At 57.4% G+C, this 57,671-nt stretch carries 42 protein-coding genes, 1 tRNA gene and 1 pseudogene (1 of these 44 running past the window's edge); 24 read left to right on the forward strand and 20 right to left on the reverse strand.

Going from position 1 to position 57,671, the window contains the following annotated elements:
* Window positions 1–1,464: 1,464 nt before the first annotated feature.
* The 4 genes and pseudogenes from D8V06_RS21735 to D8V06_RS21750 form a co-directional block, all read right to left on the reverse strand.
* Window positions 1,465–2,673, reverse strand: a complete 1,209-nt coding sequence (locus tag D8V06_RS21735; RefSeq protein WP_130907375.1) for a hypothetical protein — start codon at window positions 2,671–2,673, stop codon at window positions 1,465–1,467.
* Between the two features lie 494 nt (window positions 2,674–3,167).
* Window positions 3,168–4,339: pseudogene (locus D8V06_RS21740) on the reverse strand (IS3 family transposase).
* A gap of 1,137 nt (window positions 4,340–5,476) precedes the next feature.
* Complete coding sequence (locus D8V06_RS21745; protein ID WP_130907374.1) at window positions 5,477–6,739, reverse strand: site-specific integrase; 1,263 nt, start codon at window positions 6,737–6,739, stop codon at window positions 5,477–5,479.
* A gap of 153 nt (window positions 6,740–6,892) precedes the next feature.
* Complete coding sequence (locus D8V06_RS21750; RefSeq protein WP_130904885.1) at window positions 6,893–7,807, reverse strand: LysR family transcriptional regulator; 915 nt, start codon at window positions 7,805–7,807, stop codon at window positions 6,893–6,895.
* A 269-nt stretch (window positions 7,808–8,076) separates the two neighbouring features.
* Here D8V06_RS21750 and D8V06_RS21755 point away from each other — a divergent pair, with 269 nt between their 5' ends.
* From D8V06_RS21755 to pgm, 4 genes are all read left to right on the forward strand, one after another.
* Complete coding sequence (locus tag D8V06_RS21755; protein WP_056855393.1) at window positions 8,077–9,099, forward strand: zinc-dependent alcohol dehydrogenase family protein; 1,023 nt, start codon at window positions 8,077–8,079, stop codon at window positions 9,097–9,099.
* Between the two features lie 561 nt (window positions 9,100–9,660).
* A complete protein-coding gene (locus D8V06_RS21760; RefSeq protein WP_130931758.1) occupies window positions 9,661–11,139 on the forward strand; it encodes a hypothetical protein in 1,479 nt (492 codons plus the stop codon).
* A gap of 37 nt (window positions 11,140–11,176) precedes the next feature.
* Complete coding sequence (locus tag D8V06_RS21765; protein WP_130904883.1) at window positions 11,177–12,577, forward strand: PLP-dependent aminotransferase family protein; 1,401 nt, start codon at window positions 11,177–11,179, stop codon at window positions 12,575–12,577.
* A 142-nt stretch (window positions 12,578–12,719) separates the two neighbouring features.
* Window positions 12,720–14,366 carry a phosphoglucomutase (alpha-D-glucose-1,6-bisphosphate-dependent) gene (gene pgm / locus D8V06_RS21770; protein WP_130931759.1) on the forward strand — a complete coding sequence of 549 codons (1,647 nt, stop codon included), beginning with the start codon at window positions 12,720–12,722 and terminating at the stop codon, window positions 14,364–14,366.
* A 208-nt stretch (window positions 14,367–14,574) separates the two neighbouring features.
* Here the strand turns inward: pgm and D8V06_RS21775 are convergent, their stop codons facing one another.
* On the reverse strand, window positions 14,575–15,270 hold the full coding sequence (locus tag D8V06_RS21775; RefSeq protein WP_056855389.1) for a pirin family protein: 696 nt from the start codon (window positions 15,268–15,270) through the stop codon (window positions 14,575–14,577).
* Window positions 15,271–15,547: 277 nt separating this feature from the next.
* On the opposite strand from D8V06_RS21775, the gene D8V06_RS21780 reads away from it, so the two are divergent.
* Window positions 15,548–18,022: a UvrD-helicase domain-containing protein gene (locus D8V06_RS21780; RefSeq protein ID WP_130931760.1), complete on the forward strand. Its 2,475-nt coding sequence runs from the start codon at window positions 15,548–15,550 to the stop codon at window positions 18,020–18,022.
* Between the two features lie 170 nt (window positions 18,023–18,192).
* Here D8V06_RS21780 and D8V06_RS21785 read toward each other — a convergent pair whose 3' ends face one another.
* Window positions 18,193–18,465, reverse strand: coding sequence for a DUF1652 domain-containing protein (locus D8V06_RS21785; RefSeq protein WP_034148820.1), 273 nt, complete (start codon window positions 18,463–18,465; stop codon window positions 18,193–18,195).
* Between the two features lie 263 nt (window positions 18,466–18,728).
* Here D8V06_RS21785 and D8V06_RS21790 point away from each other — a divergent pair, with 263 nt between their 5' ends.
* The 4 genes from D8V06_RS21790 (at window position 18,729) to D8V06_RS21805 (ending at window position 22,529) form a co-directional block, all read left to right on the forward strand.
* On the forward strand, window positions 18,729–19,544 hold the full coding sequence (locus tag D8V06_RS21790; protein WP_130931761.1) for a nuclear transport factor 2 family protein: 816 nt from the start codon (window positions 18,729–18,731) through the stop codon (window positions 19,542–19,544).
* Between the two features lie 50 nt (window positions 19,545–19,594).
* Complete coding sequence (locus D8V06_RS21795; protein WP_130931762.1) at window positions 19,595–21,001, forward strand: FAD-dependent oxidoreductase; 1,407 nt, start codon at window positions 19,595–19,597, stop codon at window positions 20,999–21,001.
* A 30-nt stretch (window positions 21,002–21,031) separates the two neighbouring features.
* The gene (locus D8V06_RS21800) at window positions 21,032–21,373 is read left to right on the forward strand and encodes a cupin domain-containing protein (protein ID WP_056855385.1); all 342 of its coding nucleotides are present in this window, start codon (window positions 21,032–21,034) and stop codon (window positions 21,371–21,373) included.
* Window positions 21,374–21,443: 70 nt separating this feature from the next.
* Entirely contained in the window at window positions 21,444–22,529 is a 1,086-nt protein-coding gene (locus D8V06_RS21805) for a polyamine ABC transporter substrate-binding protein (RefSeq protein ID WP_130931763.1), read from the forward strand.
* Window positions 22,530–22,655: 126 nt separating this feature from the next.
* Here D8V06_RS21805 and D8V06_RS21810 read toward each other — a convergent pair whose 3' ends face one another.
* Entirely contained in the window at window positions 22,656–22,880 is a 225-nt protein-coding gene (locus tag D8V06_RS21810) for a YgdI/YgdR family lipoprotein (protein ID WP_130904878.1), read from the reverse strand.
* 203 nt (window positions 22,881–23,083) lie between these two features.
* Here D8V06_RS21810 and D8V06_RS21815 point away from each other — a divergent pair, with 203 nt between their 5' ends.
* The 4 genes from D8V06_RS21815 to D8V06_RS21830 all read left to right on the forward strand — a co-directional run bounded on the left by D8V06_RS21815 (window position 23,084) and on the right by D8V06_RS21830 (window position 30,061).
* Window positions 23,084–24,736 carry a VRR-NUC domain-containing protein gene (locus D8V06_RS21815; protein ID WP_347238630.1) on the forward strand — a complete coding sequence of 551 codons (1,653 nt, stop codon included), beginning with the start codon at window positions 23,084–23,086 and terminating at the stop codon, window positions 24,734–24,736.
* Window positions 24,733–27,012 (forward strand): ATP-dependent DNA helicase, encoded by a 2,280-nt coding sequence (locus D8V06_RS21820; RefSeq protein WP_130931764.1) that lies wholly within the window; start codon window positions 24,733–24,735, stop codon window positions 27,010–27,012. The genes D8V06_RS21815 and D8V06_RS21820 overlap by 4 nt, the downstream gene beginning before the upstream one ends.
* 128 nt (window positions 27,013–27,140) lie before the next feature.
* Complete coding sequence (locus D8V06_RS21825) at window positions 27,141–28,043, forward strand: zeta toxin family protein (protein WP_130931765.1); 903 nt, start codon at window positions 27,141–27,143, stop codon at window positions 28,041–28,043.
* 95 nt (window positions 28,044–28,138) lie between these two features.
* A complete protein-coding gene (locus D8V06_RS21830; protein ID WP_056855380.1) occupies window positions 28,139–30,061 on the forward strand; it encodes a PAS domain-containing sensor histidine kinase in 1,923 nt (640 codons plus the stop codon).
* A 51-nt stretch (window positions 30,062–30,112) separates the two neighbouring features.
* On the opposite strand, the gene D8V06_RS21835 is transcribed toward D8V06_RS21830, so the two are convergent.
* From D8V06_RS21835 to D8V06_RS21855, 5 genes are all read right to left on the reverse strand, one after another.
* Window positions 30,113–30,589: a hemerythrin domain-containing protein gene (locus D8V06_RS21835; protein ID WP_130904874.1), complete on the reverse strand. Its 477-nt coding sequence runs from the start codon at window positions 30,587–30,589 to the stop codon at window positions 30,113–30,115.
* Between the two features lie 188 nt (window positions 30,590–30,777).
* The gene (locus tag D8V06_RS21840) at window positions 30,778–32,142 is read right to left on the reverse strand and encodes a sodium:proton antiporter (protein WP_130931766.1); all 1,365 of its coding nucleotides are present in this window, start codon (window positions 32,140–32,142) and stop codon (window positions 30,778–30,780) included.
* Window positions 32,143–32,153: 11 nt separating this feature from the next.
* On the reverse strand, window positions 32,154–32,765 hold the full coding sequence (locus tag D8V06_RS21845; RefSeq protein WP_130931767.1) for a Yip1 family protein: 612 nt from the start codon (window positions 32,763–32,765) through the stop codon (window positions 32,154–32,156).
* Between the two features lie 98 nt (window positions 32,766–32,863).
* Entirely contained in the window at window positions 32,864–33,721 is an 858-nt protein-coding gene (locus D8V06_RS21850; RefSeq protein ID WP_130931768.1) for an SDR family oxidoreductase, read from the reverse strand.
* Between the two features lie 172 nt (window positions 33,722–33,893).
* The gene (locus D8V06_RS21855; protein ID WP_130931769.1) at window positions 33,894–35,048 is read right to left on the reverse strand and encodes a PatB family C-S lyase; all 1,155 of its coding nucleotides are present in this window, start codon (window positions 35,046–35,048) and stop codon (window positions 33,894–33,896) included.
* A 319-nt stretch (window positions 35,049–35,367) separates the two neighbouring features.
* Between D8V06_RS21855 and fdnG the strand changes: the two genes are divergently transcribed.
* From fdnG to D8V06_RS21900, 8 genes are all read left to right on the forward strand, one after another.
* Complete coding sequence (gene fdnG / locus D8V06_RS21865; RefSeq protein WP_153189264.1) at window positions 35,368–38,433, forward strand: formate dehydrogenase-N subunit alpha; 3,066 nt, start codon at window positions 35,368–35,370, stop codon at window positions 38,431–38,433.
* On the forward strand, window positions 38,434–39,369 hold the full coding sequence (gene fdxH, locus D8V06_RS21870) for a formate dehydrogenase subunit beta (RefSeq protein WP_130931771.1): 936 nt from the start codon (window positions 38,434–38,436) through the stop codon (window positions 39,367–39,369).
* Window positions 39,366–40,028 (forward strand): formate dehydrogenase subunit gamma, encoded by a 663-nt coding sequence (locus D8V06_RS21875; protein ID WP_130931772.1) that lies wholly within the window; start codon window positions 39,366–39,368, stop codon window positions 40,026–40,028. Before fdxH ends, D8V06_RS21875 begins: the two co-directional genes overlap by 4 nt.
* A 3-nt stretch (window positions 40,029–40,031) precedes the next feature.
* Complete coding sequence (gene fdhE / locus D8V06_RS21880; RefSeq protein ID WP_056855371.1) at window positions 40,032–40,958, forward strand: formate dehydrogenase accessory protein FdhE; 927 nt, start codon at window positions 40,032–40,034, stop codon at window positions 40,956–40,958.
* A gap of 51 nt (window positions 40,959–41,009) precedes the next feature.
* Complete coding sequence (selA, locus tag D8V06_RS21885) at window positions 41,010–42,440, forward strand: L-seryl-tRNA(Sec) selenium transferase (RefSeq protein ID WP_130931773.1); 1,431 nt, start codon at window positions 41,010–41,012, stop codon at window positions 42,438–42,440.
* Window positions 42,437–44,344 carry a selenocysteine-specific translation elongation factor gene (gene selB, locus D8V06_RS21890; protein WP_130931774.1) on the forward strand — a complete coding sequence of 636 codons (1,908 nt, stop codon included), beginning with the start codon at window positions 42,437–42,439 and terminating at the stop codon, window positions 44,342–44,344. The genes selA and selB overlap by 4 nt, the downstream gene beginning before the upstream one ends.
* Window positions 44,345–44,349: 5 nt before the next feature.
* A tRNA-Sec gene (locus tag D8V06_RS21895) sits at window positions 44,350–44,445 on the forward strand.
* 109 nt (window positions 44,446–44,554) lie between these two features.
* Window positions 44,555–45,628, forward strand: coding sequence for an AI-2E family transporter (locus tag D8V06_RS21900; protein WP_056855368.1), 1,074 nt, complete (start codon window positions 44,555–44,557; stop codon window positions 45,626–45,628).
* Between the two features lie 3 nt (window positions 45,629–45,631).
* Here D8V06_RS21900 and D8V06_RS21905 read toward each other — a convergent pair whose 3' ends face one another.
* Window positions 45,632–46,279, reverse strand: a complete 648-nt coding sequence (locus tag D8V06_RS21905; RefSeq protein ID WP_130931775.1) for an MliC family protein — start codon at window positions 46,277–46,279, stop codon at window positions 45,632–45,634.
* Between the two features lie 294 nt (window positions 46,280–46,573).
* Between D8V06_RS21905 and D8V06_RS21910 the strand changes: the two genes are divergently transcribed.
* Window positions 46,574–48,019: a mechanosensitive ion channel family protein gene (locus tag D8V06_RS21910; RefSeq protein WP_056855366.1), complete on the forward strand. Its 1,446-nt coding sequence runs from the start codon at window positions 46,574–46,576 to the stop codon at window positions 48,017–48,019.
* Between the two features lie 13 nt (window positions 48,020–48,032).
* On the opposite strand, the gene D8V06_RS21915 is transcribed toward D8V06_RS21910, so the two are convergent.
* The 4 genes from D8V06_RS21915 to D8V06_RS21930 form a co-directional block, all read right to left on the reverse strand.
* Entirely contained in the window at window positions 48,033–49,751 is a 1,719-nt protein-coding gene (locus D8V06_RS21915) for an FAD-dependent oxidoreductase (RefSeq protein WP_130904863.1), read from the reverse strand.
* A 71-nt stretch (window positions 49,752–49,822) separates the two neighbouring features.
* Complete coding sequence (locus D8V06_RS21920) at window positions 49,823–50,143, reverse strand: NIPSNAP family protein (protein WP_130904862.1); 321 nt, start codon at window positions 50,141–50,143, stop codon at window positions 49,823–49,825.
* Window positions 50,112–51,890 carry an FAD-dependent oxidoreductase gene (locus D8V06_RS21925; protein ID WP_130904861.1) on the reverse strand — a complete coding sequence of 593 codons (1,779 nt, stop codon included), beginning with the start codon at window positions 51,888–51,890 and terminating at the stop codon, window positions 50,112–50,114. Before D8V06_RS21925 ends, D8V06_RS21920 begins: the two co-directional genes overlap by 32 nt.
* A gap of 33 nt (window positions 51,891–51,923) precedes the next feature.
* Complete coding sequence (locus D8V06_RS21930; RefSeq protein ID WP_130904860.1) at window positions 51,924–52,742, reverse strand: shikimate dehydrogenase; 819 nt, start codon at window positions 52,740–52,742, stop codon at window positions 51,924–51,926.
* Between the two features lie 145 nt (window positions 52,743–52,887).
* On the opposite strand from D8V06_RS21930, the gene D8V06_RS21935 reads away from it, so the two are divergent.
* Window positions 52,888–53,661, forward strand: a complete 774-nt coding sequence (locus tag D8V06_RS21935) for an IclR family transcriptional regulator C-terminal domain-containing protein (RefSeq protein WP_130904859.1) — start codon at window positions 52,888–52,890, stop codon at window positions 53,659–53,661.
* A gap of 75 nt (window positions 53,662–53,736) precedes the next feature.
* On the opposite strand, the gene D8V06_RS21940 is transcribed toward D8V06_RS21935, so the two are convergent.
* The 3 genes from D8V06_RS21940 to D8V06_RS21950 form a co-directional block, all read right to left on the reverse strand.
* Window positions 53,737–55,032, reverse strand: coding sequence for an OprD family porin (locus D8V06_RS21940; protein ID WP_130931776.1), 1,296 nt, complete (start codon window positions 55,030–55,032; stop codon window positions 53,737–53,739).
* A gap of 117 nt (window positions 55,033–55,149) precedes the next feature.
* A complete protein-coding gene (locus D8V06_RS21945) occupies window positions 55,150–55,605 on the reverse strand; it encodes a type II 3-dehydroquinate dehydratase (RefSeq protein WP_130904857.1) in 456 nt (151 codons plus the stop codon).
* 15 nt (window positions 55,606–55,620) lie between these two features.
* Window positions 55,621–56,976, reverse strand: a complete 1,356-nt coding sequence (locus D8V06_RS21950) for an MFS transporter (protein ID WP_130904856.1) — start codon at window positions 56,974–56,976, stop codon at window positions 55,621–55,623.
* A 166-nt stretch (window positions 56,977–57,142) separates the two neighbouring features.
* On the opposite strand from D8V06_RS21950, the gene D8V06_RS21955 reads away from it, so the two are divergent.
* Window positions 57,143–57,671: the 5' portion of a LysR family transcriptional regulator gene (locus tag D8V06_RS21955; protein WP_130904855.1), read on the forward strand. 356 nt of this gene lie beyond the right edge of the window; the window shows 529 of its 885 coding nt (coding positions 1–529); its start codon is at window positions 57,143–57,145; its stop codon lies off the right edge, out of view.

Consider the following 57,671-nt stretch of genomic DNA (forward strand, 5'->3'; position numbering starts at 1 on the left):
TGAAGGCAACTGTGTTGCTGGCCTTGATTTTGACTGGCTCACCGGTTTGCGGGTTATTTGGGGCTTTATTGATAATTCCAACTGGGTGCAAAAAATTTTATTTTTCTACGCTGAGCAACTTGTAACTGATCTAGCCGTTAATGAATCACCGTGAACCGGGGGGGGGGCGGGAAATTATGTTTGGCCAAAAATTTAGCGACGTATCGCGAATGGCCCGCTAAAAGGGAAGAGTGGAGAACGGTGGGAAAACAATCGCGACGTTTGCAATAGAAAAAATATTACATAAAGAATGTGGCGAAACTCTGTTTAAATATTTACGTACGAGCAAGGTGACGAGTGTCAGAAAAAACCATCCTGGTCTCGCTGAGCGATTAATCGCGGAGGGGTACGAAAAGTGCAAGTGCTATAAAATACATTAATCCCCCAGCTGTCGCGGATGCGACAGCTGGGAAGGAAACGTGTATAACAATACACCTACATGCTAAATTCGATGAATGTCCCGCATTAGGATTTCCGCCTCGTGCCTGTATGCAGCGTCCCTACGCTTAATAGATGTGTAGATATTTAAAAGCGGCCATGGCGATAATGGAAAAAAAACGAACAGTAGAATGAAGAACGCTATCGCATTGTTTCTAATGGACAATTTTCTGCGCTGCTCTAAGTCCGTTTTTAAAACTTCCAATCTGCTCGGCTGCAAGGGGATCAAATATCGCAACTCCGCTATTAACATAGAAATTTCACATTTTTTCTTAGATGTTAAACGGTGTCCGTTTTCGATGATCTTTATTTCTTCGCTGATTCGAGAGGAGATAATCATGAACTCAGGTACGTTCGAGAGCGGATCTGTGGCAGTAAGCACTGCGACGAGATTTATATCTTTAATTGCGTGAGGGTAAATATTGTTGGCGATTAAATAGCGTTCAATTAGTTCTCGAGTTACGTTTTTTACACCAGTTAGAAAAGTGACGCTGTCGATGGCTTGCAAATTTTCGACCATATTATGGCAATGTTGGGAACCATGGGGATGCGAGCGGCTAATAGTTTTTCGAAAACCGGAGTCCATATGAGCCTTCGTATGCACGATGCTAGGACCATTCCCAGCTATCGCATTATTAATGGGCAACCAGGCCATGGCTGTAGGGGGTTTCTCAAAATACTAAAAAACGCGCAGAGACTATTACATAATAACGCGGGACAAATTGCCAACGCGGCGAACCTCTTCAAGAACTAGCGCCCTAAAAAATTGTGCTCCGAAAAAATGACATGGAACTATGCGGGTTATGTTCGATATTATGGTGCATAAATAGACTATGGTGTTGTGCATGTATCTACACCTGTCTCGGACCAAATTTACCTGGATTTATCGCGCTCTCCAAGAAGTGACAGCCATTCTATTGCAGTCTTTAATAAAAAATATTATGCCAGAATTTGGCGCGATAAAGGAGTTCAATGATAGATAAGAGATCACGCAGAATGCATGCTCTTAGGAAGTTGAAGCCATTCACGCCAGCGATCGATACATTGATTTATATCGTCGCCATTGGTATCAAATATTTTTTTGAGGCTAAATGCGCTTGTGCATTTTTGCCAGTCTATTGTTTCTCTGCAAGTGTGACCTTTCGGAAGTACGGTTCCTAAAAAATACAATAAAGCCATGGCGTTGGAGACGTTCGAGTCGAATTCAAAAGGCGATTTGCCGCCGTGAGATAACCAGTTCTCAAGTTTGATAACCTGCGCTTCGGCCGCCGTTTCTGCAAACATCGTCAGCGGTTGGCAGTTGCCCAATGATATTGAGGGGTTAATAATACCTTCCACAACGCATACTAAAGTGATTGTATCACCTGTGCGCAACGCTTCGACCGCTCTCTCTGCAGGCTTGGAGAGCTCGCTGACTATGTTTATCGACTCGTTCGCGCTTTGCAGTCCGAGTAACACAGTATCAGTCGGCGTCGCGCTAATAGAAATGACTTCACCTGTTATAATGATCGTTTTGTTTTTTAGTTTTCTATTGGCCACAACCTGGTTTGAATTGTAGATATGAGACAGCTCTAAGCTATTTAACGGCTTACCAATAGCCTTTGGCGCAAACTCTGGGATAAGGCTAGCGACTCCACTCAATGTTGCAGTAATGTCTTCGGCTAGTATGTTTTTTGTAAAATTTAATGCTTCTTTGCTGATGACCTCTGGTGGAATAGTGGCGGCTGCATGCAAGGCGGAGTCACGGGGCGACTCGCCAATAATATTATAGGGAAACTGATATGTATGGATATGATTCACTAGGCCGAGTCCTGCTATAAGGGCGAAAACACTGCAGGAATAAAATCTTAGTTTAAATTTTTGTGCTTGAAATTTGGTTGCGTTAAATATGGCATCATTGGCGAGTGAGGGAGTTATGCCCGCCATTAGATTGATCGCCGAGCTATCACTTGCAATGCTTATCTTGTAACCATTCTTCAGAAGTTCGTTGATATAAAGCTTGTTATACGAAAGCCAGTAGATGATAAATAACAGGCCTAGCGACAGCGGGCCAAAAACGGCAAGAATTAACGCATTTTTCCAATCCTTTCTGATTAAAGCGGGAAAGAAACCGAAAAAAAGAGTGGTCCAGGAAAGCCCTATAGGGGCATCTTTGAACTCCCCTGTAAGTTCGTTTTGCATCGTTAATTTTGCCATTGGTAATGCCTTGTATTAAACGCAAGCTGATCGATTCGGTTTTGTTAATTTATGCGCCCGTGTGCGCCATGTCTGTAGTCAAATCCTGATTTTCGGATTCACTGAAATGGTGGTCATTCGAATGAACAAGTTTTAAAGGTGAAGGCTGGTGTAGTGGGTCTTGATAGTGGCAGGCACTTACTTTCAATTTTAAAATTTGAAAATGTATAAGTTTTAAGATCCTGTTAAATCACCCGAGCGACTGCTTTAACGGTCGATAAGGCGTGATAAATCACAATGTCAGGATAAGCGAGTTTGTATATGATTGCTGTACGGGTTACATTCGATAGGCGTCAGGCGCAATTGTTGAGCTTGTCTATGTATTATGCACGACGTGTATTAGCTGTAAGCCGGGAGATATCAGTGATACTGATTGTCGCGAGGAGATAAAGTCGAATGCGGGATGAATTCGTTTTAAGACGCTCATCTCGGTTGATTCGTTGAACTCATTATGGTCAGTTTGAATGCAACAATGTAGGGCAACTAATCCCGGAGACCACGTTAAGTTTTTCTCGGCCCGAGCTAGCGCCAGCCCGCCGTTGAATTGATGGGGTCGAACCCAGTTGTACCAATACATCAAGCTGGGCTTCTTGAGCTGTTCTGTAACCCGTGGTCGGTATCCATTCCGTGTTCAAGCTGCGGAAAACGCGCTCCATTGGCGCATTGTCCCAGCAATTCCCCCGGCGACTCATGCTCTGGCGCCAGCGATTACGCCGCAACCGCTGGCGAAATAAACGACTCGCATACTGCGACCCTTGATCCGAGTGAAACAGCAGGCTCTGCGGTCTTCCTAGTTGCTCGTCAGTCATTTCAAGCGCCTTGATAGCCAGATACGGCGTCCGGCTTTTCCGACAAAGCCCAGCCCACCACCCGGCGCGTGCAAAGATCCAGCACGACCGCCAGGCAGTGCCATTTCCCTTCAGCCCAGATTTAGGTGATATCGTCGCACCACACCTGGTTGGGTGTCGGAACATCGAGCTCCCTATTCTAGATGTTCGGGATATCGAGTCGCTCTACCGTCGCTCGTTTGCAGGCGTGTGAACCGGGTTGTTTGCTGACTAAATCAAGCTCGCGCATCAAGCTGCGCACTTTGAACAGACCGAGCGTCTCACCGTCTTCAAGCATCAGCGACAAGATGCTGCGGCTGCCGGCAGCGCTACGACTTTGCGTGAACAACTCGCTCACCCGGCTGCGCAGCCGAAGCCGTTCGACATCTGGCGTGCGGCGTCTAAGGCGCTGGGCGTAGTAGCACGAATGAGCGACTTCTCAAGCACCTTGCACAGCCAATCAACCGGCTCATGGACGCTCACATGATGGCTCAGCGCGTACGCTCGTGATCTTCCGACATCAAGAGCGCGGTAGCCTTTTTAAGTATCGATTTTTCCCGTTCAAGGCGGGCAATTCGAGCTTCCAGCTCCAGGATTTTCTGTTGTTCCGGGGTCAATACTTTGCTCTGCGGTGTGACGCCTTGGCGCTCCTGCTGAACCTCATCAACCCATCGGCGTAGGGCCGACTCGCCAATACCGAGCGAATGGCTGGCTTTGATGTAGCTGTAGTTTTGTTTGAGCACGAGGTCGGCAGCCTCGCGTTTGAATTCAGCAGGAAAGGAACGGCGTTGCTTGGTCATCTAACACCTCGATCTGGCGAGCACTCTCGCCTAAATGGGTGTCGCTTCATTAGACCACTACAATAAAGAATCGTACGCTGCGGGATCCATAGTGCTAAGTCGTCTTCATCCCGAGAAAACAGGCGTAAGGTATGCGCAAGAACGACGTCCGAAAAGCTATGCTCTGGGGGCAAGACATTGGATAACTCACTCATTCCCGAAGTATTCAAGTCGTCATCGGGATATAGTACGTTAAATTTCAAGCTTCAAAAAAATACCCACAGCTCTGGGGGAGAGATGTGGGCAAAAAAACACACAGGGAGTGAAAGATCGCGTACCTCGACACAGCGTATGTGCCTTCCTTTGGTCGGTGTACGCGGGCTTTCAATGTAAATTCAATAGAATGTAGCGACCGCTGTATGTAGGGAAAGTCTTCACTTTGCATATTTCTGCGCAACAGAAGAGATACTAGGTTGTTTTTTGGGGCTGAGCGTGGACTTTACTAGCAGGCGCCCCCGCCCACCTGATATGAAAGAACTTGATGCTGCATGAACCGCGATAGATTCGCGATCGTTGGTGCTACCTTGAAAGCTGGGTCAAGATTGCCAGTAACGCCTGCGGTATCAATTAAATGATGGGCGCGCAACATTGGTCGCGTCGAGCAGATCGGCCAAGGGTGTAATCGCACACAGCGGGTGTTGCTTCGGAAGGGTGGGCTTCGCCTGGTTGGAGGGACGACTAGAATGCACGAACTGCGCATTGGCGCAATGCCTATAGGCGGAAATCTCGGGTTGGTATCACGATGCTTAACACGGCTGGAATTTTTGGCTACCCTTCGAGTAGAGTTAGAGGCGCGATGTCCGTTGGCGTTTTTTTCGCTCATAATTTAGCCAATTGCACATCCCGCAGCTACATCAATTGTGCATTCAAATTCGATGGAGCCGCAGTCGCCGATGCTCGTTTTGGTCGCAGAATTGCAAATGACCATGGTAATAAGTGAGTTTCGCAAGGTTAGTTGCAACCGAACAGTTCAGTAGAGGTTGCGAGATTAACCAGTATTGATAGCAAGCCAAGCAGCAAGCGTCGCCTCTGAAAGCGCTCAGGTAGTAGCAGATTCAGTCGTTTAAAAACCCTAGCTTGGAGGGGGCGCCGATATGGTTAACTTACCGCAAGCGATGCGTCGATACGTAGCCGATCTAAATAGTCCGCCCATTGTTGAGCCGCCTCCCGGCGTTGTCTTAACAATTGCGCCCGTGCATACACTGCGCCCAGAGCCCCTGGCATACGGTGGGATAAGGACAGCTCCAACACGATCGGATCAATGTCCAAGTGCTCGTGAGCAATGGTTCGGAAGGTGGCGCGGAAGCCGTGCGCGGTAATTTTGTATTCCGGCCAGATGCGCTGAAACGATTTGAGCATGGATGTCGGATTAATTGGATTACCTGGGTGAACAGGCGAGCCAAATACCCAACCGTAGCCTTCTTCATCCACCACACTGCTCTCGCGCTGTCCGCGGAGTAAGGCCAATGCTTGCTCCGGCAACGGCACAATGTGCTTGGCCCGATTGAGATGCTTAGTTTTGCTAACCACGTAACGCCAGTCGGCGCCTACCAGGTCGATGTCTTCCCAGCGCATGTTAGCTAATTCTCCGGGACGTACCGGCAGAAGGACCAGCAGCCGCATAGCTGTAGTGACGATGCCATCACAACAGTCGTCCAGGCGCAGCAAAAACCGGCCCAGGTCAGCCGGACGTTCGATGGCAGGGTTGCTGACCACCATGTGGCGGATCTTCAGTTCTTCTGTGTTGCTAAGTGCTACGTTGCGCTCCACCCAGCCACGTCCTTCGGCAAAACCCAGCACCGCGCGGATAATGGTACGCACGCGCGCCGCCATGGCCATGGTGCGCTTGCGGCGTAGTTCGGTAATGATTGGGGTGATGTGTTCCAGCTTTACCTCGCTAACCGGTCTGTGGCCGATGGACGGGAAAATATGATTGTCGAGCGCACCACGAAAACCAGAAAGAGATTTAGACACCAATTGCGCGGACTTGAACTCCAACCATTGTTCGGCCACAAACCTGAATGTCCGCATCTCGCTGAGACGCTGCGCCGCGATCTTGGCGGTTTTGGTCTGGAGGGGCGCAATATGATTAGCCACGTCGCGTCGCGCTGCCCTGGCGATATCACGAGCTTCTTTGAGTCCAATGTCAGGGTAGCGGCCGACGGCAAACAAGTTCTCCTTGCCGTGCAGGCGGTACTTTAATCGCCAATACTTGGAAGGGGGTTTGGCTGTCTTTAGCGACGTTCTTACCTGCAGGAATAGGCCCGGAACTTCGCCGTCCGCGTACTTGCCCGATTGGTCTACCGCTCGGACGAATGTATCGGTAAGTTTGCGTCGAAAAGCGGCCGGGCCTGATGCCATTCTGGGGGTACCGTTTTTTCTTTGGGGTAAAATTTATTTTTAATATACCCCCAAGGCTCCAGGAAACTAGTGGAATTCGACGGACGGCAATGGACAGCTTGTTCTCCTAATTACTTGTTTAATAAGATTTATTTGGACTTTTATGGAAAACGCTTAAAGACTATTGGGGTCCCCGAAAAACATCTGAATCCGCGATCGCAACCAGCGCTCACCCGGATCATTATCCTGTGACCCGCGCCACGCCATATGCAATTCAAAGCTGCGCACCGGCAACGGCGGTTCCTCCGCACGTACACCACCCGCGGCCGTGAGGGCTTCTGCCGTGTAGTCCGGAACGGTGGCGACGATGTCAGTCCCGCTCAGCAGCGTGCTCAACCCGTTGAACTGCGGCACCGCGAGCACGACATGGCGCTTGCGTCCCAGTTTTTCCAGCTCTTCATCGATAAAGCCGCTGAGGTCGCCGGCGAATGACACCAGAGCATGAGGCCGCGCGCAGAAGTCATCCAGGCTCAAGGGGCCGGGCACGGTATCGGCACGCAGCAGCTTGGGCGAGCTGCGGCGCAGGACTTTACGCTTGGCATTCGCCGGCAAGTCGGTGGTGTAGCTGACGCCAATGGAGATTTCGCCGGAGGCCAACAATCCCGGCATCAGGATGTAATTGACCCGCCGGACCACCAGCACAATCCCCGGAGATTCGGCCCGCAGGCGCTTGAGCAGCATCGGCAGCAGGGCAAACTCGACATCGTCGGAAAGACCGATGCGGAACACCGCAGTGCTGGTGGCCGGGTCAAACTCGGCGGCTCGGCTGACGGCGGTGGAAATGGAATCCAGCGCCGGGGAAAGCAGGGCGAAGATCTCCACGGCCCGGGCAGACGGCTCCATGCTGCGGCCAGTGCGCACAAACAACGGATCATCGAACAACCCACGCAAGCGCGAAAGCGCCGCACTGATGGCTGGCTGACCAAGGAAAAGCTTCTCCGCAGCGCGGGTCACGCTGCGCTCGTGCATCAGGGTTTCGAATACGATCAACAGGTTGAGGTCGACACGACGCAGGTCATTACGATTCATCTGGAGTCCAGGCAGAGTCAGTAAACTTGACGTGGGCGGCCATATGAGAACAATGGCCAGCAGGAATATTACGGGGAAAGGCTGGTACTCTGCACCGAGTAATTCAGTTTTCCTACAAAGGCTGCTTCAGTTTCTTACGACATTTGACGATGTTGCCGCTGATGCGGAATCAATGACAAGCATGTCGACTATTAATAGCCACAGATAGTGTTGGGTTGAAAGCCCAGCTAGAGTTCATGGCATTAGAGGTTCATTTGGCGAGGTTTGCGATGTCCCGCACGATCCGGTTTCACAAATTTGGTCCAGCCGAGGTGCTCAAATGCGAAGAGCATGCGGCCGCTCTGCCTGCACCGGGTGAAGTGCAGGTGCGCGTCGAGGCCATTGGCATCAGTTGGTACGACACACTCTGGCGGCAAAACCTGGCGTCTTCCCGTGCTCAATTGCCTGCCGGCCTTGGCCAGGAAATGGCCGGTGTCGTCACGGCTGTCGGTGAGGGTGTCGATGATCTGGCCGTGGGTGACAAGGTCGCCAGTTTCCCGGCTCAAAGCCCGAACGATTACCCGGTCTACGGCGAATTGATTGTGCTGCCACGCACGTCGCTGACCCGCTACCCGGACGTGCTCAGCCCGATTGAAGCCAGCGTGCATTACACGCCTTTATTGATTGCCTACTTTGCCTACTCGGATCTGGCACGGGTCAAACCCGGGCAGTTTGCCCTGGTCACTGACGCCAGCCATTGCGCAGGCCCTTCGTTTGTCCAGTTGGGCAAGGCCTTGGGTGTGCGGGTGATCGCGGCCACCAAGTCGGCGGATGAACGTGAATACCTGCTGTCGTTGGGCGCCGAGAAAGTGATTGTCACCGAGGAAGAAGATCTGCTGATGCGGATCAACAAAATCACTGACAATCGCGGCGTGGATGTGGTGTTCGATGGTCTGGGCGGCCCACAGATGTCACTGCTTGGCGACGTTCTTGCGCCACGTGGCAGCCTGGTTCTGTACGGCCTGCAAGGCGGGAACCAGACACCATTCCCGGCTTGCGCAGCGTTTCAGAAAAATATTCAGTTCTTCGTGCACTGTATCGGTAACTTCACCGGCAAGCCGGAACTGGGCATCATCCAGGATCAGGTTGCACTGCAACGGGCCTTGCGTGACATCAACCAGTTGACCGCCGACCGCGTGGTGCTGCCGCTCAAGACTCGGGTCTTTCCGTTTGCCGAGTTTGTCGAGGCTCACCGCTACATGGACGAATGCCCCTGCCGGGAAAGGGTTGCGCTCCAGGTCGAGCCAGCCTGATCCACTCAAAGAGTCCGTGCCTTCACGGACTCTTTGCTTTCAGTACTTTCCTACATGAGACCTTCCATTGATCTGTCAGTGGAGCAGTTCAGCAACTGAACTGGTTTTTGCTCTCAATCTGTAGCTTCTAATCAGCATCTAAGCCCTGATAATTGAATGATTACTTTCATCTCAAGGAATGAGCTATGAGCCGGTATCAGGCTGATACTTTTCAATGTGCACTGCTGATAAATATTCAACCATTAACGATCGTCTCGGTAGTTGCTGGAAATTTATTGGCTACTTCTTTCTTTATTTCCTGTGTTAAATGTCTGTGGGACTCTGTCGGATATTTCCTAGGACGTCGAAAGGCATGGAGTGAGCCCCCGTTAATACGGGCTCCACGGCTGATCGACAGGATGCAAGGCCTGCGCAGCCTCCGATGCACTCAAATGTCGACATGAACATTTAAGTGCTAGCATTTACCAATATAACCAGTATCCAAACCCTGTTCAGGCCAACCTCCTGCGCCGCGTCCTGCTGTGTGCGCGATATTGAACTACGAGTATCAGGTACATATAGATGACCAATATCCATGAACAAGCCATGAGCAATGTCTATCAACAAGTGCTGCAACGATTGCTGAGTTTCTTTTCCCGGGCCGAACGCACGGCATTGCAGTTGTTGATTCAACGCCTGGGCGTGGCCGCCGGCGGCATGGAGCAGATCGGTGACTTCAAAGTATTGGCCATTCAAACCGGCTCCCGTGACAGTTGCTACTCCCTGGCATTGCTGCGGGCCGCACAGCTGACCATCGCCAGTCGAGCGCCGGCAACGTTCCAGTTGCGCGTGGCAACCCTGCGCCTTGGCAGTTCCTGCGAGACAGCCCTGGAAAACATTCATCGCAGCTACAGCGCCTTGTTCGTCTACGATGACCCGCGGGTTGAAGTTCTGATGGTGGATAACCGCGAGGTTGTAGCGTTCGATCCCGTGGCCCCGTTGTCTGCGGCAGGCCGTGAGTCCGAACGCACCAACCTGCTGATGATCGGGCACGTGCGGCCCATGGACGGGCCGCTTGACCTGTGGGACAACGGCTACCTGGCCACCGGCGAGTTCTGCGGGCAAATCACCCGCTGGAGTCATGGCGTCGACGCCCTGATCAGCCACGATACGCCGCGCCAACAGAGGCGATTTATCGAAGGTCTGAAACGGGCTGCCACCAAGGCCGGCCACGATATGTCCAGGCATCCCGAGCCGGGCTATGAGGGATTGTTCCGGCTGCTCGACGACCTGGGCGCTCAAGGCTACCAACGGTTTTACTCGCAACCGGGTTATCAACCCTGGCGTCCCGCAGAGGATTTTGAAATCTGCCGCCGCGCGACATTGATTGATATTCACGATTTGCTGGTCAGCAATCTGGAAGAACGATGGCCGCTGCTTACCGAATTTCTCGGATTCCAGGCGGACGAACTGGCGGCTCACCTCTGTGACAATGACTACAGCAGTCTCCCGGTTTGCGCCCACGTGCGCGGGTTGGATGCCTGCTTCGTGCAAGGTCGTACCTATGAAGAGGGGATTGGCGAATACCTGCAACGGGCGTTGGTGATGATGCGCCGTAAACAACTGCCGGAACGCTTGTGCGAACAGGCGATGGAAACCTTTGGCCGGCCAGTGACACTGGCAGAGCAGCGGACAAGGACTGCAACCGAATTGCAACGAAGCCTGGGTTTGAATGAAGCCCAGTTGGTGTGCCTCTTGTTTGCGCCTTTTGTCGACAACGGCGCAACACTCGAGCGATTCCTGCGCCAGTGCCACCCAGGCATGATGGTGGCATTGCCTGATCTGCATCGGGCCATGCAGGGGCAACAAGTTGCCGACCAGATCAAGCAATGGCTCACCGACGTCAGTGGTCTGCCGGTGAATCTCGTCTGCGACCTTTATCGCATGAAGTCGGTGGCGGTACTGGAGGGCAGGGTAGCCGAACCGGTGATCGGCGATGCCGTTGCTGATCCGGTCGACTATCACTCATCCGTGCCGGGTGAGTCGTCCGCCGGTGGTTGAAGGTGAGCCGTCATTGCCAGGCCCGCGGTCCTTGTCCATGAAAGGACCGCGTACTACCGACTTTGCCTATCAGGCGGTATATCGATACCTGACCCACCTCATCGGCGAAACAGCCAATGATGCGCGGGTTCGCCTGCCTTCATTGCGGCAACTGGCAGTGCGGCTGAATGTGTCGATCTCGACCATTCAGTACGCCTACGCGCTACTGGAAAAGGAAGGCCGGGTGTACTCAGAGGCCAAGTCAGGATATTTCGCGCAGCCGGTGCCTGCTGCGAATACGCTCTACAGCGGGAATGACTTGCTCGAAAGCGTTTACGTCAACGCCCGCCGTCCAGGCATGCTGGTACTGAGTACAGACGATCCGGCAATGCTGCAGCCCATAGACAGTCCGTTGCTGCTGCTGGAAAGAGAGTTGCTTCGTCAGTATCCGCGCCAGCCGCAGGCACACTCGCAACCCTGCGGCGAACTGGAGTTGCGCATGGCATTGGCTGCGCGCTACACCACTTCGCCGGTGCGGTGCTGGCACGCTGAAGATGTCTACATCGGGGCGGACCTTCGTGGTGTGCTGGAAATCCTGATCGTCGTGCTGGGCCTCAAGGAGGCGACGGTGGTGGTCGAGTCACCGTGTGACTGGGGGATTCTGCGGTTGTTGGATGCGGCAGGCGTCCGGGTCATCGAGTGGCCGGTGATGACCGACGGCGGCCTGAATCATGACCTTCTCAAGACACTGCTGGAAACTGAACCGGTGTGCCTGGTGATGCTTTCGTCCGGCATGAATACGCCCAGTGGCAGCCAGGCATCCGAGGGCAACCGTGAGGCCATTGCGCAGTTATTGAAGCAGCATGACTGTTGGGTGTTGGAGAACGACTGCTACGGTGAGCTCGAATTCGAACCCGGCGGCCCGCGATTTCGCGAGTGGCTGGCCCCGGAACGTCTGATCGTATTTTCTACTTTCGAAAAAATAATGGGGCCGGAAGCGCCCTTTGGTTATCTACTTTCGCGCCATTTGCGCGTGGAGCTGCAACGCCATTTCCTGCTGCGCGCTTTCCGCCTGTCCGCGATTCGCCAGAAAGCCATTGCCCGCTTGTACAGCAACGGACGCATCGACCAACACCTGCAATTGCTGCGGCGTCGACTCAAGGATGGCAAGGTGCAGATGATTCAGTTATTGCAAGAACGCTTGGCCGATGCCCTGCATTTCGTCGAGCCACAAGGAGGTGCAACGATCTGGGTGCGTCCATTACGGCAGGTCAACGTGCGCCGGGTATTCCAGCGCCTGCTCAAGCAACATGTGGTCATAGCGCCGGGAGAACTGTTCAGCCTCCAGGGGTTACATGCACAGCATCTGCGATTGAGTCATAGCGTGGTTGCTGAACAGGATCTGGCGAACGCCTTGGGTCTGCTGGCGGATGCGCTGCGAATGGAGTCGATCGAATGAACGCAACACCCTGTCTGGTGCAATGCTCGACTTTTATAACACTGAGCTCGATCCTGCACGGGATCGATAACGTCGCGCGACGGTCAAACTGCCAGTAAACTGCGTTCCAATTCCTGAACCACTCTATTCCAGAGGTTTTTGCATGACACTCAGTCAATATGCGGGCAAACCGGCACCGGCAGAATTGTTGGTCGATATCCCGCGACTGGTTACGGCGTATTACACCGGCCAGCCAGATGCCGCCATTTCGACCCAACGCGTGGCTTTTGGCACGTCCGGGCACCGAGGCAGCTCCTTCGACCTGAGTTTCAACGAATGGCACGTTCTGGCCATCAGCCAGGCAATCTGTCTGTATCGCGAGGCGCAAGGCATCGACGGCCCGCTGTTCGTCGGTATCGACACCCATGCGCTGTCCACTCCAGCAGGCGCCAGCGCCCTGGAAGTGCTGGCGGCCAACGGTGTGACGGTTATGATTGCCGAAGGCGACGAATACACCCCGACGCCGGCGATTTCCCACGCGATTCTTTGCTACAACCGTGGACGCACCTCGGGCCTGGCTGACGGCATCGTCATCACCCCGTCGCATAACCCGCCGCAAAGCGGGGGTTACAAATACAACCCCACCAACGGTGGCCCAGCCGATACCCACATCACCAAGTGGATCGAAGCCAAAGCCAACGAACTGCTGGGCAACAAGCTCGCCGGGGTCAAGCGCATCAGTTACGAGCAAGCGCTGAAGGCCAGCACCACCCATCGCCACGATTATGTGAACACCTACGTTGCCGACCTGATCAACGTCATCGATTTCGATGCGATCCGTGATGCCAAACTGCGTCTGGGTGTCGATCCGCTGGGCGGAGCAGGGGTGCGCTACTGGTCGGCGATTGCCGAGCATTACCGCCTGGACCTGGACGTGGTGAACAAACAGGTTGATCCGACGTTCCGCTTCATGACCGTCGACTGGGACGGCCAGATTCGCATGGACCCATCGTCCACGCATGCCATGCAAGGTCTGATCGGCCTCAAGGAACGCTTCGACGTGGCATTCGCCTGCGACCCGGATCACGACCGTCATGGCATTGTTACGCCGTCCGGTGGCTTGCTGGCGCCGAACAATTATTTGGCGGTGTCCATTGATTATCTGTTCCAGAACCGGCCGCAATGGCGCGCCGACGCTGCCGTCGGCAAAACGGTGGTCAGCAGCGGGTTGATCGATCGCGTGGCCAAGCGTCTGGGGCGTCGCCTGTACGAAGTGCCGGTCGGCTTCAAGTGGTTTGCCGATGGCTTGTTCGATGGTTCTCTGGGCTTCGGTGGTGAAGAAAGCGCCGGAGCATCGTTCCTGCGCAAGGACGGTGGCGTCTGGAGTACCGACAAGGACGGGCTGATCCCGGCATTGTTGGCCGCTGAAATGACCGCCCGCACCGGTCGCGACCCGAGCCAGGCCTATCAAGCCTTGACCGATGAACTGGGAGAACCTTTCTCCGTGCGGGTCGACGCCAAGGCCAACCCGGAGCAAAAAGCTTTGCTGAGCAAGCTGTCGCCGGCACAGGTGACCTCCACCGAGTTGGCGGGCGAGCCCATCCAGAGCATTCTCAGCCATGCGCCCGGTAACGACCAGGCGATTGGCGGCTTGAAGGTCATGACCGAGAACGGTTGGTTCGCTGCGCGTCCGTCGGGTACCGAAGACATCTACAAAATCTATGCGGAAAGCTTTGTCAGCGACGACCATCTCAAGCAGTTGGTGGCCGAAGCGCAGACGTTGGTGGATGGCGCTATTTCCACGAAGTAAGTGATGGGCGTTGGTGGCGAGGGAGCTTGCTCCCGCTGGGCGGCGAAGCGGCCCCCATGGCGCTGTTCCTGACAGTGCGCATTCGTTGTATTTACGACTGCTGCGCAGCCGAGCGGGAGCAAGCTCCCTCGCCACAAATTGATAGACGGCATATAGAAAAGGGGTGACCGTTCTGGCCACCCCTTTTTTGTACGTCGCAATTACCCAATCAAGCCAGATCCACCAGCACAATCTCGCTGTCCTCGACGGCTGTTACTTGCAGTACCTGCTCGTCGGCAACTGCAATGCCGTCGCGAGCCTGTGCACGCAAGCCATTGACTTCAATGACGCCGGTGGCCGGAACCAGATACGCGCGACGACCGCTGTCCAGCCGATATTCCGCGGTTTCACCCGCTTTCAGATTCGCCGCCACCAACCGGGCATCGGCGCGAATACGCAGGCTTTGATCATCGCCGTCCTTGCCGCTGGCCAACGTCACGAAACCTTCGCGCTGGCCTTTGGGAAACGGCTTGGCGCCCCAGGACGGTGCCAGTCCGGATTCATTCGGAATGATCCAGATCTGGAAAATCCTGGTCGGTGTCGCTTCCAGATTGTATTCACTGTGGGCAATACCGGTACCAGCGCTCATGACCTGGACGTCACCGGCCTCAGTGCGGCCCTTGTTGCCCAGGTTGTCCTGGTGGGTGATTGCACCTTCACGCACGTAAGTGATGATTTCCATGTCCCGATGTGGATGCTGCGGGAAGCCGGTACCGGGGGCGATTACATCATCGTTCCACACCCGCAGGTTGCCCCAGTTCATGCGTTTTGGGTCGTGGTATTCGGCGAACGAAAAGTGATGATGTGCATCCAGCCAGCCGTGGTGAGCGCCACCCAGCGAGTTGAAAGGTCTGAGTTCAAGCATGATCGTCTCCTGAAAGGTTCGTCATGGGCTTGATGCATGAGCCATGAAGCGAGACCGGTGGTTGATGACGGCCATCATCCAACAGGCAACAATCGATAAAAAGCGTAAAAAATGCCTCATAACAATCGAATGTATCGATATAAATACCCTTCGAAATATTGTCATTCGGCCTTCACTTCAACGTATAAGCCAATGAGCTACAAGCATTTCACTAGAACTCATCGGCAAATGCAGACACCATAGCCGTCAACAGTCTCAGACCATGGAGTCCGTCCGCGTGGCGCAACACACCCCCGATCTTCCACCTGAACTTCGCCCTTTGGCCGAGATGCCGCTGCTCAAGCGTCTGGCCGCCCGGTTTTTTGGCCATGGCTTGACCCGCTTGCGTGCACAGCACCGTGCTTCGTGGTTGCACGGCCAGGCGGACGGTTTTCGCAGCGGGCATATTGCCGGGGTGGACTACGGCTACAAGGAAGGCAAACTGGAAGGGCTGGAAGAAGGCCGACAGGTATTGCTGATTCGTGACTCACGCAGCACTGAACACAGGCCGCCCAACATTGATGATCATTTGTTCGATGATTGGCGCCTGCCGTTGACCGCCGAACTGAAAAAACGCATGAAGGCGGACGTCGCACGACTGCTGCCGCCGCATGCGCAACCCAGCACCGCTCAGTGGAAGATGATTTTCAGCGATACGCCGTCTACCTCGGTAATCGCCGGCGCGGGTGCGGGCAAGTCGACAACGCTGGTCCTGCGTATTGTGTTGCTGACGCAATACCTAGGCTTCGAGCTGAGTTCGATGACAGTCGTGACCTTCACCCGCGAATCGCGCAAAGACTTCATCAACAAGCTGATCGAGCTGTTTGCCCTTTGGGGGCGGGCGCTCAGCTTCAAGGAAGCACGCGATCTGGTGCGTACTTTCCACTCGCGGATTCTGCCCATGGTGCGCAGCCTGCCGGGTTTTGAGCGCTTGCAGGCCTTCGAGAACCTCAGCCACCGGATACAAGGTTCTGAGGAAGAGGTGGACAGCAATCCGTTCGACTTGCGCATCAACGATGCCCAGCGCCAGCAACTCAATGCCTGTTATCACGCCTTGCATACCCGCGACGAACGCTTTCGCGAGTTGATCAAGCCGCTGTCGCGCCATGCCTTGCAGCTCAAGGAGCTGGAGCGCGATCACCCGGATGTGCAGAAGCGCATGGCCGTGACCGAACTGGCCGCCAAACGCGATGAAGAACTTTGCGACATGATCGAAGACCTGTGGTTTCGCGCCAAAGCCTGGCCGATCAAAGGTATCGAGCCCAATCGCCAGACGTTCGATATCAACGGTTCGAGATTTCATTGTCACGGCTACATTCCGTCGCTGGATGCCTGGGTGGTGCTGGGTTTCGATCCTCGGGAAAACCCTCAACTGACGCGTCCCAACGCAAAGTTGAGCGTGCGCGCGGAATGGGCTGTAAAGCGCACCCTGTTTCAAGCTTTCTGCCGTAAGCCTTTGATATGGTTGGATAGTTATGAATCGTCGAAACGTGTTCTGGCGTCGCTGGCAGGAGATGCCAGTGCCGGGCCAGGCTTCGATTACAAGGTCAAGGGTGAGCTCGCTTCTGCACCGTTGCTCGACTGTTTTGTCGCTGCTGCCGGGTTTATCGAGAACCTGGGCCTGGACGTACCGACCGCCGTGGGCCAGATGAGCTTCGGCAAGGATGACCCGGACCGGTTCTTCTTTGAGGCCTTGAGTCTGTATTGGCGTGCACTGGAAGATCATTTGCTCGACCAGAAACCGCCGATCATGACCTACAACCGGATGTTCGCGCTGTTCAGCGAGCACTCGCCGGAGAATCTCAAGTTGCTCAGCGATGAGTTGCTAAGGCCGCTGTCGCATTTGATGATCGATGAATTCCAGGATGTCTCACCGCAGATCGTGTCGTGGATTCGTGCCAGCCTGGCAGAAATCCGCAGTCGGGGTCCGGCCATGCATGTCGGGCGCGGCGCGCAACGCTCGTCTTTGCTTTGCGTGGGGGATGATTGGCAGTCGATTTATGGTTGGCGCGGCAGTTCGCCAAGTTATTTCATGGAGTTCAACCAGTCGTTCTCGTCCCCGAGCACCACCAAAGTCATGCTCAGCGACAATTACCGCAGCCATCAACACATCATCGACGCTGCCGAACACATCGTGCGCGCCGCTCCGGCGATTGCTGGCAAGAAGGCCAAGGCCAGCGGTGAGCCAAAGCCGTTACTGCCAGTCAACGTGCTGGACCGTGACGACCAAGGCCTGGCTCAAAGGTTGATGGAACATTACAGGAAGGGCGATTCAATCTTGATGCTCTATCGAAAAAGCAGCGATAAGTCATTGATAGAAGAGCATATTCAGTCTGTAGTTAATCTTGATTCTAGCTTGCCGTATGACGCAAGGCGCTTGAAACAGCTGACTTATCACAGCGCCAAGGGTCTGCAGGCGGACGCGGTTTTCCTGCTTGGCGACTGTCAGCACTTGACCAGTTCTCCCTACAAGAATCAGGTGTACCGCATGGCCGGCCTGGGCAAGGCTGGTGATAACGAGCCGTACGACAATGCGCAGAAAGACGAAATCCTGCGCCTGGCCTACGTGGGCATTACCCGGGCAGTGAGTCATTGCTACTGGTATGTCGATACGGCGGACAATCAGGCTGCAAACATGCCCAAGGCGTCCGACCGGATCGGTAAGGGCAAGGCATTCTTTGCTGATCATCGCCAGGGCAAGACTGTGGCGTGAGTCTTTGGATTTCACTCAACAAAAAGCCCACCGGGAGTGTAATGCTGTTCACTTAAGGACGAACACTGTACCTGTGGCGAGGGAGCGAGCTCTCTCGCCACAGGATGCTAATGCTCATTTAAGTGAACAGCATTACACGTGAAGTGGGCTTTTTTATGACTTTCAGGCCTTCAGGCATAGCTCCTGAGGGCTACCGGGGGAATGAACGCCTCAAGCTCATCCTCCACGGCTTCGATGATTCGCTCCACATCGGCGGCGTTCATCACCGTCGCACACGGAATACCGGCAATGGCGATCATGGTCTCGCCGGTTGCTCGATCAAACAAACGGGCAATCATGCTGCCCGGGGCATCCATGCTGGCCTCGAAACCCATGGGATGAAAATGCCAGCGCATCAGCTGGCAGGCGTTTGGAAAAGTGACCTTGCTGAACCCTTTATTCATGTGTTGCCCACCTTCTTCATCGAGCGCTTCCTTTAGCTCACGTTAGGAGGGAAGAGCCTTCATTGGCTCTACCGATGACAGACTTTAAAAGTAGCACCTGAATGTGAAAAAAATGTGGATTTTTCAGGCCGTTTGGCAATTGCTTCGCATTTTTTATTCACGCGTTTTGGCGCAAACGTTTTCGCAAATATACCGCTATCCGTTTAACCATTGATGCAGAAGCCGAAGTTGGGCAAGCTCGGCTTTTTCACGTCGAGACCTTTATGCACGCCGAGGATGATGGCCCGCAGCAAACCCAGGCCACGGCCGAGACGGTCATGCGTTATCACCTGCGTTGGAAACACCGGGATCTCGACGGGGTCATGGCGCTTTACCATCCCGAGATCCAGTACAACGACTTTTTCCAGAACCGCGTGATGGGCCTTGAGCACTTGCGCGAATACGTGCGCAGCAGCATGCCCCGCGATCCGGATGAGGCGCTGGAACATTCGGACCGCATTCGGCTGGACGGCAACACGGCGTTCATTCAGTACCGCATCACCCTGCGTGGCGGCGAAGGGTTGGTGTCGTTTCGCGCCAGTGAAGCGATTACCGTCAAGGACGGGCTGATCTGGCGGGTCAACGAATACGCCTCTGTGGTGCGTGAACAACCCAGCGGTAAAAGCAGCAGCAGCCAGCGGCCGGCGGTCAGTCGCCTGGGTTTGTCACCACGGCAGTTGAGTTTCATGGCCGAGGATCTGCAACAGTATTTCCAGCGCCAGCAACCCTATCTCGACCCTGAACTTGACCTGCAACGGGTGGCAAAGGAGTGCGGGTACAGTCGCAACCAGATTTCCTATTTGCTTAATCAGGTGTTGGGGCAGAGCTTCTATCGCTACGTCAACCAGGCGCGCCTGCAACATCTTCTCGCGGCGCTGGACAACGCCGCACCACCGCTGCGCATCGACGAACTGGCGTTCGCTGCCGGGTTCAATTCGTTGTCGGCGTTCTACAGCTGTTTCCGTCAACACACCGGGCTGTCACCCAAGGCGTATGCCAAACAAATTTCTTTGCGTGCACGCGCGCAAGACAACGCTTGAGCTCACGCACTAGGATCAGCGCCAACGAAGTTTGATTGGCGGAGTCTTGCATGCCGGCGTGGCGCACTATCAGTTTGTGGATGGACCAACTCGACGAGCCATTGCTGGCGCGTCCGGCGCTGGAACAGGATCTGGACATCGATGTAGCGATCATCGGCGCCGGGTATACCGGACTCTGGACGGCCTACTACCTCAAGCGTCAGGCACCTGGCCTGAACATCGCCATTATCGAGGCGCAAACCGCCGGTTTTGGTGCTTCGGGACGCAATGGCGGCTGGTTGATGGGCAATCTGTTGGGGGAGGACCGGCTGCTTGCCGAGCTGTCACCTGAACAGCGCCGGGCGTCATACGACTTATTGCACAGTATTCCCGATGAAGTAGAAGTCGTCCTGGAACGTGAGGGCATCGACTGCGATTATCGCAAAGGTGGAGTGCTGTACTGCGCTGCCCGCTACCCGGAACAGGAAGCCAACCTGCGCCTATACCTGGACAAGCTCTACCAGCAGGGACTCAACGAGCGCGATTACCGTTGGCTCAGCCCTGAACAATTGGCGCAGCAGATCCGTGTCGCCAAACCCTACGGCGGCATCTACGCCCCGCATGTCGCGACCATTCACCCAGCCAAACTGGTACGCGGCCTGGCGCGGACGGTGGAGCGCATGGGTGTGCGGATCTACGAGAACAGCCCGGTGACCCAATGGCAGTCCGGCAGCCTGCGCACGGCGAAAGCATCGGTGCGCAGCCGTTGGATAGTGCCAGCGGTAGAAGGCTATTCGGTAACGTTACCACCGTTAGGTCGCTATCAACTGCCGGTACAAAGCTTGATCGTCGCCACCGAACCTTTGTCCGCTGCGACCTGGGACGAAATCGGCCTGAGCCGCGGCCAGGCGTTCAGTGAAAGCAGCCGCCAGGTCACTTACGGCCAGCGTACCGCAGACAACCGCCTGGTTTTCGGTGCCCGCGGTGGTTACCAGTTTGCTGGCAAGTTGCGCCACAACTTTGACCTGACCCGCAGTGAAATCGAACTGCGCCGCTATCTGTTCGGTGAGTTGTTCCCGCAACTCAAGAACGTCCAGATCACCCATGGCTGGGGCGGCAATCTTGGCATGTCGCGGCGGTTCAAACCGCACATGCTGTGCGATCAGGCCAGTGGCATCGCCTTGTCCGGCGGTTATGGCGGGGAGGGCGTGGGTGCCAGCAACCTGGGCGGGCGGACGTTGGCGGACCTGATCCTGCAACGCGACACCGAGCAGGTCCGGCAGCCATGGGTCATTCCCCAACGTGGCCTTGATGCACTGCGGGCCTGGGAGCCCGAGCCCTGCCGCTGGCTCGGCTACAACGCGATCATCCGCAGCTTTGTCCACGAAGACCAGACCCTCGCCAACCCGGCCACCGCGCCTTGGCGGCGCAAACTCGCCAGTGGAGTGGCGGGGTTCATGGAAGGTTTCATGCAGTAACCGACGCGTTCTACAACCACAGGTATTCCCATGAGCATCACGCAATTCAAGAACACCGCAACCCTGCAACTCGAGGAGTCGAACCCGGTCGCCGTGCCGCTCGGCACGCCTGTGGCGGTGGCCTCGACCACCAGTGTCGAGCGCGACGACGGCGTCGAAACCGGCGTCTGGGAATGCACCCCCGGTCGCTGGCGGCGGCAGATCGTTGCCCAGGAATTCTGCCATTTCATCCAGGGCCGCTGCACCTTCACCCCGGACGATGGCGAAACCCTGCACATACAAGCCGGCGATGCACTGATGTTGCCCGCCAACAGCCTCGGTATCTGGGATATCCAGGAAACCGTGCGCAAGACCTACGTTTTGATTTTTTGAGCTCTTAAAAAAACAAAAGCTGATCCTTTGATTGCCTGCCAACAAAAACAAACCCATACAGGAATCGCTCATGATCCGAAAGACACTGACACTGGCCCCGCTGATGCTGGTCGCATCCATCAGCCAGGCGGCTGAAACGGTCAAAATCTACAACTGGTCGGACTACATAGCGCCGGACACTACGAAAAACTTCCAGAAAGAAACCGGCATTGCATTCACCTACGACGTCTATGACAGCAACGAAACCCTTGATGGCAAGCTGATGACCGGCAAATCCGGTTACGACGTGGTGTTTCCTTCGAACCACTTCATGGCGCGGCAAATCGAAGGCGGAGCGCTGAAAAAACTCGACAAGAGCCAGTTGCCAAACTGGAAGAATCTCAATCCGGTGCTGCTCAAGGCACTGCAAACCAACGATCCGGGTAATGAGCACGGCTTGCCGTACCTGTGGGGCAGCACTGGCATCGGCTACAACATTGCCAAGGTCAAAGCGGTGCTCGGCGATAATGCGCCGGTGGATTCCTGGGACCTGATTTTCAAACCGGAAAACATGCAAAAACTGCAAAAATGCGGCGTGGCCATCCTCGACAACGGCCCCGAACAGTTGCCAGCGGCGCTGAATTATCTAGGTCTGCCGCATCACAGCAAAAGTCCGGAAGACTACAAAAAGGCCGAGGCCTTGCTGATGAAGATTCGCCCTTATGTCAGTTACTTCCACTCGTCCAAATACACCAGTGACCTGGCCAACGGTGACATTTGCGTGGCTGTCGGCTTCTCGGGCGACATCCTGCAAGCGGAAAACCGCGCCAGGGAAGCCAAAAATGGTGTCGACATCGGCTACACGATTCCCAAGGAAGGCGCAGCGATCTGGTTCGACATGGTTGCCATGCCTGTAGATGCTCCGGACGAAAAGGCCGGTTATGCGTTCATGAATTACCTGCTGCGCCCCGACGTCATGGCCAGTATCAGTAACTACGTGCATTACGCCAATGGCAATGAACAGGCAGACAGCCTGATCGACCCGGCCATCAAGAATGACACCAAGGTCTACCCGAGCCCGGAAATGATGGGCAAATTGTTCGCCCTGGAAGCCATGCCACTGAACATCGACCGGATTCGGACACGGCTATGGAACAAGATCCGTACCGGTAGCTGATTCGTCAGACGGCAGCACCTGAAGGCCTCATTACCAGCCTGCTGGCGATGAGGCCGGTACATTCGACATTGTTGGTGCTCGATACTCCGCCATCGTGAGCAGCTCGCACCAGGTGAACCCCACCGGTCAGTCTTCCTTGCGAATGGTGGACACCTCGTCAGACCTGACCTTGACCTTCGCCCCGGAAATATCCTCGAACTCGTAGAAGCCGTCCTTGGTTTTGGTTTTCGGCATGTCCTTGGTCAAATATTGGGTGCCGTTCTGCAGGGTAACCACCGTTGGGGTAGAACAACCGGCGAGTGCCAATGAGGCCGCTATCGCCACGGACATACCCAAAGTCTTGATATTCATAACTCACACTCCCACAAAAAAGACCGACTGTTGCTTTAGACAGTGCCTGTAACGCGGTTGGTGCCGTGGATCGGCGGAAAGTTCTGCGCGCCGGAAAAAATACCTGACAGCGCCGCCGCTTATCCTTTTCCGTTTGCACCGGGCAGGCCGTTGCTGGTATCTGTACGCATAACCAGTATTCGTTCCCATGGCTCCCATTCCCCGTGACAGCAAAACCCCTCGACGATCCGTTCTACTACTTGAACAACTTCATGCAAGTCATTGATTGGCTTGAACATCGCTATGCCGATGTGCTGGCTGACGAGGAACAGCGCTTCATTACCGACTTCAAAGGGTTACCTCGCGAGTCCCGGGCCTTGCTGGTCCGCCTGATCATGCGCAAGGGCATTCACTTCAGAGCGGGTAAATTGCATTACCCCGAAATTGGCGACATCGCCGCCGCTGCCAGCCCGTTGCTGACATTGGCGTGGGTTGATCAACAAATGCCCCTGGCGGTGGAGACGCTGTTCGAGGTGTTGCTCAAAGCCGAAATTATCCAATGTCTGGGTACGGCCATTGATCAGCCAAAAGGAAAAAAGACTGACTGGCTACCGGCACTGAGCGAGCAGTTTCCCGAGGCTCGCACCTTCAGGCAATGGTGCCCGACGCTGGACGACCAGTTGTTCAGCCTGACGATCATGGGCTTGTGTGATCGCCTGCGCTTGATGTTTTTTGGCAATCTTTTCCAGGATTGGTCCGAGTTCGTGCTGGCGGACCTGGGTATCTTTACCTATGAAAAAGTCGACTTTTGCGCCGACTCGCGAGGCCTGCGCAGCCGCGAAGACGTGGATGCCTGCATGTTCCTGCACCATTGCCAGCAACTGTTCGAGGCCGGTGAAGCGCTGGGGGATGTTATCGGACAGGTCAACGGGCTGACATTGAGCAACCCATGGCTGCAACGGCGCCGCGAGAAACTGCTGTTCCAGATCGCTCAGCATTGCGAGCGCATCGCCGATTTCGCCTCTCCGCTGACGCTGTATCGCCAGTGCAGATATCCCGGCGCGCGGTTGCGGTTGATCCGCGTACTGGAGCGCTGCGGTGAATTCCAATTGGCACTGGCGTTGGCCACCCAGGCCGAACAGGCACCGGAAAGTGCCGCCGAGCAACAAGTGCTGCTGCGGATGCTGCCAAGGCTGCGGCGCAAGCTCGGCGGGCCGCCAATGAAACGCGCATCACCCCGGCAAATGCTGCGCCTGGACCTGCAATTGCCACGCACGGACCTGGCGTTGTCGGTGGAGCATTACGTGCAGGCGCACCTCACGCAGGATGAGGCACCGGTCCACTATGTGGAAAACACGCTGATCAACTCGTTATTCGGTCTGTTGTGCTGGCCGGCGATTTTCGCGCCGTTGCCCGGGGCTTTCTTCCACCCGTTCCAGCGTGGCCCGGTGGACCTGCTCAACGAAGATTTCCATGAGCGCCGCGCAGAGCTGTTCCAGGCGTGCCTGGCAGAACTCGATGACGGGCGTTATCGGCAGACCATCCGTGAACGCTTTATCGAAAAATGGGGGGTGCAATCGCCGTTCGTGTTTTGGGGAGCGCTCAACGAAGCGTTGCTGGAGCAGGCACTGGATTGTTTGCCGGCGGAACACCTCAAGCACTGGTTCAATCGACTGTTACTCGACATCAAGGCCAATCGCGCGGGCATGCCCGACTTGATCCAGTTCTGGCCGCAGCAAAAAACCTACCGCATGATCGAAGTCAAAGGGCCAGGGGATCGCTTGCAGGATAACCAGCTGCGCTGGCTGGAGTTCTGTCATGAGCACGGCATGCCGATTGCCGTTTGCTATGTGCAATGGGCGGAGCAAGCCGCTTGAGCTACAGCATTGCCGTGCGGGCGCTGTGTGAATTTACCGCCAAGGTCGGTGACCTTGACCTGCGCTTCACACCGTCGCCGACAGCGCTGGAAGGCATTGTCGGCCATCGCACGGTAGCGTCCCGGCGCAGCGAGGGTTACCAGAGTGAAGTCGCGCTTGAAGGGTTGTTCAAAAGCCTGAAGGTCAAGGGCAGGGCGGACGGCTACGATCCGACGCAGAACTGCCTGGAAGAAGTCAAAACCTACCGGGGCGACTTGAACAAGCAACCGGCCAACCACCGTCAACTGCATTGGGCTCAAGCGAAAGTCTACGGCTGGTTGATGTGCCAGAAACTGGCGCTTGAGAAGATCAATCTGGCGCTGGTGTATTTCGATATCGTCAGCGAAAAGGAAACCTGTCTGGTCGAGTCCTTCAGCGCCGGGCAACTGCAAGTGTTCTTCGAGCAGCATTGCCGACTGTTTCTACACTGGGCTGAACAGGAAGAGGCTCATCGCGAAGCACGTAATGGCGCCGCCCAGCAATTGCAATTCCCCCATGCCGGTTTCCGCCCGGGCCAGCGACATCTTGCCGAGTCCGTGTTCAAGGCAGTCAGCACCGGCCGTTGCCTGATGGCCCAGGCACCGACAGGGATCGGCAAGACCGTCGGCACTTTGTTTCCGATGCTCAAGGCCCTGGCGCCGCAGCAACTGGACAAAGTGTTCTTCCTGACGGCAAAAACGCCGGGGCGCAAACTGGCCCTGGATGCCGCGCAGGTGATTCTCGACAGCGCCGATGCGCCACCCTTGCGCGTCCTGGAAATGATCGCCCGGGACAAGGCTTGTGAGCATCCAGGCAGCGCCTGTCACGGCGAATCCTGTCCGCTGGCACGGGGTTTTTATGATCGCCTGCCCGCGGCACGGCAGGCTGCCAGTGAGTTGCGTCTGCTGGATCAGAATGCGCTGCGTGAGGTCGCCCTGGCGCACCAGGTCTGTCCTTACTACTTGAGCCAGGAAATGGCGCGCTGGGCCGACGTCGTGGTGGCCGACTACAACTATTACTTCGATTTCAGCGCGTTGTTGTTCGGGCTATGCCAGGCCAACCAATTGAAAGTCGCGGTATTGGTGGACGAAGCCCACAACCTGGTGGAGCGCGGTCGTCAGATGTACAGCGCCAGCCTCGACCAGGCGACGCTCAATGGCGTGCGTAAAACCGCCCCCGAAGCATTGAAAAAGCCACTGCAACGGGTGAACCGTGAATGGAACGCCCTGCATAGCCAGCAACTCGGCGTCTATCAGGCTTATGACAAACCTCCGGAAAAGTTGCTCCAGGCGTTGTCATCCTGCAGCGCAAGCATCGGCGACTTTCTGAACGATCACCCGCAGGGGCTGGACAGCGCGCTACAGAGCTTTTACTTCGACATGCTGCAGTTTTGCCGTGTGGGCGAACTCTTTGACGAGCAGTACCTGTTCGACATCAGCAAGCGTGATCTCGATCGCAAACGCAACCTCTCGCAACTCTGTCTGCGCAACGTGGTGCCGGCGGGGTTCATCGGCCCCCGTTTGACGGCAGCGCGTAGCACCGTGCTGTTTTCCGCGACGCTCAGCCCCAGGCACTATTACGCCGACTTGCTGGGAACACCGGCGAGCACCGTGTGCATTGATGTTGAATCGCCGTTTCATGCCGACCAATTGCAGGTGCACATCGTCAACCGCATCTCCACCCGTTTTGTTCATCGTCAGGCGTCACTCGCACCGATCGTTGAATTGATTGCCCGGCAGTTCAGCCAGCGCCCGGGCAATTACCTGGCTTTTTTCAGCAGCTTCGATTACCTGCAGCAAGTTGCACAGCTATTGGCCGAACGCCATCCGCAGATCAATCTGTGGTCGCAATCGCGCGGGATGACAGAGGAACAACGCCAGCAATTTCTCGATCAATTCACCGCCGATGGCCAGGGTGTCGGCTTTGCCGTACTGGGCGGGGCGTTTGGCGAGGGCATCGATTTGCCGGGGGCACGCTTGATCGGCGCGTTCATCGCCACCCTTGGGCTGGCACAGCTCAATCCCGTCAATGAGCAAATGAAACGGCGCATGGCGGCGATATTTGGTGCCGGTTACGACTACACGTACCTGTTTCCCGGCGTACAAAAAGTGGTCCAGGCCGCAGGCCGGGTGATTCGCACACAACAGGATCAAGGCGTGGTGATGTTGATCGATGACCGCTTTGGCGAGGGCAAGGTCAAGCAATTGCTGCCGCGATGGTGGTCTGTGGAACCAACGCTTTTTCACCCCGGCCAGTAGGATTTTTTACCTTTAAAAACATTGACATACCTTGAAGCAAACGACGATTTGAACAATCACCGAAAGCACACTTTATTGAAATGACCGGGTATCACTCTCACCCGGTTCTTTGATAAGGAAATCAAGCCATGTCAGAAACACCAAAGTACGCCCATACGCCTGCAGACGTGTCCAAAGCACTCAACGAAATCACGGCCACACTGTTCGCCGGTAAAACCGCCGAAACCCCGCCCAAACTGTTGGTCACCGCAGGATTACAGGGCTCAGGTAAAACCTATCTGCTTGAAAAGGAACTGCTGCCTTCAGGGCGATACGCCAATTATGTTCGGCTGTACTTGCCCGAGTATCGAGAAAAGCACCCTCAATACGCGGACATGATCAAGGAAGGGGTCCTGCATGCGTATGCCCACACAGAGAAGTTTGTTCGAGAACTCAGCGGCAAAATCTTCATCGAGGCACTCACACGCAAATACAACCTCATCATGGAATGCGCCTTCGATGACATCCGCTTTTCCGATTTGTCGTCCATCGCTAATGGCTATCGTCTGGAAGCCCATGTCGTCGGTTGCAACCAGGCGTTTGCGCACGTGTCCAGCATCAAGAGGGCACTCAAAAGTCTTGAAAACAAGGAGCTGGAACGCTTTGTCAGCTATTCGGCCCTCACGGCCAGCATGAGTAACGCGCAGGCCATCCTTCTTGCGTTTGAGGCCATCGCCAAAGTGCATAGCGGTTCACAGATCCTTTTGTATGAACGCGGATTGGGGACCTTGAACGAGCGCACTTTGCGGGCTCACAGTACCTACACTAGAGATGCCAGGGACAATCTCAACGTCAGCGAGTCGACCAAGGCATACACCTACACCGAGTACCAAGCCATCATCGACAAGAACGTCTACACCATGGCGGAGCGTAACGAAATGGTGAAAGACTGCCATTTGGCATTGCTCAAGACTGGTGCCCACGCCAGGCAAGTGCCGGACTTTGTATATAACGACCTGTATACCTATATCGAAAAGTACGTGTACCGGTAAAATCCGCGTGGCGTCTATATGACGCAAATACTGGAGCTTTCCAATCCTGCGGTTTGTCGCATACTTCAAAGCAAGCATAAACGGGTGAGGGGTCAATGAGCGAAGATCGAACCAATACCGACGGCTTCGAGGACAAGCGACTTCGTTTGTTGATCGATGCGGTGGTTGACTATGCGATCTACATGATTGATCCCGATGGCATCATCACTAGCTGGAACGCCGGTGCCAGGCGTTTCAAGGGGTATGACGAAGACGAAATTCTTGGTCAGCACTTCTCGCGTTTTTACACCGAAGAGGATCGCCGTGCCGGGTTGCCGCAAAAGGCCCTTGATACGGCGATTCGAGAAGGGCGTTTCGAAGGTGAAGGCTGGCGCGTACGCAAGGACGGCACGTATTTCTGGTCTCACGTGGTGATCGATCCGATTCTCGATCCAACAGGCAAGTTACTGGGGTTCGCCAAGATCACCCGCGACCTGACCGATCGCAAAATGGCTGAAGAAACCCTCAAGCAAAGCGAACAGCAATTCCGCTTGCTGGTGCAAAGTGTCACCGATTACGCCATCTACATGCTCGATCCCCGCGGCCATGTGACCAACTGGAACCTGGGGGCCCAGCGCATCAAGGGCTATTTGCCGGAAGAAGTCATCGGCCAGCACTTTTCAATGTTCTACACGCCCGAAGACCGGGAGGCTGGAGAACCGCTACGCACGCTGAGCATCGCTACGAATGAAGGGCGATTCGAAAACAAGGGTTGGCGCGTTCGCAAGGACGGCACGCGTTTTCTGGCCCACGTGGTGGTCGATCCGATTTGGGGAGAAACCGGCACCTTGCTCGGTTTCGCCAAGATTACCCGTGACATCACTGAAGTCACCCAGGCGCAACAAGCCCTGGAGCAAACCCGCGAGGCATTGTTCCAGGCGCAGAAAATGCAAGCCATTGGTCAGCTCAGCGGCGGGATTGCCCATGACTTCAACAATTTGCTCACGGTGATTCTTGGCAATCTGGAGATTGTGCGCAAACGCCTGGCCGATGATCCGAAAATCGTTCGTCTGCTGGACAACGCGACTCAGGGCGCGCAGCGCGGTGTTTCCCTGACTCAAAGGATGCTGGCATTTGCCAGACGCCAGGAACTGAAATCCGAGCCTGTCGAAATTCCCGTGCTGGTGCAAGGCATTTCCGGCTTGCTGCGCAGTTCGCTCGGGCCGTCAGTGGTTCTGCAAACCCGCTTTCCTCCAGAGATCGAACCGGTCATGGCGGATGTCAATCAGCTGGAACTGGCGGTGCTCAACCTGGTCACCAATGCCCGTGATGCAATGCCCAACGGCGGCACGATCATCATCAGCGCCCGTAAAGCCGATGCCCGGGATGAGCCCCGGCCTTTACCCGATGACGGGCGCTATGTCTGCCTGAGCATCAGCGACACCGGGGACGGCATGGATGAGGCCACTCTGGGATCGGCGATGGATCCGTTTTTCACCACCAAAGGGCTTGGCAAAGGCACCGGGCTGGGTTTGTCGATGGTCCATGGATTTGTCGAGCAACTGGGCGGGCGGTTCATTCTCAAAAGCCAAAAGAATCACGGCACCACAGCCGAACTGTGGTTACCCGTCGCATCGGAGGGAGCGGTAGCGGTCCAGGTTGCCGACCCAGCCAAAACGCCAGAGACCCATCGGTTGTGTGTGTTGGTGGTCGATGACGACAGCCTGGTACTGACCAGCACGTGCCTGCTGCTCGAAGACCTCGGCCATCGGGTTATCACCGCGACGTCAGGTGCTCAGGGGCTTGAATTGTTTGAGGTCAATCCCACCATTGACCTGGTGATCACCGACATGGCAATGCCAGAAATGAACGGTGCACAACTGGCGGATGCGATTCGCGCTGTGAAACCCGACATACCGATCATTCTCGCTACCGGCTACGCCGAGCGACTGGAAGGCTTCGCTGCAAGGCTGCCACGGCTCTCAAAGCCGTTCACCCAGCTCAATCTGGTGAAATCGATTGCCTCGGCAATGAAATAACTGCGCAAAAAAAGGCCTGACGAAAGCCAGGCCTGTGTGTGTCGTTGCTCATCAGGCAGCCATGTGCGATTCGCTGAATTGCTTTTTGAGCTGGGTTTTCAGGGTTTCCATTTGTGTTCCGAGTTCTTCCAGTTCAGCTTTGCCGAGCAATTTCTTCGCTTGAGGAAACATTTCAGTCTCTTCCTCTTCAATGTGGTGCTCCAGCAACTCCTTGACCACTTTGACGCGACCGGCGAATTCAGGGGTCGACGGGTCGGTGTGTTTCAGATCCGGCAAAACCAGTGAATCAACGGTGCGGTGTTCTTCCTTGGCTTCGTAATACATGACGTCCTGTTCTTTGCCGCCGGCTTTTTTGTACGCCGGATACAGAATTTCTTCTTCGAGACGGGTGTGAATGGAAATCTCCATTTCCAGTTTGGTAAGCAGCTCTGTGCGTTTTTTTACGCCGCGCTCGGTGGATTCGCTCAATTGGCTCAAAATGCCCTTTACGCGTTCATGGTCGGCTTTCAACAGGTCGATGGCATTCATGGTCAGGTCTCTCAAATCGTCACGGATGGGGTAGGGCGCAAACGGTCTCGATGCCGAAGGTCGCTCATGGGAATGGAGCATTTGTCGTGCCGTTTCTGACTGATTTATAAAAACCTGAAACATCAAAGACATAGGATTGAGTGCTGGCAAATGGAAGTCATGCAGGGTGCATGAGTTCGAAGATTGACTCATGCAGTTCGCGGTCCTGCCACTGGCTTTTTGCGCTGCTCATAACGGGCAAGGACCGGCTGGGTGCTGATGCCGTGGATCAAAATGCTAAGCGCGACAACGGACAATGTCAGGTCAGTGCATAGCGTCGCCACCGCTGGGTTCAGCCCGTGATTGAGGACATAGAACAGGTAATAAAAGCTGCCGATCCCGCGTATGCCGAACCAGCCGATCAGCAGTCGTTGCCGACCGTCGAGCAGGTTCCCCCAAGGTATGAGCGCGACACTCAAGGGACGAATCAGGCAAAACAACACCCCTGCGATGGCCAGTGCGCGCCAATCCCAATGAGCCATCAACACCACGCCCAACAGCGTCACCAAAAACACTTCCATGGCACGTTCCACCAGGCTGCCGAAGGACAGCATGTCGCCGATCATGATCCCGGCCGCGACTTGCGTTTCCTCCAGATGCTCCACGTCGCCATGCACCGCGGCGTCAGGCTCGACGTTCTGATGGCCGACCACCGCTTGGACCAGATGCTCTGCCGGTGGTTGGGAATCTCCCGTGGATTTGACCTCCGCACCACGCAGGCCGAGGCCCGCAGCGAATACCGAAAGGAACCCGTAGCCATGCACCGACTCGGCGGCGACATAGGCCAGTGCGATCAGAGCAAAAGTCAGATAATCATTGGGGGAGACTGTGCTGTCGGCGTTTCTGATGCGCATCGACAAGGTCAGCCGGCCGATGCCACGGCCCATGCAATAACCGATCAGCAAACCGGCGGGAACTGCCCACAACAGTCGTTTGAGCGCCCATTCATCGAGCCAGGCCGCCGATGAGGCCTCACCCTGTTGAATAAACAGCAGGCCGAGGATCACAAACGGAAACGCGATCCCGTCGTTCAATCCAGCTTCGCCGGAAAGCCCGAAGCGGACAGGATCGTCATCCTTGGCATCATTGACTTGAACCAGCGATGCCAATACCGGGTCGGTCGGCGCCAGTATTGCGCCGATCAGCAGCGAAGGTCCCCACGCCAGATCGAAAATAAAATGCAGCATCAGGCAGACGCCGGTGATGCTCAGGAGCATCACCGGTCCCGCCAGCCCATAGGCCACGCGCCATTTGCGATCCTTGAGCGGCAGCCGCAACTTGAGCCCGCAGACGAACAAAGAAAAGAGCACCGCGACTTCCGTCAGGTGCTCCATCCAGAACGACGCGTCCTTGATATCCAGCCTGAGCCAACCGAGGCCTGCCGGCCCGATGGCCACGCCCAACAGCAGGCACACTGCCGATGTGGTCACCGGCATCCACCGCAGGTACGACGAGGTGAGTGCCAAAGTCAGCAGCACGGCCCCCAGCACGGCGACCCAGATGATGAAGCTCATGGCTTCGGTGTTCAACCGACAGTAGCGCGCAAATACTCAGGCGTAAGCACGTTGAACCACAGCAGGATCATTTCCACCAGGATGGTCACCAGCACCAACAGCCCGACGCCCCAGACGCAAGCGGAGTTGAGCAGGCCTTGTTCCTTGCGCTCATGCATGAACGTCGGCAAGCCAACGAACAGCAGGAAGGTCGAGTAGACCGACGCCGCGCCTAACACCAGGATGGCCAGCCAGCGGCTCGGGTACAGCCCCGCAATACCGGCGAGGAAAAACGGGGTGACGGTGTAGGCGGCAAAACCGATGCATTGATTGAGAGTCGGGCGTGCGTCGAAGGTACGCGACATCCAGCGGATGAACACGCCCATTACGGCGACGCCCACGAGGATGCTGACGTAAAGCAGTATGCACAGTTGTAACGCACTGGCCGCGCTGAGCTTGACCGTTTCGTTTTCCGCCAGGCTCCAGCCTACGTAGGTGGTCCCAATGAACAGACACACCGGGGGGATCAAAGCCAGCAACAGTAAATGTGCAAGATAATGACGTGGATGCGCTTCCTCCTCCTTGCGAATATCCGTCCACGCATAGTTCGGTTGAGTAAACAGCTTGACGATAGGTGCGGACATGGCGACCTCCTGATATCCAAAGGCCCGCCTGAGGTGGGCCTATGGAGTGTTGAGCGCCGCAAGCGTCGACCGGTTCCATTTTTCGGGATCGCCGGGTATCAAAGTATCGGCTTGCCACCTGTGACGCCAAAACGCTGCCCGCTGATGTAGCTACCCTCATCCGAAGCCAGCAGCACATAGATGGGGGCAACTTCCACTGGCTGTCCGGGGCGACCCAGGGGCGTATTGCCACCAAAATTCTGTACCGTTTCTTCGGGCATGGTCGACACGATCAACGGCGTCCAGATGGGGCCCGGCGCCACGCTGTTTACCCGAATGTTCTTCGGTCCCAGCATCTGGGCAAGGCCGGCAGAAAAATTGGCAATCGCGCCCTTGGTGGTGGCGTATGCCAGCAGCGTCGGGTTAGGAAAGTCCGAGTTGACCGAACTGGTGTTGATGATCGAGCTGCCCGGCTGCATATGTTTGAGTGCTGCCTGGCAAATCCTGAAAATGGCCGTGATGTTGACGTCGAAGGTCATCACCCATTCTTCATCGGGAATGTCTTCGAGGTTTTCGTGGGTCATCTGGAAAGCGGCGTTGTTGACCAGCACATCGATGCGTCCGAAGCGCTCGACGGTTTTCTCGACCAGTGCCTGGCAATGCACTTTGTGCGCCAGGTCGCCGGGTAGCAAGAGGCATTGGCGCCCAGCCTGTTCGACCCAACGGGCGGTTTCCTCGGCATCTTCCTGTTCATCAAGGTAGGCAATGGCCACATCCGCGCCTTCACGGGCAAACGCTATCGCCACCGCACGGCCAATGCCGCTGTCGCCACCAGTGATCAGGGCAATCTTGCCGTTCAGGCGTCCCGAGCCTTTATAGCTTTGCTCGCCACAGTCCGGGTACGGATCCATTTTGCGCTGGGAGCCAGGGACGGGTTGCTGTTGTTTCGGGAAGGGTGGTTTTGGGTATTCGTTCATCATCAATCTCCGGTCTCAGGCGGGGGAGTCAAAGGGTTGACCCTGGCGTTTTGGCGTGAGTTCGGTTGGATTTTTGATGGTGGGAAAACGTTAGCATCCTGTGGCGAGGGAGCGAGCTCCCTCGCCACAGGTACAGTGTTCGTCCTTAAGTGCGCTCCTGCCGGGGGATTTGTCAGGCCCTGAGGTTGCGCAAACTGCGCTCCATCCGCGCAATGCCTTCTTCGAGCAGCGAGCGCGGGCAGCCGAAATTCAAGCGCACGAACTGCAGGCCGTCATCACCGAAATCCAGGCCCGGGCTCAAACCGACCTTGGCCTGTTCGAGGAAGAATTGCTGTGGGTTGTCCAGCCCCAGCGCCGAGCAGTCCAGCCAGGCCAGATAAGTGCTCTGCGGCACGTTCATGCTGATGCCCGGCAAGCGGGTGCGCACGGCGTCGACCAGATAATCACGATTGCTTTGCAGATAGTCCTTCAGCGCGGCCAGCCATGGCCCGGCTTCGCTGTAAGCGACGCGCGTGGCTTCCATGCCCAGCGGGTTGACGCTGTCGACCATGCCGCAGCGGGCATGGTTGACCTTCTCGCGCAGGTGGCGATCCTGAATGATCATGAACGAGGTTTTCAGCCCGGCGATGTTATAGGCCTTGCTCGCCGACATCAGCGTAATGGTGCGCTGGGCGATTTGCGGGCTGAGGGAGGCCATCGGAATGTGCTGGCGGCCGTCGAAGCACAGTTCGGCGTGGATTTCGTCGGAGATGATCCAGGCACCGTGCTCCAGGCAGATGTCGGCGATCGCTTGCAGTTCGGCCCGAGGGAATGCTTTGCCCAATGGGTTGTGCGGGTTGCTCAGCAGCAGGGCGCCACCACCTTGCAGCGACTGGCTCAAGGCAGCCAACGGCGTGGTGTAGGTGCCGTCGGATTGCGGGTCGAAACTCAACTCCACCTTGTTCAGGCCCCAATGCCCTGGCGCGTGGCGCAGCGGCGGGTAGTTCGGCACTTGCACGACAACATTCTGTTGCGGCTGCACCAATGCCTTGAGGGCCATGTTGAAGCCCGATTCGACACCCGGCAGGAAGATCAGCTCTTGCGGCTCGACTCGCCAGGCGTACTTGTTCCACAAATCAGCAACGATGGCTTCGCGCAGGTCATCCTGAGCCACGCTGTAGCCAAGCAACGGATGCTCCAGACGTTTTTGCAAGGCCTGGACGATCACTGGTGGTGCCGCGAAATCCATGTCGGCAACCCACATCGGCAACACGTCGGCCGGGTAGCGGCTCCACTTGGTACTGCCGGTGTGGTGGCGGTCGAACACCTGATCAAAATCGAAAGTCATGCGCAAATCTCGTAAAGGCTGGTTAATCATGCCGGCCATGATAAGCGCCAATCCCCGGCAACACATCCCCTGTGGGAGCTGGCTTGCCAGCGATGGGGGCCGGTCAGACGGCGAAATGGTTGAATGACACGACGCTATCGCTGGCAAGCCAGCTCCCACAATGTTCTGTGGTTGTCCGCAAATGCCCGACGGTCGGTTGTCATGGTGATTTCGACAGCCTTGTCTACTATTTCAGGTGTCGGCAGCCAGACTGCCGCCACCGTGATTGTCCAGAAAAGTCCGGCAATGCACCGGATTTCCACCTGATCAGGAGTGCACGATGGACCTCAGCCGTCGTCAGTTCTTCAAGGTCGCTGGTATCGGCCTTGCTGGTTCGAGCCTGGGCGCGTTGGGCATGGCCCCGACAGCCGCTTTCGCCGAGCAGGTGCGCCACTTCAAGCTTGCCCACACTCGAGAAACCCGCAACACCTGTCCGTACTGCTCGGTCGGCTGTGGGTTGATCATGTACAGCCAGGGCGATGCAGCGAAAAATGTCGCGCAAAACATCATTCACATAGAAGGTGACGCCGACCACCCGGTCAACCGCGGCACCCTTTGCCCCAAAGGCGCAGGCCTGCTGGACTTCATTCACAGCCCCGGGCGCCTGCAATATCCGCAGGTACGCAAACCCGGCAGCACGGAATGGACCCGCGTCTCCTGGGACGAAGCACTCGACCGCGTGGCGGACCTGATGAAGGCCGACCGCGACGCCAATTTCATCGAGAAGAATGCCCAGGGCCAAACGGTCAACCGCTGGTTGACCACCGGTTTCCTTGCGGCATCGGCGGCGTCCAACGAGGCGGGTTACATCACCCACAAGGTCATTCGCAGTCTCGGCATGCTGGGGTTCGATAACCAGGCGCGTGTCTGACACGGCCCGACGGTGGCAAGTCTTGCCCCGACGTACGGCCGTGGTGCCATGACCAACCACTGGACCGATATCGCCAACGCGAATCTGGTTCTGGTGATGGGCGGCAACGCAGCAGAAGCGCACCCGTGCGGCTTCAAATGGGTGACCGAAGCCAAGGCGCACAACAAGGCGCGCTTGATCGTGGTCGATCCGCGTTTTACCCGGACCGCCTCGGTGGCCGATTACTACGCACCGATTCGTACCGGCACCGACATCGCCTTCATGGGCGGGTTGATCAATTACTTGCTGACCGAGGACAAGATCCAGCACGAATACGTGCGTAACTACACCGACGTGTCGTTCATCGTCAAAGCCGGGTATGGCTTCGAGGACGGTATTTTCAGTGGCTACGATGTCGACAAGCGCCTGTACACCGATAAATCCGGCTGGGGCTACGAACTCGGTGAGGACGGTTTCGTCAAGGTCGACCCGACGCTGCAAGACCCGCGTTGCGTCTATCAATTGATGAAGCAGCACTACAGCCGTTACAACATCGATCTGGCCAGCCAGATCTGTGGCATGCCGGTCGATGCCATGCAGAAAATCTGGGAGGAAATCGCCACTTGCTCGCAACCGGGCAAGACCATGACCATTCTCTATGCCTTGGGCTGGACCCAACACTCGATTGGCGCCCAGATCATCCGTAGCGCAGCGATGGTGCAATTGCTTTTGGGCAACGTCGGCATGCCGGGCGGGGGCGTGAATGCCTTGCGCGGGCACTCCAATATCCAGGGCCTGACCGACCTGGGGCTGCTGTCCAACTCACTGCCCGGTTATCTGACCCTGCCGGGCGACGCTGAACAGGATTACGCCGCCTACATTACCAAGCGTACGCAAGTCCCCTTGCGTCCGGGGCAGTTGTCTTACTGGCAGCATTACAGCAAGTTCCATGTGAGCTTGATGAAGTCCTGGTACGGCGCCAACGCCACCGTCGAGAACAACTGGGCTTTCGATTACTTGCCGAAACTGGACATTCCTCAGTACGACATCCTCAAGGTGTTTGACCTGATGGGTCAGGGCAAGGTCAACGGCTACATGTGCCAAGGCTTCAACCCCATCGCCGCGCTGCCCGATAAAAACCGGGTGATGGTTGCGCTGGCCAAGCTCAAATGGCTGGTGGTGATGGACCCGCTGGCCACTGAAACATCTGAGTTCTGGCAAAAAGTCGGGCCGTTCAACGACGTCAACAGCGCCGATATCCAAACTGAAGTGATACGTCTGCCCACCACCTGTTTCGCCGAAGAAGACGGTTCGCTGGTCAACAGCAGCCGCTGGCTGCAATGGCACTGGAAAGGTGCCGACGGTCCCGGCGAAGCACGCACCGACGTACAGATCATGAGTGAGCTGTTTCTGCGGTTGCGTCAGCGTTACCAGGCCAATGGCGGCAAATTCCCCGACCCGCTGCTCAAGTTGTCGTGGCCTTACAAGATCCCTGACGAACCTTCGCCCGAGGAACTGGCCAGGGAAATCAACGGCACGGCCATCACCGACATCACCGACGCCACGGGCGCGGCCATCAAGGCCAACGCCCAGCTGGCCGGTTTTGGTCAGCTCAAGGACGACGGCAGCACGGCGTCCGGTTGCTGGATTTTCTGTGGCAGCTGGACAGAGCTGGGCAATCAGATGGCTCGTCGCGACAACAATGACCCGTTCGGCATGCATCAGCATCAGGGTTGGGCGTGGGCCTGGCCGGCGAACCGGCGGATTCTCTACAACCGCGCTTCAGCGGACTTGCAGGGCAAACCGTGGGATCCGCACAAACGCCTGGTGTGGTGGAACGGCAAAGCGTGGGCCGGCACCGATGTGCCGGACTACAAGGCCGATGTTCCACCGGAAGCCGGGATGAATCCGTTCATCATGAACCCCGAGGGCGTGGCGCGTTTCTTCGCCGTCGACAAGATGAACGAAGGCCCGTTTCCCGAGCACTACGAACCGTTCGAAACGCCGATCGGCATCAATCCATTGCACCCGAGCAACAAAAAAGCCACCAGTAACCCGGCAGCGCGGATCTTCGATTCGGTGTGGGATACCCTCGGCGTTGCCAAGGATTACCCGTACGCCGCGACGAGTTACCGGTTGACTGAGCATTTCCACTTCTGGAGCAAGCACTGCAAGCTCAATGCGATTACCCAGCCTGAGCAGTTTGTGGAAATCGGCGAAGTGCTGGCCAAGGAAAAGGGGATCGTGGCCGGTGATCGGGTGCGGGTCAGCAGCAAGCGCGGGTTTATCGAAGCGGTGGCGGTGGTGACCAAACGGATTCGTCCGCTGCAGGTCAACAATCAGGTCGTGCATCAGATCGGCATCCCGCTGCACTGGGGGTTTACCGGCCTGACCCGTCACGGCTACCTGACCAACACCCTGGTGCCGTTCCTCGGCGATGGCAACACACAGACCCCGGAATCCAAGTCATTCCTGGTCAACGTGGAGAAAGTCTAAATGGCCAGCCAAGACATCATTGCCCGCTCGGCCACCACCACGCCCGCGCCATCGGTGCGTGGTGTGGAGGAAGTCGCCAAACTGATCGATACCACCAAATGCATCGGCTGCAAGGCCTGCCAGGTCGCATGCTCGGAGTGGAACGAGCTGCGCGACGAGGTCGGCCACAACCTCGGCACCTACGACAACCCCCATGACCTGACTGCCGACACCTGGACCTTGATGCGTTTCACCGAGCATGAAACCGATGCCGGTAACCTGGAATGGCTGATCCGCAAGGACGGTTGCATGCATTGCGCCGAACCGGGTTGCCTGGCGGCATGCCCCAGCCCAGGGGCGATCATCAAACATGCCAATGGTATCGTCGATTTCGACCAGGACCATTGCATCGGCTGCGGTTACTGCATCACCGGTTGCCCGTTCAACATTCCGCGGATCTCGCAAAAAGACCACAAAGCCTACAAATGCACACTGTGTTCGGACCGTGTTTCGGTTGGCCTTGAGCCGGCCTGTGTAAAAACCTGTCCAACCGGCGCCATTGTGTTCGGTACCAAGGACGACATGAAGGAACACGCGGCTGAACGCATCGTCGACCTGAAAAGTCGTGGTTTCGACAATGCCGGCTTGTACGATCCCGAAGGGGTCGGCGGTACGCACGTCATGTACGTGCTGCATCACGCCGACACACCAAAGTTGTATGCCGGTTTACCCGATCATCCGGCGATCAGTCCGTTGGTGGGCTTGTGGAAAGGCATCAGCAAACCCTTGGCGCTGTTGGCAATGGGCGCGGCCGTGCTGGCCGGGTTCTTCCACTATGTGCGCATCGGACCGAACCGGGTCGAGGAAGATGAATACCCGGATCCGCCGGATACATCGGTGCATCAGATCGATCCTGCGGTGCACACCTATGACCCACGCGGGGAGGGCAGGCCATGAACAAGACCATCCTGCGCTACACCAGCAACCAGCGCACCAACCACTGGCTGGTGGCGATTCTGTTCCTGATGGCCGGGCTGTCCGGGCTGGCGTTGTTCCACCCGGCGCTGTACTGGCTGAGCAATCTGTTTGGCGGTGGCCCCTGGACTCGCATTCTGCATCCGTTCATGGGCGTATTGATGTTCGTGTTTTTCCTTGGGCTGGTGTTCAGCTTCTGGCGTTCCAACTACTTCATTGCCAATGATCGCCTGTGGCTGAGGCGCATCAATCGGGTGATGGCCAACAACGAGGAAGAATTACCGCCGGTGGGCAAATACAACGCCGGGCAGAAGTTGCTGTTCTGGACTTTACTGCTGTGCATGCTGGTGCTGCTGTTCAGCGGCCTGGTGATCTGGCGTGCATATTTCAGTGCCTACTTCGGCATCACCAGCATTCGCTGGGCCATGCTGCTGCATGCGCTGGCGGGTTTTGTGCTGATCCTGAGCATCATCGTGCACATTTATGCGGGCATCTGGATCAAGGGTTCGGTCAGCGCCATGACGCACGGTTGGGTCAGTCGTGCCTGGGCCAGGAAACACCACGAACTCTGGTATCGCCAAGTGACTCACGATGAGACGCGCGACGTACCTCCCGAGCGACCGATCACCAAAAAGGGCTGACGCTTGCCAACCATACTTGAACCCGGAGAAATCGAAGCGGCGGCCAGTTCTCCGCCGTTTCTGCACCTGCCACCGCATAACCTGTTCAGCCTGCGCGCAGCACGCCTGGAGCAATTGGCTGTGGATCATCCGTTGGCCGACTATTTACGCTTGATCGCAGACCTGTGTCGGGTGCAACAGCAGATCCTGGACGATCCTCCGCTTGGCGAGCCACTCGACGCACAACGCATCGAGCTTTGCCGACACCACGGATTGCCGCCGTTCGCCGCCGACAGCCTGACTCGCGAGGACGACTGGCAAGCGTATCTGGACGCCTTGCTGCAACGCTATGTACCGCCAGCGCAACCGGCGGTAAACGATGCATTGGCCACGTTGCGCACAGCCAGCCCGGGCCAGCGTCGTGCGTGGGCCGTAGCGCTGGTCAGCGGCCAATATTCGCTGGTGCCGGCAGCGTTGGTACCGTTTCTCGGTGCTGCCCTGCAAGCGGCCTGGAGCCATTGGCTGCTCCGCACGCCGAACCTGCAGCTCAAACCGGGCGACAGCCTCAGCCAATGCCCGTGTTGCGGCTCGCCGGCCATGGCCGGGGTGATTCGCAATCGTGGCAAGCACAACGGTCTGCGGTATCTGGTCTGCTCGTTGTGCGCCTGTGAATGGCACGTGGTGCGGGTCAAATGTGTGTATTGCGAGCAGAGCAAGGGCCTGGAATATCTCAGCCTTGAAGACGATCGCCACGCGGCCAACCAGGCACCGCTGCGCGCCGAAATGTGCCCTAGCTGCAACAGCTACCTGAAACTGCTCTACCTGGAAAACGATGCGGCCGCTGAAGCGTTGTCGGCGGATTTGAGCAGCTTGATGCTCGACATGCGTCTGGCCCAGGACGGCTATCAGCGTCTGGCACCGAATCTGTTACTGGCACCGGGAGACGAATGACCACAGCGTCTACACTCTGGCGCGACGGTCTTTCTATTTCAGGAGCGCCCGATGTCCGCCAGCGGTGCCAGTGCCAACCTGCGATTGCCTTCCATCGACAGCCTGTTGCGTCATCCGGCGTTTCAGCCTTTGGCCGAGCGTTATGGGCGCGACGCGTTGCTGGCGACGTTGCGGCAATTGCTCGATGAATTGCGCGAAGCTGTACAACAGGGTCTGCTCCAGGCGATCGAAGTCAGTCCTGAAGTGTTGGCGGGCAGGGCGGGCGAACGGCTGCAGGTGCAACACCGCAGCCATGTGCGGCGGGTGTTCAACCTCACCGGAACCGTATTGCATACCAACCTTGGGCGGGCGTTGTTGCCGCTAGAGGCGATTGACGCAGTACAAATGGCCGCACGCTACCCGCTCAATCTGGAATTCGACCTCAACAGTGGCAAACGCGGTGACCGCGACGATCTGATCGAAGGCTTGATCCGCGAACTGACCGGTGCCGAAGCAGTGACGGTGGTCAACAACAATGCCGCCGCCGTGCTGCTGACCCTCAACAGCCTGGGCGCGCGCAAGGAAGGCATCATCTCTCGGGGTGAGCTGATCGAAATCGGCGGTGCCTTCCGCATTCCCGACATCATGGCTCGCGCCGGGGTAAAACTGCATGAAGTCGGCACCACCAACCGTACCCACGCCCGCGACTATGAAGCCGCCATCGGCCCGCGCAGCGGTTTGATCATGCGGGTGCACGCGAGCAACTACAGCATTCAGGGCTTCACTGCTTGCGTACCGACTGCCGAACTCGCGCAACTGGCGCACCGGCATGGGTTACCGCTGCTCGAAGACCTTGGCAGTGGCAGCCTGCTGGACCTGACGCGCTGGGGTTTACCTGCTGAACCGACGGTGCGCCAGGCGCTGCTCGATGGTGCGGATATCGTCACCTTCAGCGGTGACAAATTGCTCGGCGGGCCGCAGGCCGGGTTGATTGTCGGGCGCAAGGAACTGATCGGCAAAATCAAGAAGAACCCGCTCAAACGCGCGTTGCGAGTCGACAAACTGACCCTGGCCGCCCTAGAAGCGGTGCTCGGCTTGTACCGCAATCCGGATCGACTGGCCGAACGTCTGCCAAGTCTGCGCTTGCTGACCCGGCCACAGGCCGACATCCTCGCCCAGTCCGAGCGCCTGCAACCGGCCTTGGCCAAACAATTGGGCGAAGGCTGGAATGTCAGCGCGACAGCAGCGTTGGGGATGATCGGCAGCGGCAGCCAACCGGTGGCGAGATTACCGAGCGCCGCGCTGTGCCTGCGCCCGAACACCAGCAAGCGACTGCGCGGACGCTCGCTGATGGCGCTGGAATCTGCTTTGCGGGCATTGCCGATTCCGGTGCTCGGGCGCATTGATGACGACGCCCTGTGGCTCGACTTGCGGCAACTCGATGATGAACCGACGTGGCTGGCGCAGCTCGATCAATTGAAAGTGGAGGACCGGGCAGGGTGATTGTCGGCACGGCGGGGCACATCGACCATGGCAAGACTGCGTTGCTCCAGGCCCTGACCGGACAGGCGGGCGACCGGCGCCGGGAAGAGCGCGAGCGCGGCATGACCATCGACCTTGGCTATCTCTACGCCGAGCTGGTGCCCGGCGCACCGCTGACAGGTTTCATTGATGTGCCGGGTCATGAGCGCTTCACCCACAACATGCTGGCCGGGGCGCAGGGCATCGATCTGGTGTTGCTGGTGGTGGCCGCCGATGACGGCGTGATGCCGCAAACCCGCGAACATCTGGCCATCGTCGAACTGCTTGGCATCGCCCGTTGCATTGTGGCGATCACCAAGTGCGACCGGGTCGAACCTTCCCGAGTGAACATCGTGCGCGAGCAGGTCAGCGCATTGTTGGCACCTGGGCCTTATGCGGCAGCGCCATTGATTGCGCTGTCGAGCGTCACCGGGCAGGGCGTAGACACCTTGCGCGAGGCGCTGCTGCAAGCGCAACACCAGGTCGCGCAACACGGTCTCGACGGTGGTTTTCGGCTGTCCATCGACCGGGCATTCAGTGTCGCCGGCGCCGGTATCGTGGTGACCGGCACGGCCGTGTCCGGCCAGGTCGCGGTGTGCGATACACTGATGCTCGGCCCGCTCGGCAAAACCGTGCGCGTGCGCGGCTTGCATGCGCAAAATCAGGCAGCCGATGTGGCAGTGGCCGGGCAGCGTGTTGCGTTGAACATCAGCGGCGAACGCCTGGCGCTGGAGCACATGCATCGCGGTCAGTGGCTGGTGTCAGAGTGGCTGTACGCGCCGACTCAGCGCCTGGACATCGACTTTCAGTTACTCCCCGCTGAGCCACGCGCGTTTGAGCATTTTCAGCCGGTTCACGTACACATCGGCACTCATGACGTTACCGGGCGCGTGGCATTGCTGGAGGGCGCGAGCGTGGCACCGGGCGAGCGGATGTTGGCGCAGATCCTGCTCAATTCGCCGGTGCAAGCCGTGAAGGGCGATCCACTGATCGTACGTGACCAGAGCGCGCAACGGACCCTCGGCGGTGGACGCGTACTTGACCCCTTCGCCCCCAGCCGACATCGCCGCAGCCCGGAGCGACTGGCGCAGTTGCAGGCGTTGGCCGCGAGTAATCGCCTGGAAGATGCCCTGCCGGTGTTACTGGCCAACAGCGCTACCGGGTTCGATGCGCAACGTCTGGAGCGCCAGTTCAACCAGCTTCGAGCGAACTGGTCACTGCCCGATGACGTGCGCCTGATCGAATCACGGCAGTCTACCGTGTTGTTCAGCACCACCCGGTGGCAGACATTGCAGGATGAGCTGTTGCAACACCTGACACGCTTTCATCAAATGGAACCCGATCAAATGGGGCCGGACCGCGATCGCTTGCGTCGATTCGCCGGTTTTGCCCTCGACCGCTCGACATTCATGAGCCTGCTCGACCATCTACTCAGCCATGGCGCCATCACTGCGAGTGGGCCGTGGCTGCATTTGCCCGACCACCAGGTGCGCCTGAGCGCGGCGGATGAAGCGCTGTGGCTGCAATTGCAGCCGCTGTTCGACGCGGCGGGTTTCGATCCGCCATGGATACGCGAGCTGGGCCACGACGAAGCCGCCGTGCGATTGCTGCTGCGCAAAATGGCCAGGCTTGGGCGGGTGCATCAGATCGTGCGTGACTTGTTTTACACCGACGCAACGCTCCATCGTCTGGCGGCTATGCTGTTGCAACTGGCCGATGAGAATCCGGTGATCCAGGTCTCGGCATTTCGTGATGCCGTGGGGCTGGGCCGCAAGCGCAGCATTCAGATTCTCGAATACTTCGATCGTCTGGGCCTGACGCGACGCGTTGGCGATCGTCGCCAGATTCGTCCGGACAACGCCCTGGCCCGGCGAACCGGGCACTGAATTGAGGAAGGTAATCGCGCCCGGTGGCGCGGCCGGGCTTCAAACCCGGTTGGGGACGGCATCCGTTCCCGGGCAGGTTCGACTCCGGCTACCTTCCGCCACTTTCCTGCGCTGATTATCGACAGTTATACATTCATCACATTTGCCGATGAGCAACTATGCTGGGCATACCGACACTCTATCTTTCCAGTGCACTGCCAGGAGATATCCATGGTGCCCCTACCGCTTTCAGAGAAGGCCTTGTCCCGCGGCTTGCTGGATGTCCTGATCCGCGCAGGACTGATTGTTGTGCTGGTGTTGTTCTGTTTCGAGATTTTCAGGCCGTTCCGCGATTTGATGTTGTGGTCGGTGATCCTGGCGATCACGTTGTATCCGCTGCAAAAGCGTCTCAGAGGCCCGTTGGGGCACAAGGACGGGCGCATTGCGACGTTCATCGTGCTCGTGGCAATCATCATTCTGATGGTGCCGATTTACCTGCTGGGAACCTCGATTGCCGACTCAGTGGAAAATGCCATCAGCGTCGTCAAGGACGAGGGCGTGCATATTCCGGCGCCGGCGGCATCCGTGGCGCAATGGCCGCTGGTGGGTGACCGGGTGTTTGCGCTATGGCAGCAAGCGGCAACTGACCTTCCCGGGCTAACCGCCAAATACATCCCGCAAATCAAGGGCGTCAGCCTGGGCCTGCTGGGCAAACTGGCCGGTGTGGGCATGGGTTTTCTGACCTTTATTTTCGCGCTGATCATTGCCGGGATTTTCATGGCCTACGGCGAAGCCGGCAGCCGTGCTTCTGTGCAGATTGCCTCGCGCATCAACGGGCCGGAGAAGGGCGCCAGCGTCGCCGCCTTGTGCACGGCAACCATCCGTGCCGTGGCGCTGGGTGTCGTCGGTATCGCTTTCATTCAGATGTTGCTGGTCGGGCTCGGCTTTGTCCTCAAGGGCGTACCGGGTGCGGGCCTGCTGGCCCTGGCGGTGCTGTTGCTGGGGATCATGCAATTGCCCGCGACGCTGATTACCGTGCCGGTGATCGCCTATGTCTTTGCCACGGAAGGCCCCAGCACGGTCACCATCATCTTTGCGATTTACGTCTTCGTTGCCGGCCTGGTGGACAACGTCCTCAAGCCATTGTTGTTGGGGCGTGGGGTGGACGTACCCATGCCGGTGGTACTGATCGGCGCCTTGGGCGGCATGGTCACCAGCGGCATCATCGGTTTGTTCATTGGTCCGGTGGTGTTGGCGGTCGGGTATCAGCTTTTCTGGCAGTGGGTGCGCGATTCACCGGCATGAACTTCAGCCCGTCGGTTCAGCCGTACAGGTCAATATTCCCGAGCCCGGTTTCTGGAACAGGACGCCATTGCCGTCCTGCCGGAAACTGTAGGTTCCCTGCAAATCCTTGCCAATGTATTGAGTACCAACGTCACTCGGCACCTGGTTCAAGGTGATCGAGCTATTGGCCCACGCCAGGTAAACGACACCTGGCTGGGTGGTGAAGAAAGTCGCGGAAACCAGTGCGTTCAGCCCGTTACAGCGAAATGCCAGAGGGCCTTCGGTGAGTCGGTATGGGTCTTTGGTCCTGACGATTGCCGAACCTTGGCGCAGCTGGTGCGCGCGCTGGGCATAACTGCTGATCGTGCATGCCCGGGGGTCAGGCCTGGAGGCACATTGGTCACGGGCATCGACCCAGAACTGCTGGTCGATCAGTACTTTATCCGGGCGCGGAACTGAATGTTCATCCGTCAGCGCCAGGCGATAAAGACGCATCAATTCGACATCCATCTGCGCCAGTTGCGCGTCGCGACAGATCAGCTTCTCGACCGTAGCCGTTGCCTTGGTGCAATCGTAGCTGGTGGCAAAAGATGCGGCTTGGGTGCAGGGGACCGTCACCAGGCAAACGCTGGCAGCGGACACAGCGGCCAAGCAGGCCATGAGCGTTTTCATGTTGGCGTCACCCAGATCACCGGATTGCCTTGGGACCCATCGATCCGTTGAGTAGTCATTGGAACGCGGCTGTATCGCAGTGTAAGTCAGTGTTCAGAACTTGCCACGCCGACTGACGGCTGGGTGAGCGCAAAGGGCTGGCGCAGAGCAGCCACAAAAACTGCACTAAGCCACCTTGGGAGACATGTTCACGCGCAATCCGCCGACTTCTTTCGGCCGGCCTGACTATCCTTCAAAGGTCGGATACAGGTCCGCAGTAGCGCGGCGACCATTGGCTGGAGCGGGAGATGCCCGATGTTGTCCTTGTTCTCTGAAAGTCCCTTGATGGGCGGCCTGCTCCTGATCCTCATTGATATGGTGATGTGGCGTGTGGTCGGTTCCCACCGGTACAACTGGAAAGTACTTGCGCGGGTGGTGATTTTTACCTTGTACAGCGCGCTGTTGTTCCATCAAGGCTTGAGCCCATGGGAGCCGGGGCCTGCGGTCGATGACGCGACGCTGCAGTTCGCGACCACCGTGCTGCAGATCATGTGGTGGTTGTTCGGCGCACGCACCCTGACAGTCATCATCGGTGCGGTGATGATGTACCGGGTAGGGCACACCGGGCGCTTGCTCCAGGATCTTCTCGGCGCAGTGATTTTCCTGGTAGCGGTCATCGCCGCCCTGGCGTATGTGCTCAATCTGCCGGTCAAGGGCGTACTGGCAACGTCCGGCGCCTTGGCGATCATTGTCGGTCTGGCCCTGCAAAGCACCCTCAGCGATGTGTTCTCCGGGATCGTCCTGAACACCACCAAGCCTTATCAAATCGATGACTGGATCGCCATCGACGGCACCGAAGGCCGGGTCACCGATATCGACTGGCGTGCCACGTTCCTGCAAACCTCTCAGGGCAACATGATCGTGATCCCCAACTCGATGGCGGCCAAGGCCAAGATCACCAATTTCAGTCGGCCCAGCGATATGTTCGGGGTCTCGATCAGCTTGCTGATCAGTCCTCTTGTGCGCCCGAACCGGGTGTTCGATGCCCTTGAACGGGCGGCGCAAGGCTGCCGCATCCTGTTGACCAAACCGGCACCGAAAGTGACGATCAAGAGTACCGGTAGCAATGGCGTGGAATACGAAGTCAGCGGCTTCGTGGTGTCGATGGATCAGAAGCGCAATGTGCGCAACCAGCTCTACGATCTGGCGTATCGGCATTTGCAGGCGGCCGGTATCAACTGGCTGTCGACTGTCGAAACCAGTTTGCCCCCGGTGCAATCAAAAGCCCGGGGCTTGCTGGACAACGCGAGCATTTTCGCGACAACGTTGAGTGAGGAAGAAAAAGACGACGTCAGCCAGGCCATGACCCGGCAGATTTTTCAGCCGGGAGAAGTGATTTTGCCGGCCAACCAGGTCAGCGATCACTTGTATATCATCGAATCGGGCGTAGTGACGGTGGCCTTGAGCCGCGCCGGAGTGAAGTTCGAAGCCGGGCGCATGGGCCCCGGCGAAGTGATTGGCGAAGGCGGGATCGTCTCGGGTACGGCGCTGCCAGCGGAATTTGCCGCACTGACGTTCTGCAACCTGTACCGGATCGACAAGGAATTCTTCAGGCCGTGCGTTGAGGCCCGCCATGACATCGGTGAAGCGATGAAAGCGTTGCTGGATTTCCGCTTGCAGATCGCCCACACCATGACCCAGGAAGAGCCGAAGGCCATCGAGAAAAAAGGCTTTTTGCAATGGTTGCGTAGACGGGGGTGATGGGCAGGATGGCTTACTCATCGGCCTGGCCTGCGAGTGTTTTTCCCGCTATGTAGGCGAAGGTCATGCCAGGCCCGAGGGTGATACCACCGCTGGGGTAATAACCGTTCATGATGCTGTTCATGTCATTGCCCACGGCAAACAATCCCGCAATCGGCGTTTGATCGTTGCCCAGCACTCGAGCGCAGGCATCAGTCTTGAGTCCGGCGAAAGTGCCGAGGCTGCCGGCAACCAGCTTCACAGCATAGAACGGGCCGTGACGCAGGCTGCCCAGGGATGGATTGGGACCATGCAGCATTTCACCCTGGTTTTTGTTGTACAGCGATTCGCCGCGCCGAAACGCCGGATCGCAGCCTTTCTCGGCAAATCGATTGAATGCACTGACCGTGGCATGCAGTTGCTGCGCATCAATCCCGCATTGGCTGGCAAGTCCCGCTAAAGTCGAATCCTTGAACAGATAGCCCATGCGAACATAGGACTGCGTCGGGAATGGAAAGGGTTTGGACCAGCCCAGGCCATAGCGCCGCTGCGCACGATGATCGCAAATCAGCCAGGATACCGGTGGTTCTTCCGGTCCGCAGGCATCGAACAGTGCTGACATGAAGTCATGGTAAGAGTCAGCCTCGTTGACGAAGCGCCGCCCATCCGGACGCACTGCGAGAAATCCCGGTTTAGCCCGTTCCATCAAGTGCGGGAAGCCACTGAAACCACCGTCCTCCCGTGGCACCCGAGAGACTGGAGCCCACGCTGCGGCATGCGCCAGGTCGGACGCCATGCCAGCCCCGACACTTTCACCCAGCCGCAGGCCGTCGCCGGTATTGCCCTTGGGGGCAGCGCTCAAGTGTTCGGTGCCGACAGGTGCGTGGGCGAAGTGGTGGGCGATTCGCTGCCGGTCGTGGGGAAAACCGCCACAGGCCAGCACCACACCACGTCGTGCCCGGATGTCGCTCAGGCGTCCGCTGTGCTCGAAGCGTGCACCGACCACACGCTGATCCTCTAACAGCAGATTCTGTACCGGCGATTCGGTCAACAAGCGCACGTTACGGTCCACTGCGCTTTTGAGCAGCCTGGCTACCAGTGCATTGCCGTTCACCAGGTGCATGCTGCGGCCGTGGCATATCACGTCACGGACGTGGCGCAGCAGGCGTTTGCCGCTATACAGCAGTGATCGTGCAGATCGGCTCGCATTGAGGAAATGATTGAGATCGGCACCACCGGCAATGCCCATTCCGGCGAGACTGATGATGTCGAGCGGCCGCCGTAATTTATTGATCCAGGGTCCCAGGCGACGGCCATCGAATGGCAGGGCACAGATCGAACGGCCGCCGCTGGCGAAGCCTTCGCTGGCATGAAAGTCAGGCATCTTGCTGCCGGAGAAAAACCGGACGTCGGTATGGCTGTGAAAGAACTCGACCATCTTCGGGCCTACTTCGAGGAACTTCTCCACTCGCGGGTCGAGTACGTCGCTGTGCAGTTCATTGCGCAGGTAGATCCGCGCCTGTTCGAGGTCCTCCATAAACCCTTCGGCGACGGCCAACGGGTTGCGGGGAATCCACAGCCAACCGCCCGACCAGGCGCTGGTGCCGCCGAGCACAGGCTCTTTTTCGACGACGATGACTTCGAGGCCCAGCTCGGCACAGGTGACCGCAGTCGCCAGGCCGGACGCACCGGATCCGATGACCAGGACATCACAGATAAGGTCGTCGACAGCTATCGACGGCAAGGCGCGCATGGCGATCTCCTTTGTTGTCTTTATCGGCGAGGCTAGCCGCTCTCAGGTGAAAGCGGCTCAACCGGCGATGGTTATGTCAACGGTGAAAAGTCAGTCGGACGCAGCAGGCGCGATTCCAGGGTCACCACGGCGTCGAGTTCCTTGTTCTGCCGGGCAAAATCCTGCCAACGAGGATCGGCCGCCATGGCATTGCGCCGGGCCATTCGATCGTCGAGGCTGGAGTAGGCCCAGATGTGCACGACCTGGTTGACCTCGCCAATTTCGGTGGTGAAGAAGCCGACCAGATTGCCCAGGTGCTCCTGCTGTACGGTCAGCGCCGCGTTTTTGTACAGGGCCAGCCAGTCGCCGAGGCGGGTCGGTTTAATCGTGTAGGTGCGCAGTTCGTAGTACATGCTGTTCTCCAGTGCGAGGGTCTTCGGTTGCATTGCGGTCAAGACGGGCGGCGATGTCAGTGGCTGCGAGATAACCAAAAGTGATGCCAGGGCCGAGGGTGATGCCGGGACCCGGGTAGGTGCCGTCCATGATCGAATTCATTTCATTGCCCGCCGCATAGAGGCCGGGGATCGGCGCGCCACTGCGGTCGAGTACGTTGGCCTGGCCGTTGGTGACCAGTCCGCGGGCGGAGCCAAGGTCACCGGTAAACAGTCGAACGGCATAAAACGGCGGCTTGCGCAGCGGTTTCAGGCACGGATTGGGACCGTGCAGCGGGTCGCCCATGTAGCGGTTGTAGGCGCTGCTGCCTTTGCCGAATTGACGGTCGACGCCTTGGGCGGCATCGGCGTTGAACTGTGCGATAGTCTGCTCCAGCGCATTGGCATCGATGTCTGTCAGCAGCGCCAATTCGGCGATGCTGTCTGCGCGCAATAGATAACCGGCGTCGATCAAGGCACTGTTATCGACCGGTCGCGGACGGGCCAGGCCCATGCCGTAGCGGTTTAGAGCTTGGTTGTCGCAGACCAGCCAGCAGGGCGCGTTGGCACCGCCGTTGGCGAACATGCCTTCGACAAAGCAGTGATAGGAGTCCGACTCATTGACGAAGCGTCGTCCGGCGCGGTTGACCGCAATCACTCCGGGCTTGGCGCGATCGGTCACCAGGTGCGCAAAGCGCTCGACGCTGCCATCGACTCTGCGCAGCACCGAAACCGGTGCCCAAAAGAAGTTCGACGAAAGGTTGGAACCGATAACTGCATCGGCCGTAGCGGCCAATCGCAGTCCGTCTCCGATGTTGGTGGGCGGTGACATGCTCCAGTGTTCAGAGTCCGAAACGGGCCGTTGTTCGGCGGCCTGAGCACCGGCGGCGAACCCGCCCGTGGCTAATATCACGCCGCCTTTGGCCAACACCTTGCGGGTTTGTCCACGCCAAGATATTTGCACGCCTTTTACTGTTCCCTGTTCCATCAACAGAGATTCGGGCGATGCTTGGAGCCACAAGTCGACGCCATTGTTGAACGCCGTAGTGGCAAGGCGCGCGATCAAGGCATTGCCTACCGTCAAACGCGTGCCGCGGGGGTGATTGAGGCGGTCGATGGCATAGCGTCCCATCAGTTTCAGGCAGTGCCAGAGGGATTTTGGCGAGCGCTTGAAGCTGAGAAAATGTTGGATATCGACCCGATTGACCATCATGCCGCCGAACAGCAACATGCCATCTGGCGGGCGCTTCAGGTCCTTGAAGTGCTCACCAAGCTTGCGTGCGTCGTACTCATCGATCTCCAATGCACGGCCGGTCTGCGTGCCACCGGGCAAGTCCGGGTAATAATCGGGCGACAGTGGCCGCAGGCTGTATCGGAGTTCGCTGTGGGCCTCCAGGTAACGCAGGGCTTCGCGGCCATTGTCGATGAAGGCATCGACCAGCGTCGGGTTGTAGCCGGCACCGATCACTTGCTTGAGATAGCGGCGCATTTGTTCGGCGCTCAGGTGATGCCCAGCGGCTCGCGCCTGATCGGTGTCGTGCAGCCAGACCGCACCGCCGGAAATCGCCGAGGTACCGCCGAAGGCGTCGGCCTTTTCCACCAGCAAAACCTTCAGGCCGCGGCAACTGGCGGTCACCGCTGCGGCAAAACCGGCGGCACCACTACCGAGGATGACCACGTCGTAGTGCAAGTCGGCACCGGTAGGCGGTTGGGTAGTCGTGTTGTTCATTGTCTTTCACCTCTCGAGGACATGGACGCAAAGTCAGATCTGCAGCGGCGTCACGCCCATGAAGTGGCCGAGATTGCCCAGTTGTGCCACGGCCATTTCCGGCCCGGTCTGGATGCGGCAACCCCGATTCAGAGCGAAGGCGAGAAACGGTGTTACGACCGGCGACGTCACGACATCGGCGACCAGCGTCGAGCTTTTGAGCGATTGCATCAGGGTCGGCGCCAGCGGCATCGGGCCTTCATCGCTGGTGGCAGCCATGCCGACGGGCGAGGCATTGACCAGCAGATCGAAGTGCTCGAGCGAGGCGGGATCAGTGCTGATTACGGTATCCGCAAAGGCACCGCGCAACAGTTCGCTGAGCACCTGCACCCGCTCCGCGCTCAAATCAGTGATTACCAAATGGCTGACACCGGCCTGACACAGCGCATAGGCAATCGCGCTGCCGACACCTCCGGTACCGATGACCAGCGCCTGTTTGCCTTGCGGGTTGAAACCCTGCTGGCGTGCAGCACTGAGGAAGCCTTCGCCGTCGACGATATCGCCCACCAGTCGACCATCGTTCTCGCGTCGAATGACGTTGACCGAGCCCAGCACTGCCGAACGTTCACTGACGCTGTCGAGACGGCCAGCGAGTAGTTGTTTGTAGGGAACAGTGACCACACAACCGCGCAGGTTTTGCCAGCCGCGCAGGGTCTCGATGAAGTTTTGCAGGGCGCTCGGGGCAAGATCGATCGCCAGCATGGCAATGTTTTGCTGGCGGTCGGCAAACCAGCGGTTGAAGTTTTCCGGCGATTTCACCTGGGCAACAGGTGAGCCGACGATGGCGACCAGTTCAGTCGAACCCTGAATCATGTGATGCTCCCGCTTATTGGCTGTGTTGTGAGCCAGATACTGCGGGGGGAGTGGGCGCTGAACAATCGAAGGCAAGGGCGAATACGTTGATAAACGCAGCGTGACTGCGATAATCGCACTCTTCGCTCAATAAAGAGTTCAGCCGATGAAGCAGCCCACCATCCATCAACGGGATCTGATCGTTGGCCTGCAAAAAGGCCTGGCGTTACTTCAGCTGTTTTCCCAGGAACACCCGCGTCTTAGCGTGCCCGATGCGGCACGAATGACCGGCATGACCCAGAGCGCTGCCCGGCGCTTTCTGCTGACGCTGGTGCACGATGATTTCGCGCAGACCGATGGCCGTGAGTACTGGCTGACGGCCAAGACCCTGCGTATCGGCCAGGCGTATGTCGACTCGGCAGTGCTGCCGCGCATGCTGCGACCGATCGTCGAACAGGTGGCACGAACCACTCAAGAGCATGTTTCGGTTGGCGTTCGCGATGGTGACGACATCGTGCATATCGTGCGTAGTCGCTACAGCCACATAACGTCGATGTCGATCCGCCCGGGATCTCGGGTACCGATGTATTGCACGGGCAGTGGTCGCCTGTGGCTGGCGAGCCTTTCGGCGCAGGAACTCGACGCCTATTTCGACCGTAACCCTCCACAAGCCATTACGCCTTACACATTCACCGATGAAACGCGGATTCGCAGTGAAATCGTCTTGGCGGCGCAGCGGGGCTATGTGCTGGTGGATCAGGAATACGAAGTGGGCATGCGAGTGTTGAGTGTGCCGCTGATTGATCGGGCAGGGCAGTTGCAGGCGACCTTGACGCTGACCACTCATGCATCGCGCATGAGCATCGAACAAATGCGCGAACGCTATCTGTCGGCGTTGTATGAAGGGCAGGCGTTGCTTAGGCCGATCATGACGCTGTGACACCTGAGTGTTGATGGCCGAAAGCTGTCCATCACAAGCGACAGTCTCGGCCCGCAACGTGTTACTTGAGTCGCATCACAACAACGAAATCGGATAGCTGACAAAGATCCGGTTTTCGTCGAATTCGTTGGTGCTGAAGTCTCTGCGAATGCTGGAGTTACGCCACTTGACGCTGAGGTTTTTCAAGGCACCCGACTGGATCACATACGCCAGCTCGGATTCGCGGCCCCACTCTTTGCCATCCGTGATTGCCCCCGTGTGCACATTGTCGCCGCTCAAGTAGCGGTTCATCATCGTCAGCCCCGGGATACCGACGGCGACGAAATTGAAGTCGTGGCGTACCTGCCAGGAGCGCTCCTGTGCATTATCGAAACTGGAGTTGTAGCTGTCGTTGGCCAGCGTGCCGCCACTCGCACCATTGACCCGCATCCAGGCGGTATCGCCGGTTAGCTTTTGCAGGCCCACATAAAACGTGTTGCCACCCAATTTTGCGGAGAACAGGCCGAAAGCGGTCTTGTTGTCCATGTCGCCGGCCAGGCTGGCACCGTTTTCCTTGCCGGTGAACAAGCCCATGTTGGCGCCCAGCGTCCAGTCGCCCACCGGTTGGCTGTGGCTGAGACTGAAGTACTGTTGTTGATAGATATCTTTGAGTTCGTCGTACCAGAGCCCAACTGTCGTGCGCTTGTCATTGAAGGTGTACTCACCTCCACCAAAGTTGAACCGGTCGGAAGTGAACGCGGCTTTGCCGTTCATGGACATGTCTTCCATGCTGGCATCGTTACGCGGGCTGTTTTGACGAATTTGGCCACCATACAACGTCAGCCCACCGATTTCCTGGGAGGTGATCTGCGCGCCACGAAAAGTCTGCGGTAACGAACGGCCATCGTCCGAGCGCAGGATCGGCAGGGTACTGACCCACTCGCCGACTTTCACCACCGTTTTTGAAACCTTGGCCTTGGCGGCAACCCCCAGGCGTCCGAAGTTGTCGGCGGGGCGCCCATCGTCGTGGATGGGCAGCAGTTGCGTACCGCCAGTGCCTTTTCCACCATCGAGTTTCTGTGAATACAGCCCCAGCACATCCACGCCGAACCCGATTGGACCCTGGGTGTAGCCGGAGCGGGCGTCGAGGATAAAGTTCTGCGTCCATTCCTCGGCTTTGTTCTGCGGTGCGGCGCTGTTCGGGTAGGCGGGATTGACGAAGTTGCGATTGATGTAGGCGTTGCGCAAATTCAGGGTCGCGGTAGCGCCTTCGATAAAACCGCTGTTTTCATCGGCATGAACAATACTTGCCGACCCAGCGCTAATTGCCAGGGTCAGGCCGATGAGGGCGTGGTGCGCAAACTCATTACGGCAAAACAAGGTGTGGAGCATGGTTGTGCTCTCGCAGTGAATTATTATTTTTTTCAAGTTTTAAACTGACGCCTGAATTTCGGGCGCAGGCGGCCCTGGCAACCCGTGCCAAGGGACCGCCGGAGAAGCGTTTAGCGATTAAGCGTTGGGCGCCTGGCGACGAAGCAGGTCGTCAATGGCCCTGAGTGCGAGGGGGTAACCGTCGGCGCCCATGCCGCAGATCACCGAATTGACCACGCCGGACATGATGGAGTGACGATGCAATTCGTCGCGAGCATGGATGTTCGACAGGTGCAGCTCGATCAGCGGAGCGTCGATCAACTTCAGGGCATCCAGTACGGGAATCGAGTGAAACGAAAGACCGGCCGGGTTGATGATCACGGCAGCGCCCTGTTCGAAGGCTTCTTGAATCCAGTCGACCATCACGCCTTCGTGATTGGTCTGGCGAAAGTCGCAGACCAGGTCAAGTTCCTCGGCCAGTCGTTCACTGCGTTGACGAATCTGATCGAGCGTGGTGTGACCGTAGATGTGCGGCTCACGACGACCCAGCAGGTTCAAGTTCGGGCCATTAAGGATGAAGACGGTGCGGTTCATGGTCGTCCTGTTGCGTTATTTGGAGAGAAGGGCTGAAGCACGAGAGTCGACGGCGTCGTCTTCAGCGAAGGCGTTGAGGTCGATGCCGCGGGTTTCCGGACCGATGACGATCATTGCCAGCGAGATCAGGTTGATCACGGCGCACAGCGTCACCAGAGGCCATGGCGAGTTGTTCGACTGGCTCATTAGCCACACGGCGATCATTGGCATCGGACCACCGATCACCAGGTTAGCGCCGGTGTAGGCCAGTGCCGAGCCCGAATAGCGGACCTGGGTCGGGAATGCTTCGGCGAATGCCACCGGTTGAATGCCGCTTTGAAACTGGGTGAAGCCCAGAAACAGCCCCATGATTGCCATGATGGCGGCGACGTTCAGGGTGTTGAGGATTGGAAAATAGACGAACAGGATCAGCAGGGTCATGCACGAACCGAACGCCAGAGCCTTTTTACGGCCCCATCGATCCGACAGATAGCCACCGGCCAGCGCACCGAAAATGGCACAAATGTTAGCCACCATCAGCGACATGAAACCGGTGGACTGGCTGAAGCCCAGATGTTTGGTCAGGTAGCTGAGGGAGAAAATCACGATCAGATAGAACAGCGCAGCGGGCGAGCAGAAGAACAGCATCAAACGCAGGATGGTTTTGTAGTGGCTGCCCACTGCGGATTTGAGCGGACTTTTTTCCTGCTTGACCGGGGTCTTTTTCAAAGCAACAAAGGCGGGGGTTTCATCGACTTTCAAACGAATGTAGATCGCGACCACCACCAGTACGAAGCTCATCAGGAAGGGGATTCGCCAGCCAAAGCTTTCGAACTGTTCGCTTGAAAGCGTCGCAGCCAGGCCCATCAACACACCGTTGGCCAATATCTGGCTCAACGGTGAGCACAAACCGAGCATGCCGGAGTAACGCCCGCGGCGGTCGGGGGACGCGTGCTCCAGCGCCATCAGTTGCGCACCGGTAGACTCACCGCCCAGCGCAAAGCCCTGAATAATCCGCAGCAGCACCAGCATGATCGGCGCCCAGATTCCCACCTGGCCATAGGTGGGTAACAACCCCATCAGTACCGAAGCCAGACCCATTAAGGTCACGGTGGCCAGCATCAGGTTGCGACGGCCCAGTTTGTCGCCCAGGTAACCACAGGTAATGGCACCCAAAGGTCGAGCGGCCAGGCCGACGCCGAATGTTGCCAGCGAGGCGAGTAGGCCGGCCGTTGGCTCCATGGCCGGGAAAAACAGTTTTGGCAGGATGGTCGCCGACACGGCGCCATACAGGGTGAAGTCAAACCATTCCAGGGCGGTGCCAATGGTCGCGGCGGTCACCGCTTTGCGAGGCATGCGCGAATCATGAGTCTCGTGACTGGTTGTGCTCATTGAGGTGCTCGTCATTGTTTTTATGGTTACGGGGTACCCATACGATTCCGTTCGAGCTCAGGCGCGAGCAGGAAACGTCGAAGTGGGTAGACATTAGCGCATCCCCCCTACAGAATAATTATCGAAATCACGACAAATAGATAAGCCAGCCTTATGGGTGAGATTCATGGAATTGCGTCATCTGAAAGCTTTTGTCGTCGCGGCCGACTTGCAGCACTTCAGCCGGGCGGCTGAACAACTGGGCATTGCGCAACCGGCGTTGAGCCAATTAATGCGCACGCTTGAGTCGGAGCTGGGCCTGGCACTGTTTCGTCGGGAAAACCGCGGCGTTGCGTTGACCGCCGCTGGCGAGGCTTTCTTGCCGCATGCGCGTCAGTCCATCGAGTCCAGTGAACTGGCGACTGCCGCTGCGCGCCGTGCCCGGCGCGGTGAAGTTGGCGAGATAAACATCGGTTTTCACTCGGCGTTGTTCGAGGCCAATCTGCCGCGACTGTTGCGGCATTACTTCAGAACGTTCCCGGAAGTCAAAGTGTCGCTGGTGGACGCGGGGATCCGCGCGCAGTTCGATATGTTGCTGGATCATAAACTCGACCTGGCTTTTGCCAGGGTGTTTAAAGATCACTTGCCGGATCGTCTGCGTACCCATCATTTCAGTCTGTCCAGGCTCGTCCTGATGATCCCGGATAACCATGAAC

Origin of the sequence: Pseudomonas sp. Sample_24 (genome assembly GCF_004307605.1) — a bacterium.
Classification (GTDB): domain Bacteria; phylum Pseudomonadota; class Gammaproteobacteria; order Pseudomonadales; family Pseudomonadaceae; genus Aquipseudomonas.

Bases quoted from the DNA above. Each gene is read 5' to 3' on its own strand.
- D8V06_RS21735 (WP_130907375.1), bottom strand. From the start codon at position 2,673: ATGGCAAAATTAACGATGCAAAACGAACTTACAGGGGAGTTCAAAGAT.
- D8V06_RS21745 (WP_130907374.1), bottom strand. From the start codon at position 6,739: ATGGCATCAGGCCCGGCCGCTTTTCGACGCAAACTTACCGATACATTC.
- D8V06_RS21750 (WP_130904885.1), bottom strand. From the start codon at position 7,807: ATGAATCGTAATGACCTGCGTCGTGTCGACCTCAACCTGTTGATCGTA.
- D8V06_RS21755 (WP_056855393.1), top strand. From the start codon at position 8,077: ATGTCCCGCACGATCCGGTTTCACAAATTTGGTCCAGCCGAGGTGCTC.
- D8V06_RS21760 (WP_130931758.1), top strand. From the start codon at position 9,661: ATGACCAATATCCATGAACAAGCCATGAGCAATGTCTATCAACAAGTG.
- D8V06_RS21765 (WP_130904883.1), top strand. From the start codon at position 11,177: ATGAAAGGACCGCGTACTACCGACTTTGCCTATCAGGCGGTATATCGA.
- pgm (WP_130931759.1), top strand. From the start codon at position 12,720: ATGACACTCAGTCAATATGCGGGCAAACCGGCACCGGCAGAATTGTTG.
- D8V06_RS21775 (WP_056855389.1), bottom strand. From the start codon at position 15,270: ATGCTTGAACTCAGACCTTTCAACTCGCTGGGTGGCGCTCACCACGGC.
- D8V06_RS21785 (WP_034148820.1), bottom strand. From the start codon at position 18,465: ATGAATAAAGGGTTCAGCAAGGTCACTTTTCCAAACGCCTGCCAGCTG.
- D8V06_RS21790 (WP_130931761.1), top strand. From the start codon at position 18,729: ATGCACGCCGAGGATGATGGCCCGCAGCAAACCCAGGCCACGGCCGAG.
- D8V06_RS21795 (WP_130931762.1), top strand. From the start codon at position 19,595: ATGCCGGCGTGGCGCACTATCAGTTTGTGGATGGACCAACTCGACGAG.
- D8V06_RS21800 (WP_056855385.1), top strand. From the start codon at position 21,032: ATGAGCATCACGCAATTCAAGAACACCGCAACCCTGCAACTCGAGGAG.
- D8V06_RS21805 (WP_130931763.1), top strand. From the start codon at position 21,444: ATGATCCGAAAGACACTGACACTGGCCCCGCTGATGCTGGTCGCATCC.
- D8V06_RS21810 (WP_130904878.1), bottom strand. From the start codon at position 22,880: ATGAATATCAAGACTTTGGGTATGTCCGTGGCGATAGCGGCCTCATTG.
- D8V06_RS21825 (WP_130931765.1), top strand. From the start codon at position 27,141: ATGTCAGAAACACCAAAGTACGCCCATACGCCTGCAGACGTGTCCAAA.
- D8V06_RS21830 (WP_056855380.1), top strand. From the start codon at position 28,139: ATGAGCGAAGATCGAACCAATACCGACGGCTTCGAGGACAAGCGACTT.
- D8V06_RS21835 (WP_130904874.1), bottom strand. From the start codon at position 30,589: ATGAATGCCATCGACCTGTTGAAAGCCGACCATGAACGCGTAAAGGGC.
- D8V06_RS21840 (WP_130931766.1), bottom strand. From the start codon at position 32,142: ATGAGCTTCATCATCTGGGTCGCCGTGCTGGGGGCCGTGCTGCTGACT.
- D8V06_RS21845 (WP_130931767.1), bottom strand. From the start codon at position 32,765: ATGTCCGCACCTATCGTCAAGCTGTTTACTCAACCGAACTATGCGTGG.
- D8V06_RS21850 (WP_130931768.1), bottom strand. From the start codon at position 33,721: ATGAACGAATACCCAAAACCACCCTTCCCGAAACAACAGCAACCCGTC.
- D8V06_RS21855 (WP_130931769.1), bottom strand. From the start codon at position 35,048: ATGACTTTCGATTTTGATCAGGTGTTCGACCGCCACCACACCGGCAGT.
- fdxH (WP_130931771.1), top strand. From the start codon at position 38,434: ATGGCCAGCCAAGACATCATTGCCCGCTCGGCCACCACCACGCCCGCG.
- D8V06_RS21875 (WP_130931772.1), top strand. From the start codon at position 39,366: ATGAACAAGACCATCCTGCGCTACACCAGCAACCAGCGCACCAACCAC.
- selA (WP_130931773.1), top strand. From the start codon at position 41,010: ATGTCCGCCAGCGGTGCCAGTGCCAACCTGCGATTGCCTTCCATCGAC.
- D8V06_RS21900 (WP_056855368.1), top strand. From the start codon at position 44,555: ATGGTGCCCCTACCGCTTTCAGAGAAGGCCTTGTCCCGCGGCTTGCTG.
- D8V06_RS21905 (WP_130931775.1), bottom strand. From the start codon at position 46,279: ATGAAAACGCTCATGGCCTGCTTGGCCGCTGTGTCCGCTGCCAGCGTT.
- D8V06_RS21910 (WP_056855366.1), top strand. From the start codon at position 46,574: ATGTTGTCCTTGTTCTCTGAAAGTCCCTTGATGGGCGGCCTGCTCCTG.
- D8V06_RS21915 (WP_130904863.1), bottom strand. From the start codon at position 49,751: ATGCGCGCCTTGCCGTCGATAGCTGTCGACGACCTTATCTGTGATGTC.
- D8V06_RS21920 (WP_130904862.1), bottom strand. From the start codon at position 50,143: ATGTACTACGAACTGCGCACCTACACGATTAAACCGACCCGCCTCGGC.
- D8V06_RS21925 (WP_130904861.1), bottom strand. From the start codon at position 51,890: ATGAACAACACGACTACCCAACCGCCTACCGGTGCCGACTTGCACTAC.
- D8V06_RS21930 (WP_130904860.1), bottom strand. From the start codon at position 52,742: ATGATTCAGGGTTCGACTGAACTGGTCGCCATCGTCGGCTCACCTGTT.
- D8V06_RS21935 (WP_130904859.1), top strand. From the start codon at position 52,888: ATGAAGCAGCCCACCATCCATCAACGGGATCTGATCGTTGGCCTGCAA.
- D8V06_RS21940 (WP_130931776.1), bottom strand. From the start codon at position 55,032: ATGCTCCACACCTTGTTTTGCCGTAATGAGTTTGCGCACCACGCCCTC.
- D8V06_RS21945 (WP_130904857.1), bottom strand. From the start codon at position 55,605: ATGAACCGCACCGTCTTCATCCTTAATGGCCCGAACTTGAACCTGCTG.
- D8V06_RS21950 (WP_130904856.1), bottom strand. From the start codon at position 56,976: ATGAGCACAACCAGTCACGAGACTCATGATTCGCGCATGCCTCGCAAA.